Origin of the sequence: Aeromonas sp. Y289-2 (assembly GCF_027705925.1) — a bacterium.
GTDB classification, from domain to species: domain Bacteria; phylum Pseudomonadota; class Gammaproteobacteria; order Enterobacterales; family Aeromonadaceae; genus Aeromonas; species Aeromonas veronii.
On the sequence record NZ_JAPDCH010000019.1, the window covers coordinates 1 to 53,495 of the forward strand.

The window sequence follows — 53,495 nt, forward strand, 5'->3', positions numbered from 1 at the left end:
TTTCATGTAGAACCTCCTGCGTTCAAGATACGAGAAAATTCTACTTATGAGCACCTCAGTTTTTCGGGGGGATTACCATGCGTTCTATCGACTTTTCTCCGCTCTATCGTTCTGCCATCGGTTTCGATCGTCTGGCCAATCTCATCGAATCTGCGGCCAGCAATGGCAATGCCGGTTATCCCCCCTACAACATCGAGCAGTTGGGTGACAACGACTACCGCATTAGCATGGCGGTGGCGGGCTTTACTCAGGAAGAGCTGGAGCTGAGCTTCCAGGAAAATCTGCTGACGGTGAAGGGCAACAAGCAGGCCGATACCGAGCGCAACTATCTCTATCAGGGGATCGCCGAGCGTGGTTTCGAGCGCCGCTTCCAGCTGGCCGACTATGTGCGGGTGAAAGAGGCCGACCTGAAAAATGGCTTGCTGCACATCGAACTGGTGCGTGAAGTGCCCGAGGCGATGAAGCCGCGCAAGATAGAGATCAACGGCTGATAGCCTGAATTTTCTGAAATTTTAAAATTTCCCGGGTGCCGATGACGGGCCTGTGGAGAGTTGAACCTGTTGCTTATTAGAAGGATAGGATTATGCGTAACCTCGATTTTTCTCATCTCTATTCCAACGCCGTCGGCTTCGAGCGGATGGCCCGTGAGCTGGAAGGTCTGTTCGAGCAGAAGACCGCTGCTTACCCTCCGTACAACATTGAAAAGCGCGATCAGGATGGCTATCGCATCAAGGTCGCCGTGGCTGGCTTCGAGCGCGAAGAGCTGGAGCTGGAGACCGAAAACGGCACCCTCAAGGTGAAGGGGCGCAAAGGGGCTGCGGCCGGTGAGCGTCAGTTCCTCCATCAGGGGATTGCCGAGCGTGACTTCGAGCTCGCCTTCAAGCTGAGCCAGCACGTGGAAGTGCAGGGGGCCAAGCTGGAGCATGGTCTGCTGACCATCGATCTGGCACGCGAACTGCCGGAGGCGCTCAAGCCCCGCGCCATCCCCATCGGTAAACCCGAGCAGCTGGCGCTGCCCGGCTAAGCAAACCGGATCGCGATAAATGACAAAGGCCTGCATCTGCAGGCCTTTCTGTTTTTGTATCGCTGGATTGGATTAACCAGCGTAGAGGGCGTTTATCTCATCCGCCAGAATGGCGATGCCGCGACGCACCAGCTCCTCGCTCTGGGAGTAGTTGAGGCGAATGCACTCCTGGCTGTGATGCCACTCGGGGTCATCGATGCCGGGGAAGAAGTAGTGGCCCGGCACGATCAGCAGGTTTTTCGCCTTCAGTCGCTCGTACAGCTCCTGACAGTGGATCGGCAAGCCTTCAAACCAGAGCCAGAGGAAGAGGGCGCCTTCCGGCTTGTGAATGTGGAAGCGCGGGTCAGGGATCGCTTCGCGCAGCAGCTGCACCGCCAGCTCCGCCTTCTGCTGATAGAAGGGCTTCACCACCTGTTCGCTGAGGGCGATGATCTCGCCGCTCTCGATCATCGGGATGGTGATGGCGGGCCCCAGACTGCCCGGCGCCAGATTGATGATGCCGCTCAGGTTGGTGATGGCCTGGATGATCTTCTCGTCGGCAATGACGATGCCGCAGCGGGTGCCTGGCAGGCCGAGCTTGGAGAGGCTCATGCAGAGGATGGTGTTGGCGTTCCAGAATGGCTTGGCTTCGCTGAAGATGATGCCTGGGAAGGGGACGCCGTAGGCGTTGTCGATCAGCAGCGGAATCCCCTTGTCGCGGGCGATCTGATCGAGGTGTTCGATCTCTTCATCGGTCAGCACATTGCCGGTGGGGTTGGTTGGGCGGGAGACGCAGATCACCCCGATATCGTCGCCCACCTGCAGGCTCTCGAAATCCACGTGGTATTTGAACTGGCCATCGGGCAGCTTCTCGATGGTGGGCTTGTAGGCCACGAAGTAGTCGTCGGCCAGCGCTGAGTCGGCATAGCCGATGTATTCGGGGGCGAGCGGGAACAGCACCTTCTTCTTGCGGCCATCGGCAAATTCGCCGGCCAGCAGGTTGAACAGGTAGAAGAAGGCATTCTGACTGCCGTTGGTCAGGGCAATATTGCGGGCCGAGATATCCCATCCCAGCTCCTTGCTGAGCAGGGCAGCCAGCGCTTTGGTGAACCTGTCTTTGCCTTGCGGGCCGTCGTAGTTGGCCATCGCTCTGACCAGCTCGCCGTTGTCGAGCAGGCTCTTGGCCTCGGCCTGAAAGCGTTCCAGCATGGCGGGGATGGGGGCCGGATTGCCGCCACCCAGCATGATGGCGTCCGGATTGGTCAGCCCCTGATTGAGGTCATCCATGAGTTGGGTAATACCGGCGTGGCGAGTGAACTTCTCGCCGAACAAGGAAAATTCCATTCAGTGACAGATCCAGATTTGAGTTACGGGGATGTAGCACCATAGCTCAGTTTAAAAGCGGGTGTCGATCAAAAAGATGGGACGTTCCACGTGGAACATGGTGCAAAAATCAAGCGTGGTTAAAAGCACCAACTGTTGGTTTAAAAATGACCGAGCGGGATGCATTTTGCGACTCAATTTGGTATCGAGATATAGTTAATTTAAACAAAATCATCATGTTATGAATTGCGTGAGGATTGGCACAACTATTGGAATAGCTATCTGGTCATCTCAACCATACCGGAGCAAACCAGATGAAAAGCCTGATCGCTACCCTGATTGTGAGTGCCCTGAGCCTGAACGTGATGGCCAACGAAAACCCGCGGCCCGAGCTGGAGAGTGCCCAGCTGGAGCAGGATGTGCAGAGCGAGTTGCAACAGGCATCCCATGCCGTAGTGCAAGATGCGTTGCATAACCTCAAACCGCTGGCGCTGGATACCCTGGTGGTGGAGGCGAGTCAGGCTGTGGCGACTCACCCCGAGAGTTGAGGTAGCGCAGGGGGGTCTGTCCCGTATGTTGTTTGAAGAAGCTGATGAAGGCACTGTCGCTGGAGAACTCCAGCGCAGCAGCAATCCGGCTGATGGGCTCGCTTTCTGCCAGCAGCTCCATTGCGCGCAACAGCCGCCACTGCTGACGCCACGCCTGATAGCTCATGCCGGTCTCCCGCATGAAGATGCGGTTAATGGTCTTGTCACTGGCACCCACCCGTTCGGCCAGCCGGTTGAGCCGATCGGGCAGGACATCCTCCCGCTTCAACTGCTGTAGCCAGTCGCCCAGTCTGGGATCCGTCGGCAGCGGCAACTGCCACGACTCCCGCGGTGCCCGCTCCAACTCCTCCATAAACAGTGCCACCGTCCGTTGTTGCTGCTCTTGCGGTTTGTCCCACGGCCAGAGCGCCATCCGCTCGATCAGTTCGTGCAGCAGCGGATTGACAGCCAGCACCTCCACCGTGCCGGGCAACTCGGGGTGCGGCTGGAAGTAGAGTGAGCGGTAGGCTACCACACCGCGCATCAGTACCCGGTGGGCAGTGCCCGCTGGCAGCCAGGCGGCGCGGGTGGGCGGCAGCAGGCAGACTCGACCTTCCAGCTCCATGGTCATGCAGCCGGATTGGGCGAACAACAGCTGATGGCGCTGATGTTGATGCAGGCCCGAGTCGTGCCAACCGAGGGCGGAGGCGATGCCGATCACGCTGCCCGTCAGCTGGTCGGGGTCAAAAGGGTGATCGGGAAGAATAAAGGCCATATGTCCGATTTTTGATGTTTATAGTCCTGCTTATTGTAATCAGACAATCGGCATCTCTCTAGAATGGCGACCTCTTGTGAAGGAGGTTTGTCATGAACAACAAGTTGCCACCGCTCTGGCTGGTGGTGGGGTTGATGATGTTTCCCCAAATTGTGGAGACCATCTACAGCCCGGTCCTGACCCACATCGCCAGCCAGTTTCAGGTGAGCGAAGGGCAGGCATCCCAGACCATGTCGGTCTATTTTCTGGCGTTTGCGGTGGGCGTGGTCTGCTGGGGTCGGCTCTGCGATCTGATCGGACGGCGCCCCGCCATGCTGGCCGGTCTGCTGACTTACGGTGCGGGCACCCTGCTGGCGCTGCTGGCCAACCAGTTTGAAACCCTGCTGCTGGCCCGGGTCATCTCGGCCTTTGGTGCAGCCGTGGGTTCCGTGGTGACCCAGACCATGCTGCGTGACAGCTATCAGGGCAGCGATCTGGCGCGGGTCTTCTCGGTGATGGGCATTGCGCTCTCCCTCAGCCCGGTGCTGGGGTTGCTCAGTGGCGGTCAGCTGGCGAGCGGGTTCGGCTATCTCGGAGTGTTCAGCGGTCTGTTGGTCCTGGCGGTAGGCTTGCTGCTGGTTACCTGTTGGCAACTGCCGGAAACCCGCCCGGTTACTACCCAGCGAGTCGCACTCTGGCCGCTGGCGTGCCGGATGATGAAGGATGGCGGGCTCTGGCGCAGTGCCATGCTGGTCGCCCTGTTCAACACCATGCTGTTTGGTTACTACAGTCTGGCGCCGTTCCTCTTTGCAGGATTGGAATTGAGCACCGGCGAGTTTGGTTATTCGGGGATCTTGCTGGCGCTGGCGACCCTGGTTGGCAGCCTGCTCAACAAGCATCTGCTGGGGAGGGGGTGGTTGCCATCCTCTCTGATCAGACTGGCTTGCGCTCTGGCGCTGGTTGCCGGGCTGCTGGTATGGGCGAGTCAGGCCAGCCTCTGGTTCCTGTTGCCCATGATGGGTGTCGTCGTCGCTTTCGGGCTGGCTATTCCCAATGTGCTGAGTCAGGCGCTGCTGGCCTATCGCGAGGTGGCAGGCAGTGCTGGCGCCCTGTTCGGGCTTGGCTACTACCTGCTGCTTAGTCTGGGGTTGGCGGTGGCGGCCGGATTGCAGGATCTCGGCCTGTTGCTGAGTGGCTGCGGTCTATTGGCGCTGATTTGCAGTGGGCGTCGTTCCACGTGAAACATCAGTTGCCGATAAAGCGGTAGCCGATACCTGATTCGGTCTCGATAAGCGTCGGTTGCTGGGGGTTATCCCCCAGCTTTTTGCGCAGACTGGCGATGACGATGCGCAGGTAGTGGGTGTCCTCCTTGTGGCTCGGCCCCCAGATGTCATTGAGCAGCTGGGTCTGCATCACCAGCTTGCCGGGGTGGCACACCAGCGCCTGCAGCAGGGCGAACTCCTTGCGGGAGAGAGGGATTTCCTCCTCTTTCATGGTCACCTTGTGGCTGCTGATATCCAGCGTCAGGCCGCATTGGGGGAAGTGGCGCCGCTCGCCGCTGCTGACGCCAGCCCGCTGGCGCAAGAGCACACGGATGCGGGCCATCATCTCGCCGATGCCGAACGGCTTGCTCATGTAGTCGTTGGCGCCGGCATCCAGCAGCCGCACCTTCTCCTGCTCCGAATCACGGGCCGACAGCACCAGCACCGGATTGGGGTGGTGTTCGCGAATGGCCTGCAACACCTGAATGCCATCGCCGTCAGGCAGGCCGAGATCGAGGATCACCAGATCGGGGTTGAGGTGGCGATACTGCTCCAGCCCTTCATTGACCCCCACCGCCTCACTCACCTGATGCCCCTCGGCAATCAGGCTGATCCGCAGAAAGCGACGGATCGCCGCTTCATCATCTATGACCAGAATGTGTGCCATCGAACCTCCAGAGGCGAATGGTGGGAGGGGCTGATTGACCCAAGCTGGCGGTCAGCCATCAGACCTCCGGTGAATTGAGAGCGAGCGGCAGGGAGATGCGCATGCAGGTGCCGTTGCCATTGGGGCCGGAGAAGGCCCAAATCTTGCCGCCGTGGGCCTCTATCATAGCGCGGGAAATGGCGAGGCCAAGCCCGGTGCCACGGCTGCCGCAATCGCCAACTGGCTGGGTGTAGAAGAGGTTGAAGATCTTCTCCCGATCCGACTCGGCGATACCGACCCCGATATCGATGATGTCGATGATGAGGTCGGGTTCGGCCACCATCACCTTGAACTCGATAGGGGTGCCTGCCGGCGAGTAGCGGGAGGCGTTGTCGAGGATGTTGACCAGCACCTGCTCGATCAGGGCGCCATGGACATAGAGCTGGGGCACATGCTGATCGAAATGGACCAGCAGCTTGTGCTGGCGCCAGGAGGAGTCGAGCCGCTTGCGGGCGCTCTCCACCAGATCAGCCAGATCGACCCAGTCCCGTTTCAGTTGGAAATCGGGGGAGCCGATGCGGGTCATATCCAGCAGATTCTGCACATAGCTGTGCAGGCGGCGCGCCTCCTCCTGCACCGAGTGGAGCAGTTCGTCGCGGTCTTCGGCGGGGATCCGGTCACCATATTCCAGCAGGGTGCTGCCGGCACCCATGATGGTGGCCAGCGGCGTCTTCAAGTCGTGGGAGACCGAGGAGAGCAGGGCGGCCCGCATCCGGTCGGTCTCCGCCTGCAACTGGCTGTCGGCCAGCCGCTCGTTGAGGTCTATCCGCGCCAGCGCGGCGCGAATGTCGGTGAGCAGCGCCTGCAGCTGATGCTCGGCAGAGGAAGAGAGCGGATTGGCCAGCGTTATGCCGATCACCAGGTCATCGCTGAGGTGGTGATACTGTGCCTCGGCGGCATTGAGGGTGGCGGTGTGGGCCCCGGCGCTCTGCTTCTGGGCCAGACACCAGTCGATGGCCGCCTTGTCGGTCTGGCCGGGCCTGTGCTTCTCGTTGCCGAGCCTGTCGTTGAACTCCTTGTCGATCACCACGGTCGGCTGGCCGAGCGCCAGTGAAATGGCCTGGGCACCTTGTCTGAGCACCTCCTCCGGGCTGCTGGCGGTGGCCAGCCCCTGACTGAGGGAGAGCAGAGCATTGCCCAACTGCTGGGTCTCGCGCAGACCGATCAGCTGTTGCCGCTGACGGGAGGCGAGGCGCCCCGCCGTCATGCCGACGATAAGCAGCACAAACAGGGTGAGCAGGTCGCTGTGGTTGGCGACGCTCAGGGAGAAGTAGGGGGCAGTGAAGAGCAGATTGTGGGCGATAAAGCCCAGCACCGCCGCCAGTGTGGCGGGCACCAGACTGGTGGTGAGGGCCGTCGCCAGCACCCCCAGCACGAAGATGAGCGGTAACGCTGCGGGGGGCAGCCAGTAGGAGAGCCCCCAGGCGGCGGCCGAGGTGATCCCCATGATCACCACTGCCAGCATGCTGTGGTGTATATCCTTCGGGGTCGGGACGCGCATCCCCACTTCGGGCTTCTGCTTCTCGGTATCGACCAGCGTGATTTCGAGCCCCTGCGCCTGCTTGAGCAGGTGCTGCACCAGCGAGCGGCGCCATGGCGCCTTGTGAGGTTTGCCGAGCAGAAGCTGGGAGACCTGTTGCTGTTCGGCGGTCTCCAGCAGGGTGTTGGCGACCGCCGGGCTGGATAGCGTCAGCACCTTGGCGCCGAGGTGGGAGGCGAGCGCCAGCGCCTGCTCCACATCGGCCGAGCGGCGGCCATTGCTGTCGACATGCACCACCAGCCACGGGAGCTGACGGCGCTGGGCGAAGCGGTGGCCGTAGCGCACCAGCGCCGAGCCGTGCAGGTCGCCGAGGCAAACCATCAGCTTGCCCCGCAGCGGCAAGGTACTCTTGCCCGCAGCCTGCCACTGCAGTTGCAAATCGCCCTCCACATGGCTGGCGGCGGTCTGCATCGCCAGCTCCCGCAATGCGGTGAGGTTGTTGAGGGAGAAGAAAGATTGCAGCGCAGCCTTGGCCTGATGGGGCACATAGACCTTGCCCTCCTTGAGGCGGCCGAGCAGCTCCTTGGGGGGCAGGTCGATCAGCACCAGACTGTCGGCTTCCAGCAGCACCTGATCTGGCAGAGTCTCTTTCACCCTGACCCCGGTCAGCTGCCACACCAGATCGTTGAGACTCTCCAGATGCTGCACGTTGAGGGTGGTGTAGACGTCGATCCCGGCGTTGAGCAGCTCCTCCACATCCTGCCAGCGCTTCTCGTGGCGGCTGCCGGGGGCGTTGCTGTGGGCCAGCTCATCCACCACGGCGATGGCCGGTTTGCGGGCGAGCAGGCCGTCGAGATCCATCTCCTCCAGTCGCTGCTGGCGGTGCATGTGGATCTTGCGCGGCATGATGGCGAGCTTATCGAGCAGAGCCAGGGTCTCCTGACGGCCGTGGGTCTCCACCACGCCGATCAGGATGTCGACCCCCTCTTTGGCCTGTTCCCGCACCGCCTGCAACATGGCGTAGGTCTTGCCGACGCCGGGAGCGGCCCCGAGAAACACCTTCAGCTTGCCCTTGTGCTCCTGTTCCAGGCTCGCCAGCAGGGCGTCGGCCCTTACCTCATCACGCATCCTCATGCTCCTGCATCAGACTCGCCAGCAGGGCGTCGGCGCTTGCTACATCAGCCATTGTTATCCCTATTGAGCCAACCGCCCGTTTCGAAAATCGAGGTCATCACCAAACCGGAATGGGTGCCATAAGGAGCCCTTTTAATGATCCAGTTGCAGATTCAGCTGGAGAATGTTGACCACCTGCGGGCCAAGGATACCAGCTTGTGTGGCCGACTTGACCTGCTCCGTCAGTTGGGCGGGATCCAGTCCACGTTCTTTGGCGACGCGGTCGACCTGAGCCAGCACCGCATCCAGCGGCAGGTGGGGATCGAGGCCGGAGGCGGAGCGGGTCAGCATGGCGGGGGAGCGGGTTCCCGGCTGTGCCTTGGCTGCCTGTTCGGCAAACTCTGCCCGCAGTGGCGAACTCATCCCCAGATTGCTGGCGCTGCCGCCTATGGTGTTGAAATCGCTGGCGGAGGGGCGGGGATGGAAGTAGTCAGCCCGCGCGAATTTCTGCCCCAGCAGGGCGCTGCCGATGAGTTGCTGCTTGCTGTCGGTCAGCTGGCTGCCGTTGGCCTGCCAGGGGAACAGCAGTTGGGCCAGCCCGGTCACCACCAGCGGATAACCCACTCCCAGCAGCAGGGTCAGGGTCAACAGGGTTCTGATTGCTATCATGATTCTCTTGCTCCAAATGGATGGCTGGGGATGCGGGTCTGACCCGCATCCCGGTTATGCCGTTACACCAGACCGAGGCCGGTGATGACCAGATCGATCAGCTTGATGCCGATAAAAGGCACCAGCAGGCCACCGACACCGTAGATCAGCAGGTTGCGGCGCAGCAGGCTGGCGGCCGACCCTTTCAGGTCGACGCCACGCAGCGCCAGCGGCACCAGCGCCACAATGATCAGGGCGTTGAAGATGATGGCCGACAGGATGGCGCTCTGCGGGCTGCCCAGCTGCATCAGGTTCAGTGCCCCCAGTTGCGGGTAGGAGGCGAAGAACAGGGCTGGCAGGATGGCAAAGTACTTGGCCACGTCGTTGGCGATGGAGAAGGTGGTCAGGGCGCCACGGGTCACCAGCAGCTGTTTGCCGACCAGCACCACGTCCAGCAGCTTGGTGGGGTTGGAGTCGAGATCCACCAGATTGCCCGCCTCCTTGGCGGCCTGGGTACCCTCGTTCATGGCCAGACCCACGTCAGCCTGCGCCAGTGCGGGCGCATCGTTGGCGCCGTCACCGCACATGGCGACCAGACGACCATCGGCCTGCTCCTGCCTGATATAGGCGAGCTTCTTCTCCGGCGTTGCTTCGGCGATGAAGTCATCCACCCCGGCTTCGGCGGCGATGGCGGCGGCGGTTTTCGGGTTGTCGCCGGTGATCATCACGGTGCGGATCCCCATGTGGCGCAGGATCTGGAAGCGAGCTTTGATGCCGGGCTTGATGATGTCCTTGAGGTAGACCACCCCCAGCAGTTTCTCCTGAGTGCAGACCAGCAGCGGAGTCCCACCCTGACGGGCGATGCTGTCGACTGACTTGAGCACCAGCTCAGGTACCGCCTTGCGGTCGAGGCTGAGGTAGTTCAACACGGCATCCACCGCACCCTTGCGATATTGATGACCGTTGCGATCCAGCCCGCTCAGCCGGGTCTCGGCGCTGAAGGGGATCACCTTGTCGCTCTCCAGCTGGCTCGGCTTGGCCATGCTCTTGCTGGCCAGAGTCAGGATGGATTTGCCCTCTGGGGTGTTGTCACCCAGCGAGGCCAGCATGGCCGCTTGTGCCAGCAGGGCGGGGTCGACGCCCGGCGCCGGGATCAACTCGTCGGCCATCCGGTTGCCGAAGGTGATGGTGCCGGTCTTGTCCAGCAGCAGGGTGCGCACATCACCGGCCGCTTCGACGGCACGGCCAGACTTGGCGATGACGTTCAGCTTCACCAATCGATCCATACCGGCAATACCGATGGCGGAGAGCAGGCCGCCGATGGTGGTCGGGATCAGAGTGATAAAGAGAGCGATCAGGTAGAGACGCGGGACCTGGGTGCCGTTGTAGTCGAGGAACCAGGGCAGGGTAGCCACCACCAGCAGGAAGATTAGGGTCAGCCCCACCAGCAGGGCGTCCAGCGCCATCTCGTTGGGGGTCTTCTGGCGTTTGGCCCCTTCCACCAGTGCAATCATCCGATCCAGTGTGCTCTCGCCCGGATTGTTGCTGACGCGCACCCAGATCTCGTCGGAGACGACCGTCGTGTTGCCGGTTACACCGCTGCGGTCGGTGCCCGACTCGCGAATGACGGGGGCGGATTCGCCGGTGATGGCGGCTTCGTTGACCGAGGCGATACCGGCGACCACTTCGCCGTCGGCCGGGATCATCTCGCCGCTACGTACCAGCACCAGGTCCCCCTTCATCAGGCTGGTGGCGGGTACCCACTCGCCCTGACCATCTTTAGCATTCGCCACCCGACGGGCCTTGAGCTGGCTCATGCCCGCCTTCAGGCTGTCGGCGCGGGCCTTGCCGCGCCCCTCGGCCAGGGTTTCCGCGAAGTTGGCAAACCAGAGAGTCAGCCAGAGCCAGGCGGTCAGCTGCCAGGCCAGCGAGGGGGCAACCCCCGAGAAGGGCTGCCCCAGCAGGGACTCCACGGTCGCCATGACTGCGGCCAGCCAGAGGGTGAACAGGATGGGGCTGCCAAACAGCGCCTTGGGATTGAAGCGATAGAGGGCCTCAACCATTGCCTGGATGATCTGTGATTTCTGTTTTTTGCCCTGCACCTTAATGGTGTCGGTGCTCATTGCAGTGGACTTGCTCATTGGAAAGCTCCCAGCATTAGATAGTTGGCCATTGGCATCCGGATGGTGATCGACAGGGTCAGGTTCATCAGAGTGCCCCTCCGATCAGGCTCAGATGTTCGGCCACCGGACCCAGTGCCAGCACCGGCAGGAAGGAAAGGCCACCTATCAGAAGGACGGTGATGATCAGCAGGGTAACGAACAGCGGGCCGCTGATGGGGAAGTCCCCTTCGCTCGTCTCCTGACGGGGCGCGCGGGCCAGCTGACCGGCGATGGCCAGTACCGGAATGATGTAGCCGAAGCGACCGAGCAGCATGGCCAGACCGATGGCGATGCACTGCCAGTTGTCACCGGCGGCAAAACCGGCGAAGGCGGAGCCGTTGTTGCCGGCAGCCGAGGCGTAGGCATAGATGAGGCGTGACAGACCGTGCGGGCCATCATGGCCGATGATGGTGCTGGCATCCGGCATCAGCAGGGTGACACCGCCGATCACCAAAACCCCCACCGGCATGACCAGCATGCTGGCAACCACCCACTTCATCTCGGTGATGCCGAGGCGTTTGCCCAGATAGGTCGGGGTACGTCCCACCATCAGGCCGCACAGGAACACGGTCAGCAACACGAACAGCATCATGCCGTAGATACCGGAGCCGACCCCGCCGAAGATGACCTCACCCAGCAGCATGTTGATCATGCCCACCATGCCGCCGAGCGGAGTAAAGCTGTCGTGCATGGCGTTGACGGCACCGTTGGAGGCGGCAGTAGTCGCCACTTCCCAGATGCTGGAGAGCACAGGGCCGAAGCGGCTCTCCTTGCCTTCCCAGTTGCCAGTCATGTTGCTGGCGTCAGTGGTGAACTGGGCGAGGGCGTGATCCGGTTTCAGCTCCTGGGAGAGGGAGACGAAGAGCCCCAGCACCAGCATGAGGGTCATGGCACCGAGAATGGCGCGGCTGTGGGCCATGTCCTTCACATAGCGGCCCAGAGTAAAGACCATGGCGGCAGCGATGGTGAGCAGGGCGACCATCTCCAGCCAGTTGGAGAGGGCTGTCGGGTTCTCGAACGGATGTGCCGAGTTGATGCCGAAGAAGCCGCCGCCGTTGGAGCCCAGCTGCTTGATGGCGATCTGCGAGGCCGCCGGGCCGAGGGGCAGCAGCTGCTCCTGACCTTCCACACCGTGGAACGGCAGATAGGCTGACAGGCTTTGCGGCACCCCTTGCCATACCAGCACCAGCGCTATGATCAGCGCGATGGGCAGCAGCACATAGAGGCAGAAACGCACCAGATCCTGCCAGAAGTTGCCAAGGTTGATGGTCTGCTGACGAGCGATACCGCGGAACAGGGCAATGGCGACGGCGGCGCCCGTCCCTGCGGAGACGAAGTTCTGGGTGGTCAGCCCAACCATCTGGCTGAAGTAGGAGAGGCTGGCCTCACCGGAATAGGCTTGCCAGTTGGTGTTGGTCATAAAGCTGACTGCGGTGTTGAAGGCGAGTTGCCAGCTCAGACCCGGCAGTTGTTGCGGGTTGAGGGGCAGCAACCCCTGCGCCATCAGGATCAGGAACAGCAGACCGAAACCGGCGCCGTTGAAGGCCAGCAGGCTGAGGGCGTAGGACTTCCAGTCCTGCTCCCGTCCATCGGTGCCACAGCAAGCCAGCGTGGCGCGCTCGACCGGTGCCAACCAGCGGATTTTGCCTTCAAATACCCGGTAGATGTAGTTGCCCAGCAGCGGTGCCGGCAGCAGAACCAGCAGCACGAAGGCCACCGGATAGATTATTTCTTGCCACATGTTCTAGTTCCTCACTCGTGGTCACGGTGCGTCAGGGCACGCATTGGATTGCTCACGAGGCTCGGCAGTTTGCTGGCCACCGGGTAGATAATTTCTTGCTGCATATAGGTAGTCCCTCACTCGTGACTGCGCGTGAGTGCGCGCAGCAGATAGGCCATCAAGGCGAGGACGAGCAGCAGATATAGCCAATTCATATCGACTCCATTGAGATAATTAGCTGCGAGAGCCGATGTAAGACCATATCGACTCTGTTGGTGTCATTGACGCTGAAAAGGGTATGTAAAACAGGCGTAAAGGCGCCATAAAGCGCCATGTGGCAGGCGTAAAATCGGCGTAAAGAACGACGGATTTACGAGAGAAATGGCGAGGAGGGATCAAAAACCCGGCCTGAGCCGGGTTTGGGGGAAGGGGTTAGATGGCTGTAGAAGCAGGCTGCTCGTGACAGGCCAACTTCATCTGCCCTTAACGCATAGTGACGAACTCTTCCGCGCTGGTGGGATGAGGCGTAGGAACGCATTTGTTGAAGTTGGCCTGATAATGACAGGCCAACTTCAAACGTACCTATCGCATTGTCACGAACTCTTCAGCACTGGTCGGATGGATAGCCACGCAGTTGTCGAAATCTGCCTTGGTGGCGCCCATCTTCATGGCGACGCCGAAGCCTTGCAGGATCTCGTCCATCGCAAAGCCGATACCATGCAGACCGACCACCTTCTCTTCCGGGCCGACACAGACCAGCTTCATCCGGGTGGGCTGGCGATGCTGGGTCAGTGCCGAGTACATGGCGGTAAACTGGCTGCGGTAGACCTTCACCTGGTCCTCGCCGTATTCGGCGATGGCTTCAGGTTCGGTCAGGCCTATGGTGCCGATGGGCGGGTGGCTGAACACCACGGTCGGCACCAGATCGTAGTTGAGGTGCTCGTTCGGCTTGTTGTTGAACAGCCGTTCGGAGAGGCGACGGCCCGCAGCGACGGCCACCGGGGTGAGCTGGATGCGACCCGTGTTGTCACCCACCGCATAGATGTTGGCGACGGAAGTGTTCTGGAACTTGTCGGTCGGGATAAAGCCCTTCTCGTCCAGCGCGATGCCTGCGGCGGCCAGATTGAGGTTGTCGGTAGCCGGTATCCGGCCGATGGCCCAGATCAGGCAGTCAACGGTGAGGTGGCGACCATCTTCCAGTTGCAGGGTCAGGCTGTTGTCAGCGTTTTTGAGCACGGCTTTGGGAATGGCGTGGGTGTGCAGCTTGGGCCCTTCCTGCGCCATGATTTCGACCAATGTCTCGTGGATCATGGGGTCGAAGTTGCGCAGCGGCGCGTGCTTGCGCACCACCAGATGGGTCTCGGAGCCGAGCGCCTGCATCACGCCAGCGATCTCGACTGCGATGTAGCCCGCACCCACTACGGCAACCCGCTTGGGTTGGCTTTGCAGGTCAAAGAAACCGTCGGAGTCGATACCCAGCTCGGCACCCGGGATCGCCGGAATTTCCGGGCGGCCACCGGTGGCGATCAGGATGTGATCGGCCGTGTAGTGCTCGCCATTAACCTCGATGGTGTTACTGCTGACGAAGCGGGCGAAGCCCTTGATGACGGTGATCTGGTTCTTGCCCAGCACGTTCTGATAGGACTGGTGGATGCGGCCGATGTAGGCCTGGCGGGACTCGACCAGCTTGGCCCAGTTGAAGTGGTTTAGAGTGGTGTCAAAGCCATAGTCGGCGCCATATTTCAGGGCATCGGCGATCTGGCCGGCATACCACATGGCCTTCTTCGGTACGCAGCCTACGTTGACGCAGGTTCCACCCAACTCTTTGGCTTCAATCAGGGCAACTTTCTTACCGTACATGGCAGCCCGGTTGGCCGAGGCGATGCCGCCGCTGCCGCCGCCGATGGCGATATAGTCAAAATGCTGTGCCATTGCGAGGTTCTCCGCTCATTAAGAATGCAATCACAGCATGATGGGGATAAAGCGGCTGGCTCACAAGAGCCAGCGCTCAGTTATGTTGGATCGGCAGGCGAATATGGAACTGGGCGCCCTGGCCCGGTTCGCTGGCACAGCTGATACGGCCTTTCAGCAGTTGCACCACCAGGTTGTAGATGATGTGAGTGCCCAGACCGCTGCCACCCTGACCCCGCTTGGAGGTGACGAAGGGATCGAAGATGCGCGGCAAGATTTCTGGCGGGATGCCGCGGCCGTTGTCCGAATAGTCGATAAACAGCTCCTCTCCCTGCTGTTCCACCTTGATGGTGATCTTCTTCGGTTTGTCCCAGCTGTCGAACCCGTGGTTGATGGAGTTGAGGATCAGGTTCGAGTAGATCTGGGTAAAGCTGCCCGGGAAGGAGAAGATTGACAGCTTGGGATCGCACTGGATATCCACTTCGCACTGGCTCTTCTTCAGTTTGTGGCCAAGCGAGACCACCACCTGATGCAGGTTGTCGGCGAGACTGAAGTTGTAGCGCGCTTCCGATGACTGGTCGACCGCCACCTGCTTGAAGCTGGCAATCAGCTCCGAGGCGCGCCGCAGGTTGCTCTGCAGCAGCTGCATCGACTCGTCGAGGTTGACGGTGAACTCGTTGAGATAGGAGCGCGACAGCTGTTTTGACTCTATATGAGATTTGAAATCGGCAACCCGTTCCTGCAGGTAGGAGGAGGCGGTCACACTGATGCCTATGGGGGTATTGATCTCGTGTGCCACCCCGGCTACCAGCGAGCCGAGGGAGGCCATCTTCTCCGACTCCACCAGGGTTTGCTGGGCCTGTTTCAGGTCGTCGTACGCCTTGCCGAGCTGGTTGTTGGCTTCGCTCAGGCTGCGGGTACGCTCCACCACCTTGCCTTCCAGCTGCTCGTTGAGCTGGATTATCTCCCGCTCGACCTTTTTCAACTGGGTGATGTCGTAGCCGAAGCCGATCTGGTACTTGAGGTTGGGACCATCGTAGAAGGGTACGAAGGTCCACTGCAGTACCAGCTCATGAGCCTGCTGGTCATGCATGATGACCTCTTTGTCTGACAGTGAACCCTCCGCCGCCAGAATATCGTTCAGCTCTTCCCGTTGCGCCGGGCTGACAAAAAGATCCAGCCAGTTGTGCTGCAACAATTCTTGCTGGTGGTAGCCGGTCAGCAGTATGGCTGCCGGGTTGATGCTGGCGATGGTCAAGTCTGGTTCCATGCAGCAGATGACCATGTTGGCGGAGTTGATCAGGGTGGCGGAGAAATCCCGCTCCTGTTGCAGCTGTTCCACCGCCTGATGACGAGCGACCAGCTCATCACGTAGCCGGGTGCGCATCTGGTTGAGGGTGGAGACCAGGGTATCCAGTTCGTCGGGTTTCTTGCGCGGCTGCGGGCGGCCTTCCAGCTCCAGCGCCATGTCGAGCCGATCGAGGTTGAACTTCTGGGCGTAGTTGGCGATGCGGTTGATGTGCCTGACCACCAGATAGTAAATGATGATCAGGATGCAAAATGAGACTACCAGGGTCTTGATGGTCTGGCTGACCATGATCAGCACCGATTTTTCGATGAGGCGCTGGTAGATCTGCTCGAGAGAGGCGGCAACGAACAGCTTGCCGACAATCTCCCCCTGATAGGTGAGGTTGAATTCTCGGGAGATATCATAGCTTTCCCGCTCGACCCCCTGGGTCAGCAGCGGGACTTCGGAGTTGCCGAGCATCTCCTTGACCATCACGAACTGCATGTTGGGCAGGTTCATGATCCCTTCAATTTGCACTTTGACCTGCTCTTCATCCAGGTTCCACAAGCTGGCTGCGATGGGTTGCAGGAACGAGGCCTCGATCTGGCCGATGCTGTCTTCTATGACGGCGACATCCTTGCGGTAATCCCACGCGAGTTGCAGCGCCGTAATGATCATCGCCAATACGGTACTGCAGACCAGAATGTAGGAGAGCAGGCGATATGAGAGTCCGTTGCGGCCTACGGCCCTGGCGGTCTTGGTGAAGAGTCCTGACATGGCGTCCTTGCGGTCTGGATGTGGTGTTTTTTAGTTTAACTGCTTCATGCACTTATGTCGTCTTTCCTGCGAAGCATAAAAAAGGCCCCGTATCGGGGCCTTTGCATGTGATTGATGATTAATGTCCGCCGTTTGCTTTGGGCGGAATGGTTTCATCGAATACCGGCAAGGGTTTGTGCTCGGAAGCCAGATAGGTGTAGATCACCGGCAGCACGAACAGGGTGAACAGGGTACCGATGGCAAGACCTGCCACGATGACGATACCGATACTGAAACGCTGTGCCGCACCGGCGCCAGCGGCGTAGAGCAGCGGGATCAGACCGGCAATCATGGCGGCCGTGGTCATCAGGATCGGACGCAGACGCACCTTGGCAGCCTGCATCACAGCTTCCATCCGGTTCATGCCGCGCAGCAGCTGCTCTTCCTTAGCTACTTCACAGATCAGGATACCGTGCTTGGTAATCAGACCCACCAGAGTGATGAGGCCCACCTGGGAGTAGATGTTCATGGTCGCCATCCCCCATGCCAGGGCAATCAAGGCCCCGCTGATGGCGAGTGGTACAGAGACCATGATGACCAGCGGGTCACGCACCGACTCGAACTGGATTGCCAGCACCAGGAAGATGATTGCCAGTGCCAGCGCGAAGGTGGCATAGAGCGCATTGCCTTCGGTGACGAACTGACGGGCTTCACCCATGAAGTCGTAACGATAGCCTTGCGGCAGCTTCTCGTCGGCGGTGGTCTGGAACCAGTTGATCGCATCACCCATGGCCACGCCCGGAGCCGGAACGGCGCCGATGGTGGCAGAGTTCAGCTGGTTGAAGTGGGGCAGGGCGCGGGGCTCGCCAACCACTTCAATGCTGATCAGGCTGCCGAGCGGGATCGACTTGCCGTCTGCTGCCCGCACGTAATAGCCCTTGATGGACTCCGGATTGAGACGGTATTTGCGCTCGACCTGCGGGATCACCTCGTAGGAGCGGCCATCCAGGTCGATACGGTTGACGTAACCGTCCGCCATCATGGTGCCCATGGTGATACCGATATCCTGCATGGTGATGCCGTAGGCACCCGCCTTGTCCTTGTCGATGCGGATCTTCATGGTGGCGGAGTCGTAGTTCAGATCGAGATCCGAATAGACGAACTGACCGTTACTCTGCGCCGCTGCCAGAATTTCCCCAGCCACCAGGAACAGGCTTTCGAAGCTGTTCGGGGTAGTGATGACGAACTGGATCGGCAGACCACTCGATGCACCCGGCAGTTCCGGGAACTGGAAGGTGGTGATGGCCATACCCGGGATGTCTTTCACCAGATTGGCGACCCGATCCAGTACCTCTTTCTGGCTCGCTTCACGCTGGCTCCAGGGCACCATGGAGGCGATACCGAACGCCTGGTTGGCGTTGAACACCCCTGAGAAGACCTGGGAGAAGGCGATCTCGGGCTGGTCGTCCAGGATCTTGTTCACATCCGCCATGGTGTTTTCGATGTAGTCCAGGTTGGCGTTGGACGGTGCGGTACCCAGCACGGCCATTACCCCCTTGTCCTCTGACGGTGCCAGTTCGCTCGGGATGAACTTGAACAGCAGCGGCAGGCTGGCGAAGACGATGACGGCGAACACCACGATGACGGGGCGCTTTTTCATCACGGCGTGCAGCATGCTGTCGTAGCGATCGGTCATCCGCTCCAGCAGGTGGTGGACTGTGCTCTCGAACTTGCCCGGTTGCTCGTTGGCCTTGAGCATCTTGGAACACATCATCGGGGACAGAGTCAGGGCGATGATGCCCGAGACGAACACGGCGCCAGCCAGCGTCAGGGCAAACTCCTTAAACAGGGAGCCGGTGATACCACCCATCAGGGCGATAGGGGCGTATACCGCCGCCAGAGTAACCGTCATGGCGATAACCGGCACCGCAATTTCACGGGTACCGATAATGGCGGCCCGGAACGGTTCTTCCCCCTCCTTGATATGACGGTCGACGTTCTCCAGCACCACGATGGCGTCATCCACCACCAGACCGATCGCCAGCACCATCGCCAGCAGGGTCATCAGGTTTATCGAGAAGCCGAACATATCCATCATCATCACTACGCCGATAAGACTGAGCGGAATGGTGATGATCGGGATGATGACCGCGCGGAACGAACCGAGGAACAGGGTGATGACCACCAGAACGATGGCGGCTGCCTCCAGGATGGTCTTGATAACCTCGTGGATGGACTCGTTGATCGCCACGGTGGAGTCATACATCACGTTGAGACGCATGGTGCTCGGCATGTTGCGCTCAAGGCTCGGCAGCAACGCCAGCACATCGTGGGCGATGTTGATGGGGTTGGCTGTCGGCGCGGCGTTGACCGCCATGACCACGGCTTCGCGTCCGTTGGCGCTGGCGCGATAGATGTCGTGGCTCTTCTCGAGGGTCACCTTGGCAATGTCGGAAAGGCGGATCACCTTGCCGTCACGGGTAGCAACCACCAGACGCTTCAGCTCGTCGACGTCCTTGACCTGGGTCTCGGCGTTGCCGTTGAACAGGGTAAAGTAACCGGTCGCCTGACCAGTCGCGGACTGATAGTTGTTGCTGTTGAGCACCGTCATCACGTCACTGGCAGTCAGGTTGAAGGCCGCCATCTTGGCCGGATCCAGCCATACCCGCAGGGCAAACTCGACACCACCGTAGAGATCAACCTTGGAGACCCCGCCCACGGTAAAGAGCTGCGGCTTGATAACCCGCTCCAGATAGTCGGTGATCTGGCTGGAATTGAGCTCCGGGCTGGTAAAGCCGAGGTAGAGCACCGCCGTGGTTGAACCGGTGGAGGAGGTGACCGACGGGTCTTCCGCCTCTTTCGGCAACTGGGATCGCACCGAGTTCACCTTCGCCAGGATGTCGGACAGCGCGGCGTTGGGGTCGGTGTTGAGCTTCATGTACGCAGTGATGGTGGAGCTGCCCAGCTGGCTGGAGGAGGTCATGAAGTCGATGTTGTCGGCTTGCGCGACCGCCTGTTCCAGCGGCTGGGTGATGAACCCCTGGATCAGATCAGAACTGGCGCCATAGTAGCCAGTGCTGACGGTGATCACCGTGTTGGTCACCTCGGGGTATTCCCGTACCTGCATCTTGAAGATGGCCTGAAAGCCCAGCAAGGCGATCAGGAAGCTGAGCGAGATCGCCAGCACAGGCCGTTTTATAAATATGTCAGTAAATCGCATCGCAGATCTCCGCGCTTACAGCATCGGGGTTTGTGCCGGAACGGCCAGGGCGTCGTTCTCGACCACATGCACCTTGGTGTCGTTGCTCAGGCGAACCTGACCCGACAGTACGATCTGGTCACCGGCCTGGATGCCGGAGAGCACATGCACATCGTTGCCACGGCGCTCACCGGCCTTGACCACAACCTGCTTGGCTCGCAGCACTTTCACCTTGTTACCCTCTTTGTCGGTCTCTTCGCCCTCTTTGAGCACGTAGACGTTCTGACCGTAAAGGGTGAAGGAGATAGCGCTCTGCGGGATCACGATCTGATCTTTCACCGTCGGCAGAATGATGCTGGCGCGGGCGAACATACCGGAACGCAGCTGACCGTCGTTGTTCGGAATGTCTGCCTGTACCTGGATCAGGCCGCTCTGGAAGTTGACCGCAGGTTCGATGGCGGTGATATGACCGTCAAACTGGGTTTGCGGATAGGCATCCACATTGATCTTGATGGTCTGGCCCAGCTTGATTTTGGAGATATCGGTCTGGGGCACGGTGAAGCGCAGGCGCATCACGCTGGTATCTTCCAGGCGCACGATATCTGTGCCCGGCTGCAGATACTGACCGAGGAACACATTGCGCAGGCCGACCACGCCGCTAAAGGGCGCACGGACTTCACGACGGGCAATGGTCGCCTTCAGACTCTCGATATCTGCTTCCAGCGAGCGATAGGCCGCTTCGGCTTCATCCAGCTGCTCTTTGGAGATGGAGCTGGTCTTGTAGAGGTTCTGGAAACGATCGAACTTGGCTTTTGCCGCTGGCAGCTTGGCCTGGGAGGCGCGCAGATTGGCCCGCTCCACGGTGGAGTCCAGGCTCAGCAGCAGCTGGTCAGCCTTGACCGGTTTGCCTGATTCGAAGGTGATGGCGTCAATGGTACCTGCCAGTTCGGTGGAGAGGGTCACCCCCTGATTCGGCTCGATGAAGCCGATCGCTTCGATGGTCGGTACCCAATCCTGCGCCTTGGTCACCATGGCGGTGACGGGGAATTCGGGTTCCGGCCGGTTGGCCATGTATTGGGCAATCATCTTCTGTTTGAACAAATTGAAGCCGATGACGCTGCCAAACAAGGCGATCGCTATCAGCAACATAATGGCCATCCACTTTTTCATGAACAGGCTCCTGAGGTGGAAAGAATGGGGGATAAAATGGCATTCCAGCTGGCCCGGATCGCGGTTTCCAACTGCGATTCGGTCAGCGTGATGTTGTGCACCCTGCACTGCAGGGCCAGATGCATGACACTGTCCAGACTCAACACCTGGAGTGCCCGTATCGGTAAATCAATAAACAATCCTTGTTCAACGCCCTGTTCAAAAAATCGGTCCAGAGGCTCCCAGGCAGCCAGAATGACAGGATTGGTCTCCAATTCTGCCCCTAGCGGAGAGCTCTCGTACTGCAATTTGCACCGGATAGCGTTGGGTTCGTTAACAAAAATGGCATGAATATTGAGCCATAATTGGCGAAATTGTTGAAATGAAACTTTATCGATTGCTACATCGGCCATGACCATGGGCACACACTGCAAGATAGTGTGCTGGTGCAGTTGCCGGATCAGATCATCCTTGTCGCCGAAGTAACGATAGATGGTGCCGGTGGCAACATTGGCCTTCTTGGCGACTTCCGCAATCGACAGACCATGAAAACCCCGTTCACCCAGCACCTCATGGGCCGCGTTGAAGATGCTCTCTTTTTTATCCAGAATCATCAGTGTGACTTTCGATTGAATGAACGTTCATTCATTCTAGATTGGCATCAAATCAAGTCAAGGCAGCAAGGTGATTTGCGACTGCGATCTGCCCCTTTTCGGCTGTCAGCAGGGGAATAGTGGAAGAAAAGTGCGCAATGTGCTTGAAAAAACAACGAACAGTGTTTCGGTGACAGAAAAGTGTAGACAAACCAGCAACCATCATTAATAATGCGCCCCGTTCGACAGCGTGGCGCCCGTAGCTCAGCTGGATAGAGCGCTGCCCTCCGGAGGCAGAGGTCACAGGTTCGAATCCTGTCGGGCGCACCATCAAAAGTGCGTCGGTTAAACGGGCGTTGTTGTGGAACGAAAACAGCTGTGGTGGCTGTAGCTCAGTTGGTAGAGTCCCGGATTGTGATTCCGGTTGTCGTGGGTTCGAGCCCCATCAGCCACCCCATTTTACAGCTTGTCAGGTACGCGAAGGTGGCGGAATTGGTAGACGCGCTAGCTTCAGGTGTTAGTGCCCCCCGGGTGTGAGGGTTCGAGTCCCTCTCTTCGCACCATACTTGCTGTATGACGAGGATGACCATGAGGTCGTCTTTGTTTTTTTGAAGTAAACTATTTTGAAAGAAATAGCCTCGGTGATTAGCGCAGTCCGGTAGCGCATCTGGTTTGGGACCAGAGGGTCAAAGGTTCGAATCCTTTATCACCGACCACATTTAGAAAAACCTCGCTTAGGCGGGGTTTTTTGCTTTCCGGCCTCCGCCGTGCCAGTACTCTCTCCCTGTTACGTCTGTTTACACTCTATTTGGGCAGCGCGCCCCGCCTTTCGGTTATGCTTCAGCCTCGAGTCACTGACAACCGGATGTCATCGGCCCATTTCAGGCATTTTTCCATGAATAACAAAATTTCCTTTGCTTGCTCTCCCGCCCTGCTGGCTGCCTTGCTGCTGGGTGGCTGTACCATCAAGCCGCCATCCACCGATGTGATGATGGGCTCCATTGCATCACAACCGCAGGAGGAGCGCTCTCTCTCCCCCTTGCTGACCAGCGGTGATTTTTGCGTTGCGGTGTCCCAACAGAAGGTGTTGGCACAACCTTGCAGCGGAAAAGACGATCAACTGTTCGAGTGGGATCTGGGTGAGTTGCGCCTGCAGGATCTCTGTTTGCAAGCCAAAAACGACAGCGAGTTGATGCTGGCACCCTGTGACGGTCAGGCACAGTGGGAGTGGCAGAAAGACAAGCTGTTCAACAGCAAGGTTTCCCGCTGCCTCGATGTGGCCGGGCGACGCCATACCCCCGGCACGCCGCTGCGGCTGGCCGAATGCTACGGTGGAGCGAACCAGAGCTTCAGCTGGCAGCGGCCCAATCCCTGGCTGGAAACCCTGAAAAAACAAAGCCTCACATGGTGAGGCTTTGCTGAATCGGATGTCGGGATGAAGAGGATCAGGCAGCGCTGACGCTCTCCAGCTCGAACAGCTTCTCCAGATAGACGGCGACGCCATCTTCATCGGAGGTGAGGGTCTGCTCATACTCCGGCAGCGCCATTTTCAGGCGGTCATGGGCGTTGCCCATCACGATGCCGCGTCCCACCATGGTCAACATCTCGAAGTCGTTCATGCCATCGCCGAAGGCGATCGCCTCCGACATGTCGAACCCGTTCTGCTCCAGCACGGCTCGCACAGCATTGCCCTTATGCACCCCGGCGTGCATCACTTCGAGGCAGTCCGGCAGGGAGAAGGTGACGTTGAGCTGATCGCCGTAGCGCTGGTTGAGGTGTGCCTCGATCTTCAGCAGCTTCTCGTGGTCGCCGATGTAGAACACCTTGTTGATCTGCTCTTTCGGTTCCTGTTTCAGGTCATCGACCAGACGGTAGGTGAACCCTGACTCGTCGTGGAACTGCAGCAGCCAGGGCAGTTCCTCTTCCACCACCCAGTCATCACCCTGATAGACATTGAGGTGGATAGAGGGGTCGCGCTCCAGGGCAATCAGTTCGGCGGCGATCTCGGTCGGCAGCGGCTGGTTGAAAATCAGCTGATCCTGTTTGTCATGGACCACGGCGCCATTGGAGGTAATGAGGTAGATGTCCATCCCCAGCGCATCGCGGAAGCTGCGTACGTCAACGTGATGACGGCCGGTGGCGACCACGAATTTCACACCTTGTTCTACCAGGCGGTGCAGGGTATCCCGGGTACGGGGAGAGATCTGGTGCTGCTTGTTGAGCAGAGTGCCATCGAGATCGGATACAACTACCTTGAACATCATTACCTCGGCATCGATTGAAAACAGGGGCAGTTTACCTTAGCCCGCACTGTCACCCCATTTATTTAGGGTTACAAAAAATAGCCAGCTCAGAAGCGGGCGAAAAAGTCGACCATCGCGGTCAGGGCGGGCTGGCGCTTGTCATCGGATTCGATAAACAGCTCGTGCCAGGCACCCTCGATGCGCAGTGGTTTGCCCCCTTCGCACTTGGCAATGGTGCAGAAGCGATCCTGCGCGGCATTGTCCACCACGCTGTCGTTGCCAGCTTGCAGCACCAGCAGCGGGGTTTTGATGGCGCCCGCATCGGCAATGGCGGCATCGGCACCTGTGATCCCCTGATAAATCCAGTGGGCGGTGGCGCCACCCAGCTTGATCTGCGGGTGCTGCTCGTAGATTTGGCGGAAGGCCTGATAGCGGGGCTGGCTGTGAGTCAGTTCGTTATCGGCAAAGCCGTGATCCTGATAGGCGCCCTGACCGGGGCCGTAGGGAGGTTCGCCAATCCAGCCGCCGACCGTGCCTATGGTGCTCGCCAATCCCTTGGCCAGCCACTTGGGCAGACCGCCGAGATTGATGCCCAGCATGGGGGAGGAGAGCACGGCTGCCTTGATATCATCGGGCCAGCGCTCCAGATAGCGGGCCGAGATGGCGCCGCCCATGGAGTGGGCCAGCAGGAACAGCTTGGCAGGCTGGTCCGCCATGATGATCTGGTCGTAAAACTGCTTGAGATCGACCACATAATCGTCGAACTGGTCGACATATCCCTTCTGCGGGTCATTCAGCATCCGGCCAGACATCCCCTGACCGCGATGGTCGATGAGATAGAGGCTGTAGCCCTGACGCCAGAGATCCCACGCCAGCTCCTGATACTTGAGGTAGCTCTCGACCCTGCCATTGACGATCAGGATGGCGCGATCAACCTTCTCCTGCCGCAGCGCAGCATAGCGGATGGTCACCCCATCCTTGCCCTTGAACTCTCCTTCCACCGCATGCTGGCGCCAGAAGTCGGGCAGGGTTTGCTGGTAGAGGCTGGGTACATCGGCTTCGCTGGTGAGCTGATAGGTATTGGTCACGGCAAGGGCTCCGGCAGAAAACAGGGTCAGGGCCAACAGGGAAAGAGAGAGGGGTTTCATCAGGCACACTCCTGCTGCCAATGGTGATAAAGGGCGGCGATATCCCCCGAGCAGAGTAGCGCCATGCTGGCTTGCAAGCGGGGCAGGGGCCAGTCCCACCACTGCATCTCTTGCAGCATGAGGATCTGCTCATCGCTGAAACGGCGGCGGATCGGTTGGGCCGGGTTGCCGCCGACTATGGTGTAAGGGGCCACATCCTTGGTCACCACGGCGCGGGTGGCGATGACGGCGCCGTCACCTATGGTGATGCCGGGCATGATCATCGCTTCCGAGCCGATCCAGACATCGTTGCCAATCCGGGTATCCCCCTTGCGCAGAAAGCCGCTGCGGGCCCCTTCGCCAAAGGTGTCGGGGTTGAACGGGAAGGTGGAAACCCAATCCAGCCGGTGGCCCTGATTGCCCGCCAGCATGAAGGTGGCGCCCGAGCCGATGGAGCAGAACTTGCCGATGATCAGCCGATCCACCTCGCCCCAGAGGCCGCTCTCCCAGGTGTTGCGGGTCGAGCCATCGCCGAGCAGGTAACGGACGCAGTGATCCTCGAACGGCTTGCCGTGGTAGTAGCCGGAGTAGTAGCTGTAGTCGCCGGCCTCTATGTTCGGGTTGGTCAGGTGATCCCGAATGATTTGCGATTCCAGCCAGCTGCCAAAAGGGTTCTCCATCACTCCTCCTGCGGATCGTCCTGTTCGTTCTGCTGCGCCCAACCTTTGCGGGTCAGCTGCATCCGTTGCCACCACTCTTCGTCCGCCAGAATTTCACCTGCCGGGCCGAGCTGGGGGTAGGACATCTCTTTCTCTTTGCAGAGTTGGGCATAGATAGGATAACCCCCCTCGAACAGGATGCTGTTCTGCTCCTCCAGCGTGAGCGGGCAGCCGCGCTGATAGCAACCGGCCAGCTCGCGCTGACGCTGGGCTTCGTAGAGGATGGCGGCAGCAGCCACCGAGACGTTGAGGGACTGCACCATGCCGACCATGGGAATGACGATATGGTGGTCGGCCAGCGCCAGCGCCTCTTCACCGATGCCGTGCTTTTCCTGACCCACCAGAATGGCGGTCGGTTTGGTGTAGTCGATGGCGCGAAAATCGACCGAGCTGTCAGATAGATGGGTCGCCAGGATCTGCATGCCTGAAGCTTTCAGCTCGGCAACGGCTGTGCCGATATCCGGGTGCAGTTTTACATCCACCCAGTTCTGGCTGCCGCGGGCGGTGCCTTTGCGTTTGTGGATCCAGGTTTTGGGCCAGACGGCGTGTACCCGGTGGATGCCGATGGCATCGGCGGTACGCACGATAGCGGCCAGATTGTGAGGTTTATGGACCTCTTCCATGCAGACGGTCAAATCGAGCTGACGCTGGGCCAGCATATCGGTGATGCGCTTGAAGCGTTCGGGGGTCATGGCTTGTCTCTATAAAAGCAGCAGGCGGCTTGCGCCGCCTGTGTTCAGTTCTTCTGTCGGCTCACCTTGAGCACGTTGGGCATGACGCGGATCTTGCGCATGATGTTGGCCAGGTGGATGCGGCTCTTGGTGGTGATGAGCAGGCTGACCTGATAGACCCGGCCATCCTTCTCTTCGGTGCTGATGGCGTGAATATTGGCGCCGGTGGCGGCAATCACGTTGGCCAGCTCGGCCAGCGCACCCTGATGGTTGACGATCTCGATGCTGATGCCGGTGCGGAACTCCTGTTCCTGCTCCTTGTCCACCTCCCACTGCACCGGCAGGTACTTGTCCGGTTCCTTACTGTAGCCCTTGATGTTGCGGCAGGCTTCCTGGTGGATCACCAGACCCTTGCCCGGACTGATATGGGCGATGATGGCATCCCCCGGGATCGGACGGCAGCAGTTGGCGAAGGTGACCAGCATGCCGTCGGCACCCTTGATCGGCATCTTCTTGCTGCTGGTTTTGGGCTGCTCTTCCGGCGGTAGTTCATCCCCCAGCATGCGGCGTGCCACCATGACGCTCATGGCGTTGCCGAGGCCCACATCGGCCAGCAGCCCCTGCAGGTTCTCATGCTTGGTATCGGCCAGCACCTGCTTGATGCGCGGCTCGGGGATGTCTTCGATATTCTTGGCGCCCAGCGCATGGTTGAGCAGGCGGCGACCCAGCACCACCGACTCTTCAGTGCGCAGGTTCTTGAGGAACTGGCGGATCTTGGAGCGAGCCTTGGTGGTCACCACGAAGTTGAGCCAGGCCGCGTTGGGACGGGCGCCCGGTGCCGTGATGATCTCCACCGTCTGGCCCGAGTGCAGCGGGCTGCTGAGCGGATAGGGGTGGCGGTCGACCCGCGAACCGACGCAGGCGTGGCCGATGTCGGTGTGCACCGTATAGGCAAAGTCCACCGGCGTGGCGCCAGCGGGCAGCTCCATGATGCGTCCTTCCGGCGTGAACACGTAGATCTCGTCGGGGAAGAGGTCGGTCTTGACCCCTTCGATAAATTCAAACGAGCTGCCGGCGCTCTGTTGCAATTCCAGCAGGCTCTGCATCCAGCGCTGGGCGCGGATCTGGGCAGTGGTGCCCGAACTGTCGCCATCCTGCTTGTAGGCCCAGTGGGCGGCAACCCCTTTGTCGGCCATCTGATCCATGAACTCGGTGCGAATTTGCACCTCCACCGGTACCCCGTGAGGCCCCACCAGAGAGGTGTGCAGCGACTGGTAGCCGTTGGTCTTGGGGATGGCGATGTAATCCTTGAAGCGGCCGGGGCGCGGCTTGTAGAGGCTGTGCATCTGCCCCAGCACCCGGTAACAGGTATCTATGTCCTTCACCTTGACCCGAAAGGCGTAGATATCCATTACCTCATGAAATTGCAGCTCTTTTTTCTCCATCTTGTTGTAGATGGAGAAGAGATTCTTCTCGCGGCCACTGACCTGATGCTCGATCCCCGCCTCCTTCAGACGACCGCTGATTTCGCTCTGGATGGAGTCGATGATTTCGCGGCGATTGCCACGGGCGCGGCGTACCGATTCGCGCAACACGCGGGATCGCATGGGATAGAGCGCCTCGAAACCCAGCTCTTCCAGCTCGTTCTTCATGGTGTGAATACCGAGGCGGTTGGCGATGGGGGCGAAGATTTCGAGGGTTTCCCGGGCTATGCGGCGACGCTTGTCAGGGCGCAGCGAGCCCAGGGTGCGCATGTTGTGGGTGCGGTCGGCCAGCTTGATCAGAATGACCCGGATATCCTGGGTCATTGCCATCACCATCTTGCGGAAGTTCTCGGCCTGCGCCTCTTTGCGATCGCGAAATTTCAGCTTGTCGAGCTTGGAGACCCCGGCCACCAGTTCTGCAACCGCATTGCCAAACTGTTCGGCCAGATCGGCCTTGGTGACAGAGGTGTCTTCGATGACGTCGTGCAGCACGGCGGCCATCAGGGTTTCATGATCGAGGCGCATGTCACCCAGGATTCGGGCAACGGCAACAGGGTGGGTGATGTAGGGTTCGCCACTGGAACGCATCTGGCCCTGATGGGCATCACGGGCCACCACATAGGCTTGCTTGAGCTTCTCAACCTGCTCTGGTGGCAGGTAGGAACTGGCTATTTCTTTAAGGTTTTCAAATAAATACAAGACAGTCCCCGCAGCGGTGAAACGGCAATTCGTGGAATTGAGGGTATAGCCCTGAGTTTGCGAGGTTTTCGAGCGGTTGTAAATGGGGATGAACAGTCGGCACCCGGGCGGGTGCCAACCGGAGGAATAACTTAACCGCGGCCTTCGGCGATGGCAGCAACGGCAGCCAGCTCGGCGGCTTCCTGCTCTTGCTGTTCGTAGCGGTCCTGGGTGTCCATCACTTGATTGTTCACCAGACCCAGCTCGATCTCACGCAGGGCGATCACAGTCGGCTTGTCGTTCTCTTCGTCGACCAGGGGATCTTTGCCTTGTACCGCGATTTGACGAGCGCGGCGCGCGGCGACCAGCACCAGGTCAAAACGGTTACCTACCTGTTTTACAGCATCTTCTACAGTAACGCGTGCCATGCAGGACTCCAGTGTTTGGGCTTTCTGTATTTTAGAAAAGCAGTGTTTAAAAATGACGCAAAAGTTTACTTGTTTTTGGCTTACTCTGCCAGTAGCTGTTGCAGCAAGTTTTTTTGAGCCTGTTGCTGGTGACGCATCTCCAGCCGTTGGCACTCAATAATGGACCTGAGCTGGAACAGCGCCTGCTCGAAGTCTTCATTGATAATGACATAGTCATACTCGTCGTAGTGCACCATTTCGGCAATGGCTTTCGCCATCCGGCCGGCAATCACTTCGGCGCTGTCCTGACCGCGCCCAATCAGGCGGCGTTCCAGCTCTTCGCGGCTGGGGGGCAGGATGAAAATGGATTTGGTCGGCATCTGCTCGCGGATCTGGCGGGCACCTTGCCAGTCGATGTCGAGGAATACGTCGATCCCCTTGGCCAGACAGGCTTCGATGGCGGCGCGTGAGGTGCCGTAGTAGTTGCCGAACACTTCGGCCCACTCCAGAAAATCACCGCGTTCGATCAGCGCCTTGAACTCTTCCACCTGGACGAAGTGGTAGTGGACGCCGTGCTCTTCGCCCGGGCGGGTGGCGCGAGTGGTGTGGGAAACCGACAGCTGCATCTTGCCCGCAGCGTTATGTTGGGTCAGCAAGGCATTGAGCAGACTGGATTTACCCGCGCCGCTCGGAGAAGAGATGATATAGAGAGTGCCTTGTTGCGCCATATTATTACCTTTAATCGAAACCGCTGTTTTGGTTGTAGCAGAGACCGCCGTCTTGTGCCCGAAAGGGAGACAGCCAAACGCAAAACGCGGAAAATTCTTGAGTCAGGAGGATGTAAAGGCGGCGAATTTTACCAGAATGCGGCGAATAAAAAAACGGCCGGAATCATATTCCAGCCGATCAAAGTATTCGTAGCTTGCTGCGGGAGCGTAACCCACATCAGCCTGCATTGTGCCTTTGGCTGAGGGCAGAGGCTATCAGGTTATCCCTGCCTGATGGCTCGGAATTCCCGAGGTGCCCTGTCACTACGGCAGTTGACGATCTGCACAGAGCCGATCGAACGCGGCGGTCACCTGCTCGCTGGTGATTTTTCGCATGGCCTCGGGGTCTTTGAGACGGGTGCGCCAGCTCAATTCGGCCAGCGGCTTGCCGGTCTCCTGCTCGACCAGCTCCTGATAGACGCTGACCACGTAGTCGCGGCACAGATATGGGCCGGTGCGGGCCGGATTGTGGTGGGCATAGAGGCCGATCACCGGCGTGCCCACTATGGTGGCCATATGGGTTGGGCCAGTATCGGGGGCCATCACCAGACTCGCCTCGCCAATCAGTGCCAATAACTGCTTGAGGTTGGTCTGTCCCACCAGATCGACCGGCTTGCTCTGGCTTAAACGCTGGATGTCGGCGGCCAGATCCCGCTCCAGCTTGGCCGGCCCGCCACAGAGATAAACCTGAAAGCCCTTGCTGGTGGCGTGATCCGCCAGCACGGCATAGCCTGCGGCCGTCCAGTTCTTGAAGGCCTTGCTGGCTGCGGCGCAGATCAGCAGGGTCGGTTTGCCGCCAATCTTCTCCCTTGCCCACGCCTGATGTTCGGCGCTGATGGGCAGTTGCCAGTCCGGGGTCAGATCCTTGATGCCGAGCTCTTTGGCGAAAGCGAGGAAACCGTCCAGCACATGGGGGGAGGCAGGCGAAGGCACCTTGTGGTTGGTGAACAGCCACTGGCCGTCGTTGGCCCGTTCCCGATCAAACCCGAGTTTGACCTTGGCGCTGATGCCGAGGGTGGCGATGCTGGCCCGCATCGCCGCCTGCAGGTGGAGCAGGGCATCGAATTTGCGCCCCTTGAGGGTCTGCCAGAGATCGCGATAGCCGCGCCACCCCTTGCTCTTGTCGAAGGGGATCACCTCGACGCCGGGAAGATCGGCAAACAGGGTTGCCTCGATTTTGCCGGTGATCCAGGTGATGCGGGTCTGTGGCCACTCCCGCTGGATGACGCGCACCAGCGCCAGTGCGTGGCAGCAATCCCCGATGGCGGAGAGCCGCAGGATGCAGATGGAGGAGGGGGGCGTTTGAAATAGCGGCATGTTGTGGCGCACGGCTGGCAAAAAGGGTGGATGGCATTATGCAAACTCCCCTCTGGATTGTAAAATTGCGCACAATCGTCAGCCGGGATAGGCCGGGCCCATGCGCCATGACCTGTTTCTGCACGTCGTTGATTAAAGGCCACTATTGCGGGCATGCCAGAGCGGCAGCCTCATCGCCAATTGAAAAATTGCGATCCATGACCCACCGAGCGGGATCTCCACGATGCGAGTACAGACCGAACACAACCAGATCTGCTGGTATGCCGAAGGGGCCTTTCGCGACCCCTCTCCCCAGTTATTCGATCCTGCCTGGTGGCAGAACAACCGTCAGGTGGTGGGGACCTCCATCGGACGGGGAGTGACCTGGTTCGTCAAGGATGAGTCCCGCCATCTGGTGCTGCGCCACTACTATCGCGGCGGCATGGTGGGCAAGGTGGTGCGGGATCGCTTCTGGTTCGAAGGGGTCGAGTCGAGCCGTGCCATGGCCGAATACACCCTGCTGGCCAAGCTGTGTGAGCTGGGGTTGCCGGTGCCGCGTCCGTTTGGTGCCCGCATGGTCAAACAGGGCCCATTCTATCGTGCCGATATCCTGATTGAGCGAATTCGCGGTGCCAAGGATATGGTGGCGCTGCTCAAGCAGGGGTCGGTGGCGACCGAGGTATGGCACAAGATAGGCCAGACGGTGCGCCAGCTGCACGATGCCGGGGTCTATCACGCCGATCTCAACAGCCACAACCTGCTGCTCGATAAAGAGGGCAAGGTGTGGGTGATCGATTTTGACAAGGGTGCGATCCGCTCCCCCGGCGAATGGCAGAAGGCCAATCTGGAACGCTTGCTCCGTTCATTCAATAAAGAGTCTCAACTGCATACCAGTTTCCACTTCGTACCGGAGAACTGGCAGACCTTGATGAACGGGTATCAGGGAAAAGCACTCTGACCCTGTTGCTCGGCGTGAACGCCAATGTTACTTATTGAGCAGGTATTCAGATCCTGTTTCGAGGCGCCCCATGGAAATGCTCAAGACACCTTTGGTCGATGTGACTGCCCGGCTTGATCCGGGTCTGCTGTCTGATGCCATGGCGCTGCTGGAGGCGGGGATCTGGAGCTGGTCAGCCCAACATGGACTGCAGCGTGATCCCTCCTGCCTGCGCCTGTTGGGATTGGGAGAGTGCTGGCCGGATGATCTCGGCTGGCTGGATCGGGTTCATCCCGACGATGTTGCCCGGCTGGAGGATGCCCTGCTCGCCTGCCAGAGCGGCCGCAGCAGCGGTCTGCGCCTCGAATACCGCATTCTGCATCATCACGGTCACTACATCCGGCTGGAAGAGCGGATGCGTCGCGATGAGCGGGGGTATCTGCTGGGGGTTGTCCGTCACCTCGATCCCGCTGCCGTGCTGGTGGAGGAGCGACATGGCACCGATCCGCTGACCGGACTGGAGAGCCGTGGCCGTTTCGAGCAACTGCTTGAAGAGCGGCTGGCGACCGAGAGCGGCACTTTCAGTCTGCTGCAGTTTTCGGTCGATCACATGGCCAAAATCCAGCAGTTGTTTGGTGAAGCGGCTTGCGACGCCATGCTGGCCAAGCTGGCGCGTATCGTGCGCCACGAGCTGCGGCGGGAAGATCCCTTCGCCCGCTGGGATGAGGACGGTTTTATCCTGATGCTCTCCCAGACCGAGCGGATGAGTGCGCTGGAGATCGCCGAGCGGCTGCGCCTCGAGATTGCCGATGCCAGCCTGCTGTCACAGCGGCCGGTCACCGTCAGCATCGGGCTGGTGCAGAGTCAGGCTGGCGAGCAGCTCGATCATCTGCTGGCCCGGCTGGCCAGCTGTCACAGTCAGGCCAGACGGGAGCACAACACCGTCGTCGGCTGAGTGTGGTCAGGGTTGGCCGCGCTTGTCACGCTGGCAGATCCAGAGCGAGGCCAGCATCAGCAGGCCGCCGATGGTCAGTCGGGTCAGGTCGGTATCCTTGCCCCAGAGCAGCAGATTGACCAGCAAGCCGGCCGGAATGAGCGCATTGTTCATGATGGCCAGCACCCCGCTGGTGACCAGCGTCGCCCCCTTGTTCCAGAGGAAGTAGCCGAGGCCGGAGGCACCCACCCCCAACCAGAGCAGAATGCCCCACTGCAACCCTGACGTTGGGTATTGCGGCTTGCCCAGCAGCCACCAGGCGGGCAATGCGATCGCCAGCGCTCCCAGATAGAAGCAGCCGAACACCGCCATTTGCGGCGGTTGCTCCGCCTCCCGTGCCAGCAGTACCTTGTAGCCCACTTGACCCAGGGCGAAACAGAGGTTGGCCCCCTGCACCACCAGAAATCCCAGCACATAACTTTCGGTCAGGCCGTCGAAACGGATGACGGCAGCCCCGAGCACCGCCAGCAGGGCGCCCCACAGATAGGTGGGCTTGAAGCGCCCTTCCAGCAGGTCGTGCAGCAGGGTGACGTAGATGGGGGTGAAGATGGTAAAGACCAGCACTTCCGGCACCGTCAGCAGCAGGAAGGAGTGGTAGTAGAAGAGATACATGATGCCGAGCTGGATGGCGCCCAGCGCCATCAGCTTGGCCGCCAGATCGGGGCGCAGCCAGCGGCGGCGCAGGAAGGGGAGAAACACCAGACTGGCGAGGGCGATGCGGGTCAGCACCGAGAAGTAGGCATCGACCTGACCAGCGAGGTAGACCCCGATCAGGCTGAAGGAGAATGACCAGAGCAGGGTGACCCCTATCAAGTAGTTCATGTGTTTGATTTATCGTCAGTTGTCAATTTTGAGGGGGCTATGATGGCCGAGATGGAAGCGGCAATCCAGCGTTTATGGGCGCGATTGCCACAGGTCGGAGCATTTTCCTTTACCGCCAGCAATGGCGAGGGGTCGGCGACCGACTGGAGTGGTCGGGGCGAGGGGCGTGTGCAGGTGACCGCTCATCAGGGAGGCTGGCTGTTTAACGAGCAGGGCCGTTACATCACGCCTCATGGCAGGGAGCTCGCCATGCACAACTGCTTCTGGTGGCAGCGCAGCGAACGGGGGATCCGTCTCTCCCATCTGCGTTATCAAGCGCCGGTCGAACTGTTCGAGCTGCTGCCGCAGGGGGATGGCCGCTGGCTGACCGCCGAGCCCCATATGTGCGGGGCGGATCACTACAGCGCCGAGTTGACCGAGATAGACGGCGGTTTTCTACTGAGCTGGCAGATCACCGGGCCGCGCAAGAACGAGCGACTCAGCTATCGCTATCTGGTCTGACGCCGGCTGGCAGGCATAAAAAAACCGGCGCAGAGCGCCGGTAGCGGGGGACAAATCGGAGGTTTTTTAAAACAGTCCCAAAAACAGGAGAGATAGACTCTCGTCACACATTCAGAGATGGACTTCAGGCATTCAGGGCATAGCTCAGCATGGCTTGCAGCTTGCTATCGAAGAACCAGGGCAGCAGTACCATCAGCAAGCCCAGGATCCCGGCCAGCCGCTGGCGATACTGCCAGCCGGCAATCAGTACCAGACCACCGCACAGTGTGGTCAGGATGCCTGACATAGGGAGACCTCGCGCTGCATGCGACGCTGTTGCGCCCACTGGTTCATGGCGACCGAGCCGAGGATCAGGGCCAGGGCCACGCCGGTGGTGGGGTGGATCTGCTCGCCGAGGAACAGGGCACCCAGCATCACGCCGAACAGCGGTACCAGATAGTTGCTGAAGGAGGCGAACGTCGGGCCGGCCTTCTGGATCAGCGCCATGTAGAGGAAGTAGACCAGACCGGTACAGAGGGTACCCAGCACGGTAATCGCGCTCAGGGCCTGGGTGCTCGGCAGGGTCAGGCTGCCGAGATCAACCATGAAGGGAGCGACCAGCAGCAACTGGATTGCCGAGGAGATCAGGATATTGCGGGCGACCACGACCGGATGGTCCTTGGCGAAGCGCTTGATCATCAGCAGGCCGATGGCGAAGCAGCTGGCACCCAGCAGGATGGCCATGGCACCGAGCAGACCGGCGTTCATGCCCTGGGAGAGTTTCGGCCAGAACAGGGTGAGTACACCGGCAAAGCCGATGATCACGGAAAGCAGACCGGTTTTGGTGATTCTTTCACCAGAAATAAACAGCGGTGCAGCCAGAATGGTCACAAACGGGATACAACCCATGACCACGGCGGCGATTGCGCTATCCACATACTGTTGGCCCCAGGCGACCATGATGAAGGGGATGGTGGCATCCAGCAGGGCGATCAGCATATAGGTGCGCCACGGGGTGTGCTCACTCTTGAGCCGCATGAACAGGCAGAGCAGACCCAGGGTCAGGCTGCCGCACAGGGCACGACCGGCAGCCACCAGAATGGGGGGCAACTCGGCAACGGCCTGGTGCATGAAAATGAATTGGGAACCCCACAGCAGGCCAATGGCCAGCAATAACAGATAGCTACGCATTTGAATCTCCGATGTATTAAGCCAGCGCATTCTAGGCAATCTGTTACTATGGTAAAAATGAATTGTTGGCATTTAACTATGGCTAATATCGATGGATAGCTCGCTCGCCCGTCTTGACCTCAACCTGCTCGCCGTATTCGACATGCTGATGCAGGAACGCAATGTCACCCGTGCCGCCGAACGGCTGCATCTCTCCCAATCCACCGTCAGTCACGCCTTGGGGCGGCTGCGAGTGGCGCTGGATGACCCGCTGTTCGTGATGAGTCGGCGCGAGATGATGCCGACCGAGCGGGCCAAGGCGCTTGCCGGGCCGGTGCGCCAGGCGCTGGCGATGCTGGAGCAGGGATTGCGGCAGGCCAAGGGGTTTGATCCAGCTACTGCGCGGCGGATTTTCCGCATCGCCACCCCGGGCTCAGTGGAGCACGGGCTGGTGCCGGTGCTGGTGGAGAGGCTCCATCGGCAGGCCCCTCACTGTCGGCTTGAGGTGTGCGAGCTGGCCGACAGCGACTACGAGCGGGAGCTGGAGAAGGGGGAGCTGGATCTGGTGATCGGTTTCGCCGGGGCGAATCACCTCTCACCCCGCTTGTGGCGGGAGGAGTGGTTCAACAACCCGCTGGTCTGCCTGTCGCCACTCGGTAGCGAGTTGCCCGATGTGCTGACCCCGGTCGAGCTGGTGAGCCGCCCCCACATCCACACCTCCAGCTGGGGTCACAGTCAGGCGATGGTGGAGCTCTGGCTGGCCCGTTTCGGGGTGGAGCGGGAGCTGGGCGTGCGGTTGCCGAGCTTTATGGCGGTGCCGCCGCTGATGGCGACCGGCCGCTATCTGGTGGTGGTGCCCGAGATGATCGGACGCCACTTCTGCCGCTACTACCCGCTGCGGATGCACCAGCTCGACCCCGCCATCCCCATCGTCTACCTGATGGCGGGGCACCCGCTGACCGCCCATGACGAGGCGATCGGCTGGTTCAAGAGCCTGCTGCACCAGCTGGTGTTCGACCTCTATGGCGACGATGCACTCGGTACTCCCGCTCAGCGGATGCTGGCGAAGTAGTCGAGCCCCATGGCGCTTTTCACCTCCGCCAATACCTCATCGGTGATGATGCGAGCCTGCTCGGTGCCCTGATAGAGCAGCTCCAGCAGCATCTTCTTGTCGGCGATGGCTGCGGCACGGCGCTCCCGCATCGGGGCGAGCAGGGTTTGCAGGCAGTCATTGAGCACCTGTTTGCAGCGCATGTCCCCCAGTCCACCGCGTCGGTAGTGGGCCTTCATCTCGGCGACCAGCGCCTTGTCGGGGTGGAAAGCATCGAGATAGGCGAACACCGTATTTCCCTCCACCTGACCCGGATCGCTCACCTTGAGGTGGTTGGGGTCGGTATACATGGCGAACACCGCCTGTTTGACCTCTTCCGCCGACATGCCGAGTTCTATGGTGTTGCCGAGGGATTTGGACATCTTGGCCTTGCCGTCGATGCCGGGCAGGCGGCCAGTGTCGCTCAGGATCGGCTGGCACTCGGTCAGCACCTCTTTGCCTACCAGTGAGTTGAAGCGGCGGACGATTTCGTTGGTCTGCTCCAGCATCGGCAGCTGATCTTCCCCGACCGGCACATGGCTGGCGCGAAAGGCGGTGATGTCGGCGGCCTGACTCACCGGATAGACCAGAAAACCGGCTGGCAGCGTGCGTTCGAACCCTTTTTGCTGGATCTCTGCCTTGACGGTGGGGTTGCGCTCCAGCCGGGCGACGCTGACCAGATTGAGGTAGTAGCAGGTGAGTTCGGCGAGGGCGGGCAGGGCGCTTTGCAAACAGAAGGTGGTCTTGGCCGGGTCGAGGCCGACCGCCAGATAGTCTGCCATTACCTCCAGCACATTGTCGGTCACCTTGGCCGGGTTGTGGCCGTTGTCGGTCAGCGCCTGCAGATCGGCGATCATCACGAATTGACGGTAGTGGTGCTGGGCGTCGACGCGCTGGCGCAGGGAGCCGACATAGTGGCCGATGTGCAGTTTGCCGGTGGGACGATCGCCAGTCAGGATTACGGGGTTGTGCATGTCACTCTCTCCAGTTGGGTGAGCCGGGAGGCGACAAAGGGATAAAAACAGCTGACCGCCTCTCGGCGGTCACGGTGTTTTCTTTGGGAAATTTACAATAGAAACGCGGTGCCGCCTGTTTAAGAGCAGCACCACCAGTAGTTGTGATTGAATGCGGTCATGTTCATAGCAAATCAAACTACGCCGGTTTCATTACTTCTGCAAGGGGACGACCAGCAGATCGCAGGGCACCGTATTCATCAGCTGACGGGCGCTGGAGGTGAGCAGGCTCCAGAAGCTCTGGCGATGGCCGCACACCAGCAGGTCGATCTCGTACTCCTTGACCGCCTGATTGACCCGCTCGCTCAGATCGCCGCAGATCACCAGCTTCTTCTCGATGGGATAGTCCACCGAGGCCAGAAATGCCTCCAGCTTCTCTTTCGCTTCGGCGATCACCTGATCCTGCACGTTGTCGATGTCGATATCGATCATCTCGGTGTAGAGATCCTTGAGGTCCACATCGACATGGATAACCGACAGCTTGGCGCCGTTGGAGCGGGCTCTGTCCACCGCCTTGTCGATTACCTTGCGGTTGTCTTCAGAGAGGTCGATCGCAGCCAGAATGTGCTTGTAATAGGTTGTTCCACTCATGGGGGTTCTCCTTACCGATCCTTCAGCCCACTATACCAATCTCTGCTGAAACTAAAATGGTGCCTCAGGCACAGTTTTGGGATTTAAATGAGTTTAATGGCGTGTGACACAGGGTCAGCCACTCAGTTATTAACCACTATTTGCCTATAAATTAAACAAGAGTTTGACGCCGGTCACACCCCTCGGCTTGCCGATCTGGGGGGAGAGGCATAGGATGGGCCCGTGCTTCGCAATGAACACAAAACAACAAAAAGCATCTGAATACCGCTTTGGGGAGCCACGTGCTCCCTTTTGTTTTTCTGCCTCAATTCCCGCGGCTTTTCTGACTGATAGCGATCCGGCATCAAGTTAATCTCTTTCGATTTGGTTATGCTGTAGCCAGTTTCTTTGGAGGCCTTCCCATGATCATTCATCCCCAGATTCAAGGTTGTGTTGCCCGCAACTGTCACCCTATCGGCTGTCGCGCCGCCGTGCAGCAGCAGATCGAACGCATCAAGGCCGCGGGCCCGTTCAATGGGCCCAGGCGGGTGCTGGTGCTGGGGGCCTCCTCCGGGTTTGGGCTGGCATCGCGCATTGCGCTCGCCTTTGGGGCTGGTGCCGACACCATCGGCATCTCGTTTGAGCGCGGCCCTTCCGACAAAGGATTGGGTAGCGCCGGTTGGTACAACAACATCTGGTTTCGCAAGGAGGCGGAGCAGGAGGGGCGTATCGCCATCAACCTGATTGGCGATGCCTTCTCCGACGGGATGCGCCAGCAGGCCATCGATACCATCCGCCAGCAGCTTGGGCAGGTGGATCTGGTGATCTATTCGCTGGCGAGTGGCATCCGGGTGCTGCCCGATGGCACGCAGGTGCGTTCGGTGCTCAAGACCACCGGCCAGCCGTTCAGCGGTTGGGGATTGGATCTGGAACGCGATACCTTGGTGCAGCAGTCGCTGGCGCCCGCCACGCCGGAGGAGATCCGCGACACCGTCACCGTGATGGGGGGCGAGGATTGGCAGCTCTGGATGCAGGCGTTGCAGCAGGCCGACTGTCTCGCGCCCGGCGCGCAAACCGTGGCTTACTCCTATATCGGCCCCGAGTCCACCTATCCCCTCTATCGCGATGGCTCCATCGGTTATGCCAAGGAGCATCTGCACGCCTCCGCCGAGACCATCAACCTGCAGCTGGCCGAGATTGGCGGTTACGCCTGGGTATCGGTCTGCAAGGCGCTGGTAACCAAGGCGAGCGCCTATATTCCGGTGCTGCCGGTCTATCTCGGCTTGCTGATGGGGGTGATGAAGGAGCGCGGTGTGCACGAAGGCTGCATCGAGCAGATGCAGCGACTGTTTGCCGCCAAGATGTACGGGCCCAATGGGGTGGTGGCCGATGGCAACCGGCTGATCCGGATGGATGACCACGAGCTCGACCCCGCCATTCAGGCCGCCGTCTCGGCGCTCTGGCCCAAGGTAACGCCGGACAATTTTCACGCCCTGGGGGACTTTGCCGGGCTGCGGCAGGATTTTATGCAGCTCAACGGCTTCGAGCTGCCGGGCGTCGATTATGCGGCGCCGGTGGATGTCGCCTCCCTTGGCGAGCTGACCCCCTGAGCTGAAAGAAACGGGATCTCCCTCTCGTTGGCGGGTTGATTCGCGGCGGGAGTGTGGCGACAATCGATACCAAATCACTGAGGAGAAACAAGATGCTGGCACAAGCCATGATCGAGAAGTTGAACGAGCAGATTAACCTGGAGTTCTACTCCTCCAATCTCTATCTGCAGATGAGCGCCTGGTGCGAAGACAAGGGCTTTGAGGGGGCGGCGACCTTCCTGCGTCAGCACGCGGTCGAGGAGCGCCAGCACATGGAGCGTCTGTTCACCTACGTGAGCGAGACCGGCGCCATGCCCAAGCTGGGCGCCATCGATGCCCCTCCCCACGAGTTCAAGTCGCTGGGCGACGTGTTCCGTACCACCCTGGAGCACGAGTATCACATCACCAAGTGCATCAATGGTCTGGCTCACGTGGCCTTCACTACTCAGGACTACTCCACCTTCAACTTCCTGCAGTGGTATGTGGCCGAGCAGCATGAAGAGGAGAAGCTGTTCAAGAGCATCGTCGACCGTCTGGGTCTGGTGGGTGAAGATGGCAAAGGCCTCTACTTCATCGACAAGGAGCTGGCCGAACTGGCCAAGGGCGCCCCTGCCAGCATCATGGACAGCAACGCCTGATAGTCGTGGACACTTAGTGTTCAGCCAGTACAATAACGGCCCTTTTAAGGGCCGTTGTTTATTCTGGTGGGCAGCCACTATGGTTCTGTTCCGCCAGAGGCAATCTCGGTTCTGGCCAGGTGCCGTTTCTATTTTGATAAGTGAGTGATGATGAAGCAGGTCGATGTGGTGGTGATCGGGGCCGGTGCGGCCGGATTGATGTGTGCGGCGCAGGCGGGCTATCGGGGCCGCTCCGTGCTGGTGCTCGACAATGCCAAGAAACCGGGCCGCAAGATCCTCATCAGTGGCGGCGGTCGCTGCAACTTCACCAACCATCAGGCTGGCGCTCACGCCTACTTGTCGGAGAATCCCCACTTCAGCAAGTCGGCGCTGGCCCGCTACACCCAGCAGGACTTCATCGATCTGGTGGATCGCCACGGGGTAAACTATCACGAGCGCACCCTGGGGCAGCTGTTCTGCCTCGAGAGTGCCAAGGATATCGTCGATGTGCTGCTCACCGAGTGCGACTGGGCCGGGGTGACCCTGCAGTTCCAGACCGAAATCCTCACCGTCAGCAAGCAGGACGAAGGCTTTGTGTTGACCACCAGCAAGGGTGAGATCGGCTGCCACTCGCTGGTGGTGGCGACCGGCGGTCTCTCCATGCCCAAGCTGGGGGCGACCCCTTATGGCTTCAAGCTGGCGGAGCAGTTCGGTCTCAAGGTGCTGCCGACCCGCGCCGGTCTGGTGCCCTTCACCCTCCATCAGGCCGAGAAAGAGGCGTTCGCCGATCTGGCGGGCATCAGCCTGCCGGTGGCGGTGACCGCCGAGGATGGCACTCGCTTCAAGGAGGCGATGCTGTTCACCCATCGCGGCCTCTCCGGCCCCGTCATCCTGCAGATCTCCTCCTACTGGCATGCGGGTGAGAAGATCCACATCAACCTGCTGCCGGAGCTGGATATTCCGGCTGCCCTGCGCGAGTGGGCGCAGGCTCACCCGGCGCAGGAGCTGAAAACCGTGCTGGGGCGCGAGCTGCCCAAGCGCTTCGTCGACAAGCTGGTGGAGCTGGACCAGCTGGTCAGCAAGCCGATGCGCCAGTACAACGAGCGGGAGCTGGAAGCGGTGGCCAATTTGCTGGGTGACTGGCAGATCCTGCCCAACGGCACCGAGGGGTATCGCACCGCAGAAGTGACCCTGGGTGGCGTCGATACCAACGAGCTCTCCTCCAAGACCATGGAGGCACGCAAGGTGCCCGGCCTCTACTTCATCGGCGAGGTGGTGGATGTGACCGGCTGGCTCGGTGGCTACAACTTCCAGTGGGCCTGGTCCTCCGGCTGGGTGGCCGGTCAGTACTGTTGATGTCACAGGGGCTGGTTTATCCGGCCCCGATTTATTGGTCAGATCGGTCGGGTTGCCGCAAGGGGGCGCAGATGCTTGAGAATCAGATGATGTTGTTGGCGGTGTTCGAACGGGCGGCGCTGATGCTGATGACCCTCTTCTTCCTGACCCGCACCCGGCCGTTCCAGCGGCTGTTCCAGAAGCGGGATCACACCCCGGCGGAGCTGGTGCTGGTGGCCTCCATCTTCGGCCTGTTTGCGGTGTTCAGTACCTACACCGGCATTCCGGTAGAGGGGGCGCTGATCAACGTGCGGATCATTGCCATCATCTCCGGCGGCATTCTGTTTGGCCCCTGGGTCGGTATCCCGGCCGGGGTCATCTCCGGCCTGCACCGCTACCTCATCGATATGGACGGTCACACTTCCATCCCTTGCCTTATCGCCAGCATCATCGCCGGGCTGCTCGCCACCTGGTTGCACCTGCGCTGTCGAAAGTCGCGGCTCTGGCTCTACGGCATTCTGGCGGGGATGCTGTGCGAAGGGCTCACCATGCTGCTGATCTGGCTGCTGACCGAGCCCCACGAAGTGGGGGTGGAGATCGTTAACCATATCGCCTATCCGATGATTGCCGGGGCGCTCTGCATCGGCCTTATCATCAAGCTGGTGCAGGATCTGGATGACGAGAAGGAGCTGATTGCTGCCAAGCAGGCCAAGCTGGCGCTCGATATTGCCAACAAGACGCTGCCCTTCTTCCAGAACATCGATCGCCACTCCCTCAGTCAGGTGTGCGATGTGATCCGGCGCGACATCAGCGCCGATGCGGTGGCCATCACAGATACCCATGACGTGCTGGCCTATGTCGGGGTGGGCAAGGATTACTACGAGCTGGACGAGCACCACGCCATCAGCGGCATGACCCAGCAGGCGGTGCTGCTCGACCAGATCATCATCAACAACGATCTGCGCCAGTATCACCTCTCCGATTTCCACTCGGTCATCATTATTCCGCTGCGGGAAAACGGTTCGGTGAGTGGTACCCTCAAGATCTACTACCGTCGCACCCACAGCATCACCAGCTCCCTGCGGGAGATGGCGGTGGGCCTTTCCCAGCTCATCTCCACCCAGATGGAGGTGTCGCGCATCGAGCAGCTCAAGGAGATGACCCGCAAGGCGGAGTTCACCGCGCTGCAGAGCAAGATCAACCCGCACTTCCTGTTCAATGCCCTCAACGCCATCTCGTCGCTGATCCGCATCCGGCCCCAGCAGGCGCGCCAGCTCATTGCCAATCTGGCGGATTATCTGCGCTACAACCTCAACAAGGGGGATGAACTCATCGACATTCAGGAGGAGCTGCAGCAGGTGCGCGACTACGTGGCCATCGAGCAGGCCCGCTTCGGCGACAAGCTGGAGGTGGTGTTCGAGGTGGACGATGTGCACATTCAGGTGCCGAGCCTGTTGTTGCAGCCGCTGGTGGAAAACGCCATCCTGCACGGCATCCAGCCCCGCAGCGCGCCGGGCCGGGTCACTATCGAGGTGAAACAGCTGGCGGGCGGCATCCGGGTATCGGTGCGCGATACCGGTTACGGCATCAGTCAGGCGGTGATCGACGGGGTAGCCGCCGGTCGGGTGGAGAGCCGCAGCATCGGCCTGATGAACGTGCATCAGCGGGTCAAGCTGCTCTATGGCGACGGCCTGCACCTCAAGCGGCTGGAGCCGGGTACCGAAGTGAGTTTCTATCTGCCGGATCAGGAGTCGATGCCATGCTGAGAGCCATCATGGTTGAGGATAAGTGTGTGCCGCGAGAGGTGTTGTCATGCTGAAAGCGATCATAGTGGAAGACGAGTATCTGGCTCGCGAAGAGCTGATCTATCTGGTGAATCAGCACAGCCAGATCGAGATAGTGGCGAGCTTCGAGGATGGGCTGGAGGCGTTCAAATACCTGCAGGATCACGAGGTGGATGTGGTGTTTCTGGATATCCAGATCCCCTCCATCGATGGCCTGCTGCTGGCCAAGAACCTGCACAAGTCGAGCCATCCGCCCCACATCGTCTTCGTTACCGCCTACAAGGAGTTTGCGGTGGAAGCGTTCGAGCTGGAGGCGTTCGACTACATCCTCAAGCCCTACAACGAGCCGCGCCTCATCAATCTGCTGCAAAAGCTCGAGCATGCGGGCAAGTCGCAGCCAGCCTCCACGGGGGAGGCGAGCGGCGAGGGGAGCAGCCCCCACAATCGCACCGTCAATCTGGTGAAGGGGGAGCGCATCATCGTCACCCCCTGCGAGCAGATCTACTACGCGGAAGCCGACGAGAAGCTCACCTATGTCTATACCCGCGATGATCGCTACGTGATGACCATGACCATCAGCGAGTTTGTCAGCCGCCTGCCTGCCGAGGGGTTCTTCCGTTGCCACCGCTCCTACTGCGTCAACATCAACAAGATCCGCGAAATAGTCCCCTGGTTTAACAGCACCTATCTCATCCGGCTCCATGATCTGCCGTTCGAGGTGCCGGTCAGTCGCAGCAACATCAAGGCGTTCCGTCAGCTGATGCGGCTCTGATTGTCATTCATTCCCGTCGATCTGCATTTCATGCCTTAATCGATCGGCGCGAACTGCGTCTTGCCTATAGTGGCCTCAATTTCCTTAAGGCCATCGACCGAGACGCATCATGACCAAAGAGATGAACCGCACCCGGTACCTGACACTGATCGGTACCATCATCACCCAGTTCGCACTGGGTTCTGTCTACACCTGGAGCCTGTTCAACGCCCAGCTCTCTGACAAGCTGGACGAGCCGGTGAGTCAGGTCGCCTTCGCCTTCGGCCTGCTCAGCCTCTCGCTGGCGGTCGCCTCCTCCATGGCGGGCAAACTGCAGGAGCGATTCGGGGTGCGCAACGTGACCCTGGGTGCCGGCGTGCTGCTCGGCATCGGCTTCTTCCTCACTGCCCATGCCAGCAATCTGGCGATGCTCTACCTCTGCGCGGGCATTCTGGTCGGTTTTGCCGACGGTACCGGCTACCTGATGACCCTCTCCAACTGCGTGAAGTGGTTCCCGGAGCGCAAGGGGCTCATCTCCGCCTGCTCCATCGGTGCCTATGGTCTCGGCAGTCTCGGTTTCAAATACATCAACCTGCTGCTGCTCTCCAGCTCCGGCCTTGAGACCACCTTCCAGCTGTGGGGGCTGATTGCCATGTCCATGGTGCTGGTGGGCGGCATGCTGATGAAGGATGCGCCCAAGCAGGCCGCTTCCGTGCAGCAGAGCGAGAGCCGTGACTTCACTCTGGCCGAGGCGATGCGCAAGCCGCAGTACTGGATGCTGGCGCTGATGTTCCTCACCGCCTGCATGAGCGGCCTCTACGTCATCGGCGTGGCCAAGGATATCGGCGAGAAGATGGTGGGTCTGCCAGCAGTGGTGGCTGCCAATGCCGTCGCCATCATCGCCATGGCAAACCTGGGTGGCCGTCTGGTGCTGGGGATCCTCTCCGACAAGATGTCCCGCATCCGGGTCATCACCATTGCCCAGCTGATTACCCTGGCGGGCATGGCGCTGCTGCTGTTCGTGCCGCTCAACGCCAACCTGTTCTTCGTGGCGGTGGCCTGTGTGGCCTTCAGTTTCGGCGGCACCATCACCGTCTACCCCTCGCTGGTGAGCGACTTCTTCGGTCTCAACAACCTGACCAAGAACTACGGCGTCATCTATCTGGGCTTTGGTCTGGGCAGCATCATCGGCTCCATCGTGGCCTCCCTGTTTGGCGGCTTTATGGCGACCTTCCACCTGATCCTGGTGTTGCTGGTGGTGGCGCTGGTGCTCTCCCTCACCATCCGCCTACCGGCACCGGTAGCGGTCGAGCGGGCCTGATAAGTCTCCCTGCCACAGCAAGCAAAAACAGAGACCCGGGCCATGCCCGGGTCTTTGCATTTCCGATGCTCGATCAGCGTGGCGCTAGCCCCAGCAGCTGGCGGGCCTGACGGCAGCTCTCTTCCACCGTTGACCAGTCGTCACCGGTTACCGTGATATGGCCCATCTTGCGGCCGGGGCGGGGTTCGCCCTTGCCATAGAGGTGCAGATGCAGGCCGGGCAGCGCCAGCAGGGCGGCCCAGTCTGGCGTGCCGTTCTGCCAGAGATCCCCCAGCAGGTTGATTAACAGGGCGGGGCGCACGGCGATCTGCTCCGGCAGCGGCAGATCGCACAGGGCCCGCACCTGCAACTCGAACTGGCTGCATGCGGCGTTGTCGAGGCTGGGATGGCCCGAGTTGTGGGGGCGTGGTGCCAGCTCGTTGACCAGCAGTCGCCCCTCCACCAGAAAGAACTCCACCGTCAGCACCCCGACGTAATCGAGGGCGGCAATCAGTCGCTCAGCGATTCCTTTGGCTTCGTTCTCCAGCGCCGGCAAATTGGCCGGGGAGCGAGTCTGATCGAGGATGCCGCCGCTGTGCCAGTTCTGTACCAGCGGCAGGGCGCTGATGGCGCCGCCCGGACTGCGCGCCAGGGCCAGGGCAAACTCCCCCTCCAGTGCCAGCCGTTTTTCCAGCACGCAGGGCACGCCACTGGCTGCCAGCGCGCTCGCCAGCTCATCCAGATTGCTCACCTGCCACTGCCCCTTGCCGTCGTACCCTTCGCGGGCCGTCTTGAGAATGGCGGGTAAGAGTTCACTGGCCTGTGCGGGGATAGGCTCTTCCGGCAGTAGCGCCAGATAGGGGGCGACTGTGATGTTGGTTCCGCGCAGAAAGGCTTTCTCTTTACGGCGATCCTGACAGATGCGCACCGCGCTGGCGGCCGGGCGTACCGGCTTTTGTTGTTCGAGCAGCGCGAGGGTGGCGGCGGGCACGTTCTCGAACTCGCAGCTGATGGCCTCGCAGCGGCTGGCCAGCTCGTGCAGGGCGGTCGGGTCGTCATAGGGGGCGACAATATGGTGATCGGCGGCGGCCCCGGCGATGCTGGCCGGGTCGGGATCCAGCACCACCACCTTGTAGCCGAGGCGGTGGGCGGCCATCACGAAGTAGCGGCCGAGCTGGCCGCCCCCCAGCATGCCGAGGGTGGCGGGGGGCAGGATCATGTCGGCTCCTCCAGCGTGAGGGCCAGCACCCGGGCGCGCTCGCGGGTGCGGAAGTCGTCGAGCTGCTGCCGGTAGCGGGGGGCGTCGCCGTCTTGTGCAACGGAGAGCAGAGAGACCGCAAACAGGGCGGCGTTGGCAGCCCCCGCTTCGCCGATGGCGAAGGTGGCGACCGGTACCCCTTTAGGCATCTGCACGATGGAGAGCAGGGAGTCCATCCCCTTGAGATGGCGTGATGGGATGGGCACCCCCAGCACCGGAAGAGTGGTCTTGGCGGCGACCATGCCCGGCAGATGGGCAGCGCCACCGGCCCCGGCGATGATGGCGCGCAGGCCGCGCTCGCGGGCAGTGGCGGCATACTCGAACAGCAGATCCGGGGTGCGATGGGCCGAGACCACTTGCGCCTCGTAGGGCACGCCGTGCTCCTTGAGGATGCGGGCGGCGGCCTGTAGCACGGGCCAGTCGGAGTCGGAGCCCATTACCAGGCCGATCAGGGGAGGGGTGTTCATGTGTATTGGTTCCTTGCTGTTAAACGTTTGCTTTTGGTAAACAAAAAGAGCCGGCAAGCCGGCTCAGAATTTCTCGGGTCGCACGATTTCGACCGGTTGCAGAAAGGCGATCATGGCGTAATCGGGGTAGTAGCGACTCTGCAGGTGGGCCAGCAGCCGCTCCGCCTGCTCCCGGCTGCAGATGGCCTCCAGCCGGATGTTGCCGCTCTCGCTCCAGCTGGCGTTGCGTTCGCCATGATCCCCCCGGCCGCGGGCATCTGTGATGGTGTAGCCTCGCAGCCCCTCGCGGGTGAGGGTGCGCAGCAGGGTCGGCTCCAGATTGGCTTCCGTGATGACGGTGAGCAGGGTGCGGGTCTCGGTCTGCATGTGGCTACTCCGTGAAGTGGCGGGCCCAGCTGTGGTAGAGCGGGATCCCCAGCATGATGTTGAACGGGAAGGTGACCCCCAGTACGGCGCTGAGGGACAGCCCCGGGTTGGCCTGAGGCACGGCGATGCGCATGGTGGCCGGCACGGCAATATAGGAGGCGCTCGCCGCCAGGGTGGCCAGCAGGGTCAGGCCGCCGAGGGAGAGCCCCATCAGCTGGCCAGCCGCCAGCCCCAGTCCCGCTGAAGCGAGCGGCATCAACAGGGCGAAGCCGAGCAGGAACAGGCCGTGGCGGCGCAGATCCTGACACTGACGGGCGACGATCAGGCCCATCTCCAGCAGGAACAGCGCCAGCGCCCCCTTGAACAGGTCGACAAATAGCGGCTTGAGCGGAGCAATTCCATCCGGCCCGGCCAGATAGCCGATGGCCATGCCGCCGAGCAGAAGGGTCACCCCTTTGCCGAGGAAGGTCTCGTGGGCCAGCATGCGCCAGCGGGTCTCGCGACTGATGCCGCGGGCCAGCACTATGCCCACCAGAATGGCCGGGATCTCCATCACCGCGAGGAAGATGGAGAGCTGGGATTCAAAGCTGATGCCTCGCTCGGTCAGCCAGTTCACCCCGACTGCAAAGGTGGCTACACTGACTGAGCCGTAGTGGGCTGCGGTGGCAGCGGCATCGACCCGGTTCATCTTGAGGCGCAGAACGGCAAAGCCGAGCAGGGTTTGCACCACGCCGAGCAGGATCACCAGCGCCAGTTGCGGCAGCAGAGGCTGCAGGGATTGCTGGGCCAGACCGATGCCGCCCTTGAGGCCGATGGCCAGCAGCAAAAAGAGGGAGAGAGTGTCGTAGAGGGCAGGAGGCAGTTTGAGCTCGGAGCGCACCAGACCGGCCAGCAGACCAAACAGAAAGAAGAGTACAACAACGTCCAGCATGATGGTTCGCAGGGCTGTTCAGATAATGGTTGCATGCTAGAGCCCGCAATGTTTCGATAAAATCAGATTCTCAATGATAGTTGTTCGGTAAAAACTGATAGGGAACGGCATGCTCAACTACAAACAGCTCTACTACTTCTGGCATGTGGCACGCAGCGGCAGCGTGACGCAGGCTGCTGAACAGCTGCACTTAACGCCGCAGACCATCAGCGGTCAGGTCGCCGAGCTGGAGCAGTCCCTCGGAGTGGCGCTGTTCAACCGGGTGGGGCGGCGTCTGGTGCTGACTGCTGCGGGTCGGCAGGCGCAGGAGCAGGCGGGGGCGATTTTCTCGCTCGGCGCCGAGCTGGAGCATACCCTGCGCCACGCTAGTCAGGAGCTGACTATGCAGGTGGGGATCGCCGATTCGGTACCCCGCACCTTGGCGTTCGAGCTGCTGGCCCCCGCCATGGCGCTGGCGACTCCGTTGCGGCTGGTGTGTCACGAGGAGCGGGCCGAGCAGCTGTTCAGCGAGCTGGCCCGCCACAAGCTCGACATGGTGCTGATCGATCGCCCGCTTCCTCCCGACAGCGGCGTGCGTGGCTATAACCACGAGCTGGGGCGCAGCCCGCTGGCGCTGTTTGCCAGTCCCGAGTTGGCGGCGCGGGCGCGGGATGGCTTTCCCGCCTCGTTGGAGGGGTTGCCGTTGCTGATCCCCGGAGAGAAATCGGCTACCCACGATCGGCTGCTGGCCTGGTATCGCCAGCAGGGCATTCATCCCCATCTGGTGGGGCAGTTTGATGACTCCACCCTGATGAAGTCGTTCGGCAAGGCGGGGATGGGGATCTTCCCGGCGCCGCTGGCGATGGCTGACGAGATTGGTCGCCTCTACGGAGTGGAGCGGATTGCGACCCTCACCGACGTTACGCTCTCTTACTATCTGGTCTCGGCAGGGCGCCATCTCTCCCATCCTGGGGTACAGGCAGTGATGGAGGGGGCCCAGCAGCGGTTGGCGGCGCTGGCGGGGAATAAATAGAAATCTGGATGGCTATACATCCAGCTTGGCTCTGCCTATAATCCTCCCGCTTTGGCGCATCATGCTTAATAGGGAATCCGGTGAGAATCCGGAGCTGGCGCGCAGCGGTAAGGGGGAACGAAGCGACATCAGGGCACTGCCGTCAGGCGGGAAGCCGTCGCCGTAGGCCATCAGCCCCCGAGCCCGAAGACCTGCCAGAGTTCGTATTTCGGGCCGAGAGAAACCGGCCACGAAGTAGATACTTACGCGAACTTAAGGATCTCTCATGTCAAAGAAATTTCTGGCGGCTGCCCTGTTGCCGACGGCGGCGTTTGCCCAGCAGCTGACCATTCCCGTCAATCCCACCATGGTGGTGACCGCTACCCGCGTCGCCCAACCTGCCTCCAGCGTGCTTGCCCCGGTCAATGTGGTGACCCGGGACGAGATCGATCGCCTGCAAGCCCAGACCGTGACCGATGTGGTCAAGACCCTGCCCGGTGTGGAAGTGGTCAGCAATGGTGGCCGAGGCCAGCTCAGCTCGCTGCGGGTGCGTGGTGGCACCTCTTCCCAGACGCTGGTGCTGGTGGATGGGGTGCGCAGTGCCTCCCTGACCGCCGGGATGACCGAACTGAACAATCTGCCACTCAATCAGGTGGAGCGCATTGAATACATTCGTGGCCCACGCGCCACCATTTATGGTTCTGATGCCATCGGCGGGGTGATCAACATCATTACCCGTCCCGACAAGGGGACAAATCAGCACAAGTTCAATATCGGTGCTGGTTCCCATCAACAGCGTCAGGCCGCTTTCAGTAGTGCCAGCCAGGTAGGTGAGGCGGGTCAGCTCAAGGTGGCTGGCGGTTTTGATGATGAAGAGGGTTACAACGTACACCCCTTGCCCGGCATCAACGATGGTGACCGTCACGGGCATCAGGGCTACAACGCCATGCTGGACTACCAGCAGGCGCTCGGCAGCAATTGGGATCTGTTCGGTACAACCCGCTGGTTCCGCAATGTCGCCCAGTACGACCGCTCTTCTGCGGCTTCCGCCTGGGGGCCTGCCACCCATCAGCGCAACGAGACCTGGACTGAAAACCAGAGCTATCAGCTGGGGTCGCGCTATCACGATGATCGCTATCTGAGTGAGTTGCGTGGCGCCTTCTCCAAACAGGATGCGTACGACTATCAGGACAACAGTGGGCGCGATCAGGCCAATACCCGGACCTACACCCGCCAGTACAGCCTGAACTGGGTCAACAGCTTGAGATTGAACGAGAGCTGGACGCTGGGAGGCGGGGCCGATTGGCAGAGTGATCGACTGCATGATCGCTCCCGCTCCTCCGGCTCCACGTATCCGGTCGATGCCAAAGAGCGCGACAACACCGGCCTCTATGCCCTGGCCCAGTTTGACAACCAGATATGGCAGGGTGAGCTGAGCGGCCGCAGTGATGACAACGAGCAGTTTGGTCGTCACAACACCTGGCAAACCGGGGCAGGCTGGCGTTTTGTCGAGGATTACCGCCTGAGCGCCCGCTATGGCACCGGTTTCCGCGCCCCCTCCTTTAATGACCTTTACTATCCGGGCTCTGGCAATCCCAACCTGAAGCCGGAAGAGTCGAAGAGCAGCGAGCTGATGCTGGATGGTCAAACTGCGGGTGTCGAGTGGCGTATGACCGGTTATCGCAATGATTTCGAGCAGATGATCCAGTGGGCGCCCAACAGTCAGGGTATGTGGACACCACAGAACGTTGGCAAGGCGCGCATTGAAGGGATCGAGCTGGAAGGGGAGTTTGATACCGGCTGGTTGAGTCATAGAGTCTCTGCCGAATACAAGGATCCCAAAGACAAGGTGACCGATAAACAGTTGCAGCTGATCTCCCGTAAAGGGGCCAAGTGGGTAACTCAGGCGCAGTGGCAGCAGCTTGATGGTTCCTTGAGCTGGCTCTATCAGGGTGAGCGCTATGGCGATGTGGCTAACACCACCAAACTCGGTGGCTACAGCGTGTGGAATCTGGCTGTCGGCTACAAGGTCACCCCAGCGCTCAAGGTATCTGGCAAGATCAACAACCTGCTGGACAAGGACTATCAGACGGCAGTGGGTTACCCTGCCGATGAGCGCGCTTACTACGTGACAATGGATTACTCACTCTAAGCCGGACCCGGCCAAGCGGAAAAATCAGGGGCCCTGCCATTGGCAGGGCCTTTTCTATTGGCGGCAGGCGGGAGTATGATCGCCGCCTTGCACCAAAGGGGAGCTCAAGTGGCCAATATTCTCGTGTTTGATTCCGGTATGGGTGGCCTGACCATCTACCGCGAGATCCGTCGCGTTCTGCCGGCACACAACTATTTCTACTGCTTCGACAATGCCAACTTCCCCTATGGTGAATTGAGCGAGCCCGCCCTGATTGCTGCCTGCACCCGATTGGTTACCACCATGGTGGCCCGTCATCAGATCGATCTGGTGGTGATTGCCTGCAACACGGCCAGCACCATAGCGCTGCCGGCCTTGCGTGAGGCGCTGGATATTCCCGTGGTGGGGGTGGTGCCAGCCATCAAGCCCGCCGCAGCCCAGACTCGCAACGGTTGTATCGGTTTGCTGGCTACGCCAGGCACTGTGAGTCGTGACTATACCCACGAACTGATCGCCCAGTTTGCTCCCGGCAAGCGGGTGCTGCTCAAGGGCACCACCGAGCTGGTCATAGAAGCCGAACACAAGCTGGCGGGCCTGCCGGTCAACATGGCGTTGTTGAGCGAAGTATTGGCCGACTGGCTGGAGGGGGAAGAGAAGCCGGATACGCTGGTGCTCGGTTGTACTCACTTCCCGCTACTTAATGAAGAGATTGGGCAACTGATGCCGCAATGCCAGCTTATTGACTCGGGCAGTGCTGTTGCCAAACGGGTGGCCTGGTTGCTGAACAATGGCGGGCATGCCACCGTGCAGCCTGTACATATAGAAGAGGTAATTGCCAGGGCTTACTGTACCCGGCTGGATGGGGAGGCTCAAAAACTGACAGCCCCCTTGCAAGCATGGGGGCTGTCATCACTGGAAGAGGTGAAGTACTGACGAGCGGTTAGGCGTCAGTTTCGCTACCTTCTCTTTCCTCTTTATCACGTTTGTCATTCGCTTCACGCACCTTGAGGGTGCGCTGCTGATACTCTTTGTCATTCAAAGCGGCAATCGCCTTGGCGGCATCGGCGGCGGGCATCTCCACGAAACCGAAACCTCTGCGCTTGCCGGTTGCCTTGTCCTTCATCAACCGCACGGAAATGACCTGGCCCTGTTCGGCAAACAATTCGCGCACTGCGATCTCATTGGCGCGATAGGGCAGGTTGCCTACATATAAGGTGCAAGTCTCCTGATTGGCGATCGACTCGGCGACATTAGCCGGGGTTCGCTTCAGGAACAGCGGTACCACGAAACCGCCGATGGCCAGACCTGCTGCAAAAATCACTTCCGCTTTCAAAGAGAACTGCAGGGCCTGGGCAACCAGGTAGCCAACCACTGCCAATACCAGAGCAAGGATTGCGGCCTGCATATATACGGGAAACTTGGATAAATTCATCTTAAAAGACCTTTTGTAAATGAAAGCAAAAAAGGTGCAACACTATATTCACCTCCATGGTAACCAGCTTTCCTGATTGGCGCTACCATGGACCACTCGGGAGAGGTTATCGGCTCCAGTATGGCATTCCCAAGGTCACTGAAGGCGACATAAATGACGCTAAAATGGGAGTGAAATAACCGGATTGTGGATAACATTGTATATATACACTGAGTAAGTTGTTTCTAATTGAATAATTTGAAATTTTCGTGATTTTCTTCAAAAAAAGTCTTGTCATCGCAGCGCCGCTCCCTATAATGCGCCCCTACCAGCACGGCGGAACACGCCAAACTGATGAGCTAGCTTCCTGGTGAAGTGGGCGCCGAAAGAAAAGCGAAAACAATCGCTTGACTTTCGAAGTGAGGAGCGTAATATGCGCCTCCTCAACGCGACAAGCGTGACGCTCTTTAACAATTTGAATCAAGCAATCTGTGTGGGCACT

Annotated in this window: 48 protein-coding genes, 4 tRNA genes and 1 riboswitch; of the genes, 22 read left to right on the forward strand and 30 right to left on the reverse strand. The window is 60.1% G+C overall.

The genetic code is table 11. The features are described 5' to 3' along the window. Window positions 1–77: 77 nt before the first annotated feature. Together OKC43_RS19675 and OKC43_RS19680 are read left to right on the forward strand one after the other, a co-directional pair. Window positions 78–491, forward strand: coding sequence for an Hsp20 family protein (locus OKC43_RS19675; RefSeq protein WP_236272344.1), 414 nt, complete (start codon window positions 78–80; stop codon window positions 489–491). A 92-nt stretch (window positions 492–583) separates the two neighbouring features. Beyond that, window positions 584–1,024 (forward strand): Hsp20 family protein, encoded by a 441-nt coding sequence (locus tag OKC43_RS19680; RefSeq protein ID WP_236272345.1) that lies wholly within the window; start codon window positions 584–586, stop codon window positions 1,022–1,024. A 72-nt stretch (window positions 1,025–1,096) separates the two neighbouring features. Here OKC43_RS19680 and OKC43_RS19685 read toward each other — a convergent pair whose 3' ends face one another. Continuing rightward, window positions 1,097–2,347 (reverse strand): valine--pyruvate transaminase, encoded by a 1,251-nt coding sequence (locus OKC43_RS19685; protein ID WP_236272346.1) that lies wholly within the window; start codon window positions 2,345–2,347, stop codon window positions 1,097–1,099. A 293-nt stretch (window positions 2,348–2,640) separates the two neighbouring features. Between OKC43_RS19685 and OKC43_RS19690 the strand changes: the two genes are divergently transcribed. Beyond that, window positions 2,641–2,874 (forward strand): hypothetical protein, encoded by a 234-nt coding sequence (locus OKC43_RS19690; RefSeq protein ID WP_005342304.1) that lies wholly within the window; start codon window positions 2,641–2,643, stop codon window positions 2,872–2,874. Here OKC43_RS19690 and OKC43_RS19695 read toward each other — a convergent pair. Then, entirely contained in the window at window positions 2,804–3,628 is an 825-nt protein-coding gene (locus OKC43_RS19695; RefSeq protein ID WP_236272347.1) for an AraC family transcriptional regulator, read from the reverse strand. The two genes, OKC43_RS19690 and OKC43_RS19695, sit on opposite strands and share 71 nt — an antisense overlap. A 92-nt stretch (window positions 3,629–3,720) precedes the next feature. On the opposite strand from OKC43_RS19695, the gene OKC43_RS19700 reads away from it, so the two are divergent. Next, complete coding sequence (locus OKC43_RS19700; protein ID WP_139429238.1) at window positions 3,721–4,848, forward strand: multidrug effflux MFS transporter; 1,128 nt, start codon at window positions 3,721–3,723, stop codon at window positions 4,846–4,848. Window positions 4,849–4,852: 4 nt separating this feature from the next. Here OKC43_RS19700 and OKC43_RS19705 read toward each other — a convergent pair whose 3' ends face one another. The 10 genes from OKC43_RS19705 to OKC43_RS19750 all read right to left on the reverse strand — a co-directional run bounded on the left by OKC43_RS19705 (window position 4,853) and on the right by OKC43_RS19750 (window position 21,615). Next, window positions 4,853–5,536, reverse strand: a complete 684-nt coding sequence (locus OKC43_RS19705) for a response regulator (RefSeq protein ID WP_005355774.1) — start codon at window positions 5,534–5,536, stop codon at window positions 4,853–4,855. Window positions 5,537–5,594: 58 nt separating this feature from the next. After that, a complete protein-coding gene (locus OKC43_RS19710) occupies window positions 5,595–8,183 on the reverse strand; it encodes a sensor histidine kinase (protein WP_043820734.1) in 2,589 nt (862 codons plus the stop codon). Window positions 8,184–8,321: 138 nt separating this feature from the next. Then, complete coding sequence (locus OKC43_RS19715; RefSeq protein WP_236272348.1) at window positions 8,322–8,837, reverse strand: potassium-transporting ATPase subunit C; 516 nt, start codon at window positions 8,835–8,837, stop codon at window positions 8,322–8,324. 62 nt (window positions 8,838–8,899) lie between these two features. After that, window positions 8,900–10,957, reverse strand: coding sequence for a potassium-transporting ATPase subunit KdpB (kdpB, locus tag OKC43_RS19720; protein ID WP_236272349.1), 2,058 nt, complete (start codon window positions 10,955–10,957; stop codon window positions 8,900–8,902). Between the two features lie 67 nt (window positions 10,958–11,024). After that, window positions 11,025–12,719, reverse strand: a complete 1,695-nt coding sequence (gene kdpA, locus OKC43_RS19725; protein ID WP_236272350.1) for a potassium-transporting ATPase subunit KdpA — start codon at window positions 12,717–12,719, stop codon at window positions 11,025–11,027. A 561-nt stretch (window positions 12,720–13,280) separates the two neighbouring features. Beyond that, entirely contained in the window at window positions 13,281–14,630 is a 1,350-nt protein-coding gene (gorA, locus tag OKC43_RS19730) for a glutathione-disulfide reductase (protein WP_236272351.1), read from the reverse strand. A gap of 76 nt (window positions 14,631–14,706) precedes the next feature. After that, window positions 14,707–16,674 (reverse strand): ATP-binding protein, encoded by a 1,968-nt coding sequence (locus OKC43_RS19735; RefSeq protein ID WP_236272352.1) that lies wholly within the window; start codon window positions 16,672–16,674, stop codon window positions 14,707–14,709. Window positions 16,675–16,792: 118 nt separating this feature from the next. Next, window positions 16,793–19,873 (reverse strand): multidrug efflux RND transporter permease subunit, encoded by a 3,081-nt coding sequence (locus OKC43_RS19740; RefSeq protein WP_005355755.1) that lies wholly within the window; start codon window positions 19,871–19,873, stop codon window positions 16,793–16,795. 15 nt (window positions 19,874–19,888) lie between these two features. Continuing rightward, on the reverse strand, window positions 19,889–21,022 hold the full coding sequence (locus OKC43_RS19745; RefSeq protein ID WP_005339268.1) for an efflux RND transporter periplasmic adaptor subunit: 1,134 nt from the start codon (window positions 21,020–21,022) through the stop codon (window positions 19,889–19,891). After that, window positions 21,019–21,615 carry a TetR/AcrR family transcriptional regulator gene (locus OKC43_RS19750; RefSeq protein ID WP_201954387.1) on the reverse strand — a complete coding sequence of 199 codons (597 nt, stop codon included), beginning with the start codon at window positions 21,613–21,615 and terminating at the stop codon, window positions 21,019–21,021. The genes OKC43_RS19745 and OKC43_RS19750 overlap by 4 nt, the downstream gene beginning before the upstream one ends. Window positions 21,616–21,847: 232 nt before the next feature. Here OKC43_RS19750 and OKC43_RS19755 point away from each other — a divergent pair. From OKC43_RS19755 to OKC43_RS19775, 5 genes are all read left to right on the forward strand, one after another. After that, window positions 21,848–21,924 (forward strand) — tRNA-Arg (locus tag OKC43_RS19755). A 51-nt stretch (window positions 21,925–21,975) separates the two neighbouring features. Beyond that, window positions 21,976–22,051, forward strand: a tRNA-His gene (locus OKC43_RS19760). A gap of 20 nt (window positions 22,052–22,071) precedes the next feature. Continuing rightward, window positions 22,072–22,157 (forward strand) — tRNA-Leu (locus tag OKC43_RS19765). Window positions 22,158–22,233: 76 nt separating this feature from the next. Beyond that, window positions 22,234–22,310, forward strand: a tRNA-Pro gene (locus OKC43_RS19770). Between the two features lie 179 nt (window positions 22,311–22,489). Then, window positions 22,490–23,005 (forward strand): ricin-type beta-trefoil lectin domain protein, encoded by a 516-nt coding sequence (locus OKC43_RS19775; RefSeq protein ID WP_113740712.1) that lies wholly within the window; start codon window positions 22,490–22,492, stop codon window positions 23,003–23,005. A gap of 34 nt (window positions 23,006–23,039) precedes the next feature. On the opposite strand, the gene OKC43_RS19780 is transcribed toward OKC43_RS19775, so the two are convergent. From OKC43_RS19780 to OKC43_RS19815, 8 genes are all read right to left on the reverse strand, one after another. Next, window positions 23,040–23,855, reverse strand: coding sequence for a Cof-type HAD-IIB family hydrolase (locus OKC43_RS19780; RefSeq protein WP_005339262.1), 816 nt, complete (start codon window positions 23,853–23,855; stop codon window positions 23,040–23,042). 89 nt (window positions 23,856–23,944) lie between these two features. After that, on the reverse strand, window positions 23,945–24,985 hold the full coding sequence (locus tag OKC43_RS19785) for an alpha/beta fold hydrolase (RefSeq protein ID WP_236272353.1): 1,041 nt from the start codon (window positions 24,983–24,985) through the stop codon (window positions 23,945–23,947). Continuing rightward, window positions 24,985–25,644, reverse strand: coding sequence for a CatB-related O-acetyltransferase (locus OKC43_RS19790; protein WP_236272354.1), 660 nt, complete (start codon window positions 25,642–25,644; stop codon window positions 24,985–24,987). The genes OKC43_RS19785 and OKC43_RS19790 overlap by 1 nt, the downstream gene beginning before the upstream one ends. After that, on the reverse strand, window positions 25,644–26,375 hold the full coding sequence (gene trmH / locus OKC43_RS19795) for a tRNA (guanosine(18)-2'-O)-methyltransferase TrmH (protein WP_236272355.1): 732 nt from the start codon (window positions 26,373–26,375) through the stop codon (window positions 25,644–25,646). The genes OKC43_RS19790 and trmH overlap by 1 nt, the downstream gene beginning before the upstream one ends. A 44-nt stretch (window positions 26,376–26,419) precedes the next feature. Beyond that, a complete protein-coding gene (spoT, locus tag OKC43_RS19800) occupies window positions 26,420–28,537 on the reverse strand; it encodes a bifunctional GTP diphosphokinase/guanosine-3',5'-bis pyrophosphate 3'-pyrophosphohydrolase (RefSeq protein ID WP_005339255.1) in 2,118 nt (705 codons plus the stop codon). A gap of 131 nt (window positions 28,538–28,668) precedes the next feature. After that, on the reverse strand, window positions 28,669–28,944 hold the full coding sequence (rpoZ, locus tag OKC43_RS19805; protein WP_005307060.1) for a DNA-directed RNA polymerase subunit omega: 276 nt from the start codon (window positions 28,942–28,944) through the stop codon (window positions 28,669–28,671). Between the two features lie 80 nt (window positions 28,945–29,024). After that, entirely contained in the window at window positions 29,025–29,651 is a 627-nt protein-coding gene (gmk, locus tag OKC43_RS19810) for a guanylate kinase (protein ID WP_005357125.1), read from the reverse strand. A 303-nt stretch (window positions 29,652–29,954) separates the two neighbouring features. Continuing rightward, complete coding sequence (locus OKC43_RS19815) at window positions 29,955–31,007, reverse strand: glycosyltransferase family 9 protein (protein ID WP_236272356.1); 1,053 nt, start codon at window positions 31,005–31,007, stop codon at window positions 29,955–29,957. A gap of 223 nt (window positions 31,008–31,230) precedes the next feature. Between OKC43_RS19815 and OKC43_RS19820 the strand changes: the two genes are divergently transcribed. Together OKC43_RS19820 and OKC43_RS19825 are read left to right on the forward strand one after the other, a co-directional pair. Then, on the forward strand, window positions 31,231–31,944 hold the full coding sequence (locus OKC43_RS19820; protein ID WP_236272357.1) for a 3-deoxy-D-manno-octulosonic acid kinase: 714 nt from the start codon (window positions 31,231–31,233) through the stop codon (window positions 31,942–31,944). Window positions 31,945–32,014: 70 nt separating this feature from the next. Continuing rightward, on the forward strand, window positions 32,015–32,878 hold the full coding sequence (locus OKC43_RS19825; protein WP_040069586.1) for a GGDEF domain-containing protein: 864 nt from the start codon (window positions 32,015–32,017) through the stop codon (window positions 32,876–32,878). Window positions 32,879–32,884: 6 nt separating this feature from the next. Here the strand turns inward: OKC43_RS19825 and OKC43_RS19830 are convergent, their stop codons facing one another. Further along, entirely contained in the window at window positions 32,885–33,739 is an 855-nt protein-coding gene (locus OKC43_RS19830; protein ID WP_139405249.1) for a carboxylate/amino acid/amine transporter, read from the reverse strand. 42 nt (window positions 33,740–33,781) lie between these two features. Here OKC43_RS19830 and OKC43_RS19835 point away from each other — a divergent pair, with 42 nt between their 5' ends. Then, a complete protein-coding gene (locus OKC43_RS19835) occupies window positions 33,782–34,240 on the forward strand; it encodes a DUF6314 family protein (RefSeq protein ID WP_180342841.1) in 459 nt (152 codons plus the stop codon). Between the two features lie 124 nt (window positions 34,241–34,364). On the opposite strand, the gene OKC43_RS19840 is transcribed toward OKC43_RS19835, so the two are convergent. Next, complete coding sequence (locus tag OKC43_RS19840) at window positions 34,365–34,526, reverse strand: hypothetical protein (protein WP_005339236.1); 162 nt, start codon at window positions 34,524–34,526, stop codon at window positions 34,365–34,367. Then, complete coding sequence (locus OKC43_RS19845) at window positions 34,511–35,410, reverse strand: DMT family transporter (RefSeq protein ID WP_005357113.1); 900 nt, start codon at window positions 35,408–35,410, stop codon at window positions 34,511–34,513. Before OKC43_RS19845 ends, OKC43_RS19840 begins: the two co-directional genes overlap by 16 nt. Before the next feature lie 91 nt (window positions 35,411–35,501). Between OKC43_RS19845 and OKC43_RS19850 the strand changes: the two genes are divergently transcribed. Next, window positions 35,502–36,461 carry a LysR family transcriptional regulator gene (locus tag OKC43_RS19850; RefSeq protein WP_005357110.1) on the forward strand — a complete coding sequence of 320 codons (960 nt, stop codon included), beginning with the start codon at window positions 35,502–35,504 and terminating at the stop codon, window positions 36,459–36,461. Here OKC43_RS19850 and trpS read toward each other — a convergent pair. Both trpS and OKC43_RS19860 read right to left on the reverse strand, forming a co-directional pair. Continuing rightward, a complete protein-coding gene (trpS, locus tag OKC43_RS19855) occupies window positions 36,440–37,453 on the reverse strand; it encodes a tryptophan--tRNA ligase (RefSeq protein WP_144716025.1) in 1,014 nt (337 codons plus the stop codon). The two genes, OKC43_RS19850 and trpS, sit on opposite strands and share 22 nt — an antisense overlap. A gap of 192 nt (window positions 37,454–37,645) precedes the next feature. Continuing rightward, entirely contained in the window at window positions 37,646–38,083 is a 438-nt protein-coding gene (locus tag OKC43_RS19860; RefSeq protein WP_005339229.1) for a universal stress protein, read from the reverse strand. A gap of 401 nt (window positions 38,084–38,484) precedes the next feature. Between OKC43_RS19860 and fabV the strand changes: the two genes are divergently transcribed. The 6 genes from fabV to OKC43_RS19890 all read left to right on the forward strand — a co-directional run bounded on the left by fabV (window position 38,485) and on the right by OKC43_RS19890 (window position 45,459). Then, on the forward strand, window positions 38,485–39,672 hold the full coding sequence (fabV, locus tag OKC43_RS19865; RefSeq protein WP_236272358.1) for an enoyl-ACP reductase FabV: 1,188 nt from the start codon (window positions 38,485–38,487) through the stop codon (window positions 39,670–39,672). Window positions 39,673–39,764: 92 nt separating this feature from the next. Next, a complete protein-coding gene (gene ftnA, locus OKC43_RS19870) occupies window positions 39,765–40,289 on the forward strand; it encodes a non-heme ferritin (protein ID WP_005339225.1) in 525 nt (174 codons plus the stop codon). A gap of 150 nt (window positions 40,290–40,439) precedes the next feature. After that, window positions 40,440–41,624: an NAD(P)/FAD-dependent oxidoreductase gene (locus OKC43_RS19875; RefSeq protein ID WP_021230473.1), complete on the forward strand. Its 1,185-nt coding sequence runs from the start codon at window positions 40,440–40,442 to the stop codon at window positions 41,622–41,624. A 71-nt stretch (window positions 41,625–41,695) separates the two neighbouring features. After that, window positions 41,696–43,369: a sensor histidine kinase gene (locus OKC43_RS19880; protein ID WP_005339222.1), complete on the forward strand. Its 1,674-nt coding sequence runs from the start codon at window positions 41,696–41,698 to the stop codon at window positions 43,367–43,369. 46 nt (window positions 43,370–43,415) lie between these two features. Next, entirely contained in the window at window positions 43,416–44,159 is a 744-nt protein-coding gene (locus OKC43_RS19885; protein WP_236272359.1) for a LytR/AlgR family response regulator transcription factor, read from the forward strand. Between the two features lie 109 nt (window positions 44,160–44,268). After that, a complete protein-coding gene (locus OKC43_RS19890) occupies window positions 44,269–45,459 on the forward strand; it encodes an L-lactate MFS transporter (RefSeq protein WP_040069602.1) in 1,191 nt (396 codons plus the stop codon). Window positions 45,460–45,532: 73 nt separating this feature from the next. On the opposite strand, the gene OKC43_RS19895 is transcribed toward OKC43_RS19890, so the two are convergent. From OKC43_RS19895 to OKC43_RS19910, 4 genes are all read right to left on the reverse strand, one after another. Further along, entirely contained in the window at window positions 45,533–46,657 is a 1,125-nt protein-coding gene (locus OKC43_RS19895) for a 5-(carboxyamino)imidazole ribonucleotide synthase (RefSeq protein WP_236272360.1), read from the reverse strand. Then, window positions 46,654–47,163 carry a 5-(carboxyamino)imidazole ribonucleotide mutase gene (purE, locus tag OKC43_RS19900; protein WP_236272361.1) on the reverse strand — a complete coding sequence of 170 codons (510 nt, stop codon included), beginning with the start codon at window positions 47,161–47,163 and terminating at the stop codon, window positions 46,654–46,656. Before purE ends, OKC43_RS19895 begins: the two co-directional genes overlap by 4 nt. Window positions 47,164–47,226: 63 nt before the next feature. After that, the gene (locus tag OKC43_RS19905) at window positions 47,227–47,529 is read right to left on the reverse strand and encodes a P-II family nitrogen regulator (protein ID WP_005321666.1); all 303 of its coding nucleotides are present in this window, start codon (window positions 47,527–47,529) and stop codon (window positions 47,227–47,229) included. 4 nt (window positions 47,530–47,533) lie between these two features. Then, window positions 47,534–48,460 (reverse strand): sodium-dependent bicarbonate transport family permease, encoded by a 927-nt coding sequence (locus tag OKC43_RS19910; protein ID WP_236272362.1) that lies wholly within the window; start codon window positions 48,458–48,460, stop codon window positions 47,534–47,536. A gap of 109 nt (window positions 48,461–48,569) precedes the next feature. Here OKC43_RS19910 and OKC43_RS19915 point away from each other — a divergent pair, with 109 nt between their 5' ends. From OKC43_RS19915 to murI, 3 genes are all read left to right on the forward strand, one after another. Then, a complete protein-coding gene (locus OKC43_RS19915; protein ID WP_107683393.1) occupies window positions 48,570–49,472 on the forward strand; it encodes a LysR family transcriptional regulator in 903 nt (300 codons plus the stop codon). Window positions 49,473–49,507: 35 nt separating this feature from the next. Further along, window positions 49,508–49,685, forward strand: a riboswitch (cobalamin riboswitch). 52 nt (window positions 49,686–49,737) lie between these two features. Beyond that, window positions 49,738–51,603 (forward strand): TonB-dependent receptor domain-containing protein, encoded by a 1,866-nt coding sequence (locus tag OKC43_RS19920; protein WP_236272363.1) that lies wholly within the window; start codon window positions 49,738–49,740, stop codon window positions 51,601–51,603. Between the two features lie 108 nt (window positions 51,604–51,711). Next, the gene (murI, locus tag OKC43_RS19925) at window positions 51,712–52,515 is read left to right on the forward strand and encodes a glutamate racemase (protein WP_194495425.1); all 804 of its coding nucleotides are present in this window, start codon (window positions 51,712–51,714) and stop codon (window positions 52,513–52,515) included. A gap of 7 nt (window positions 52,516–52,522) precedes the next feature. Here murI and OKC43_RS19930 read toward each other — a convergent pair whose 3' ends face one another. Beyond that, complete coding sequence (locus OKC43_RS19930) at window positions 52,523–53,014, reverse strand: RNA recognition motif domain-containing protein (RefSeq protein ID WP_005339200.1); 492 nt, start codon at window positions 53,012–53,014, stop codon at window positions 52,523–52,525. Window positions 53,015–53,495 lie beyond the last annotated feature (481 nt).

Excerpts from the sequence above, each read along its gene's own strand:
- OKC43_RS19735 (WP_236272352.1), bottom strand. The coding sequence starts at position 16,674 with ATGTCAGGACTCTTCACCAAGACCGCCAGGGCCGTAGGCCGCAACGGA.
- kdpB (WP_236272349.1), bottom strand. The coding sequence starts at position 10,957 with ATGAGCAAGTCCACTGCAATGAGCACCGACACCATTAAGGTGCAGGGC.
- OKC43_RS19840 (WP_005339236.1), bottom strand. The coding sequence starts at position 34,526 with ATGTCAGGCATCCTGACCACACTGTGCGGTGGTCTGGTACTGATTGCC.
- OKC43_RS19835 (WP_180342841.1), top strand. The coding sequence starts at position 33,782 with ATGGCCGAGATGGAAGCGGCAATCCAGCGTTTATGGGCGCGATTGCCA.
- OKC43_RS19915 (WP_107683393.1), top strand. The coding sequence starts at position 48,570 with ATGCTCAACTACAAACAGCTCTACTACTTCTGGCATGTGGCACGCAGC.
- OKC43_RS19675 (WP_236272344.1), top strand. The coding sequence starts at position 78 with ATGCGTTCTATCGACTTTTCTCCGCTCTATCGTTCTGCCATCGGTTTC.
- gorA (WP_236272351.1), bottom strand. The coding sequence starts at position 14,630 with ATGGCACAGCATTTTGACTATATCGCCATCGGCGGCGGCAGCGGCGGC.
- kdpA (WP_236272350.1), bottom strand. The coding sequence starts at position 12,719 with ATGTGGCAAGAAATAATCTATCCGGTGGCCTTCGTGCTGCTGGTTCTG.
- trpS (WP_144716025.1), bottom strand. The coding sequence starts at position 37,453 with ATGCACAACCCCGTAATCCTGACTGGCGATCGTCCCACCGGCAAACTG.
- OKC43_RS19850 (WP_005357110.1), top strand. The coding sequence starts at position 35,502 with ATGGATAGCTCGCTCGCCCGTCTTGACCTCAACCTGCTCGCCGTATTC.
- OKC43_RS19825 (WP_040069586.1), top strand. The coding sequence starts at position 32,015 with ATGGAAATGCTCAAGACACCTTTGGTCGATGTGACTGCCCGGCTTGAT.
- OKC43_RS19905 (WP_005321666.1), bottom strand. The coding sequence starts at position 47,529 with ATGCAGACCGAGACCCGCACCCTGCTCACCGTCATCACGGAAGCCAAT.
- ftnA (WP_005339225.1), top strand. The coding sequence starts at position 39,765 with ATGCTGGCACAAGCCATGATCGAGAAGTTGAACGAGCAGATTAACCTG.
- OKC43_RS19790 (WP_236272354.1), bottom strand. The coding sequence starts at position 25,644 with ATGGAGAACCCTTTTGGCAGCTGGCTGGAATCGCAAATCATTCGGGAT.
- OKC43_RS19690 (WP_005342304.1), top strand. The coding sequence starts at position 2,641 with ATGAAAAGCCTGATCGCTACCCTGATTGTGAGTGCCCTGAGCCTGAAC.
- rpoZ (WP_005307060.1), bottom strand. The coding sequence starts at position 28,944 with ATGGCACGCGTTACTGTAGAAGATGCTGTAAAACAGGTAGGTAACCGT.
- gmk (WP_005357125.1), bottom strand. The coding sequence starts at position 29,651 with ATGGCGCAACAAGGCACTCTCTATATCATCTCTTCTCCGAGCGGCGCG.
- OKC43_RS19695 (WP_236272347.1), bottom strand. The coding sequence starts at position 3,628 with ATGGCCTTTATTCTTCCCGATCACCCTTTTGACCCCGACCAGCTGACG.
- trmH (WP_236272355.1), bottom strand. The coding sequence starts at position 26,375 with ATGACCCCCGAACGCTTCAAGCGCATCACCGATATGCTGGCCCAGCGT.
- OKC43_RS19890 (WP_040069602.1), top strand. The coding sequence starts at position 44,269 with ATGACCAAAGAGATGAACCGCACCCGGTACCTGACACTGATCGGTACC.
- OKC43_RS19895 (WP_236272360.1), bottom strand. The coding sequence starts at position 46,657 with ATGATCCTGCCCCCCGCCACCCTCGGCATGCTGGGGGGCGGCCAGCTC.
- OKC43_RS19745 (WP_005339268.1), bottom strand. The coding sequence starts at position 21,022 with ATGAAAAAGTGGATGGCCATTATGTTGCTGATAGCGATCGCCTTGTTT.
- OKC43_RS19710 (WP_043820734.1), bottom strand. The coding sequence starts at position 8,183 with ATGCGTGATGAGGTAAGGGCCGACGCCCTGCTGGCGAGCCTGGAACAG.
- OKC43_RS19705 (WP_005355774.1), bottom strand. The coding sequence starts at position 5,536 with ATGGCACACATTCTGGTCATAGATGATGAAGCGGCGATCCGTCGCTTT.
- OKC43_RS19930 (WP_005339200.1), bottom strand. The coding sequence starts at position 53,014 with ATGAATTTATCCAAGTTTCCCGTATATATGCAGGCCGCAATCCTTGCT.
- OKC43_RS19740 (WP_005355755.1), bottom strand. The coding sequence starts at position 19,873 with ATGCGATTTACTGACATATTTATAAAACGGCCTGTGCTGGCGATCTCG.
- OKC43_RS19715 (WP_236272348.1), bottom strand. The coding sequence starts at position 8,837 with ATGATAGCAATCAGAACCCTGTTGACCCTGACCCTGCTGCTGGGAGTG.
- OKC43_RS19750 (WP_201954387.1), bottom strand. The coding sequence starts at position 21,615 with ATGATTCTGGATAAAAAAGAGAGCATCTTCAACGCGGCCCATGAGGTG.
- OKC43_RS19685 (WP_236272346.1), bottom strand. The coding sequence starts at position 2,347 with ATGGAATTTTCCTTGTTCGGCGAGAAGTTCACTCGCCACGCCGGTATT.
- OKC43_RS19830 (WP_139405249.1), bottom strand. The coding sequence starts at position 33,739 with ATGAACTACTTGATAGGGGTCACCCTGCTCTGGTCATTCTCCTTCAGC.
- OKC43_RS19875 (WP_021230473.1), top strand. The coding sequence starts at position 40,440 with ATGAAGCAGGTCGATGTGGTGGTGATCGGGGCCGGTGCGGCCGGATTG.
- OKC43_RS19815 (WP_236272356.1), bottom strand. The coding sequence starts at position 31,007 with ATGCCGCTATTTCAAACGCCCCCCTCCTCCATCTGCATCCTGCGGCTC.
- OKC43_RS19860 (WP_005339229.1), bottom strand. The coding sequence starts at position 38,083 with ATGAGTGGAACAACCTATTACAAGCACATTCTGGCTGCGATCGACCTC.
- OKC43_RS19820 (WP_236272357.1), top strand. The coding sequence starts at position 31,231 with ATGCGAGTACAGACCGAACACAACCAGATCTGCTGGTATGCCGAAGGG.
- OKC43_RS19775 (WP_113740712.1), top strand. The coding sequence starts at position 22,490 with ATGAATAACAAAATTTCCTTTGCTTGCTCTCCCGCCCTGCTGGCTGCC.
- OKC43_RS19910 (WP_236272362.1), bottom strand. The coding sequence starts at position 48,460 with ATGCTGGACGTTGTTGTACTCTTCTTTCTGTTTGGTCTGCTGGCCGGT.
- OKC43_RS19700 (WP_139429238.1), top strand. The coding sequence starts at position 3,721 with ATGAACAACAAGTTGCCACCGCTCTGGCTGGTGGTGGGGTTGATGATG.
- purE (WP_236272361.1), bottom strand. The coding sequence starts at position 47,163 with ATGAACACCCCTCCCCTGATCGGCCTGGTAATGGGCTCCGACTCCGAC.
- OKC43_RS19920 (WP_236272363.1), top strand. The coding sequence starts at position 49,738 with ATGTCAAAGAAATTTCTGGCGGCTGCCCTGTTGCCGACGGCGGCGTTT.
- OKC43_RS19885 (WP_236272359.1), top strand. The coding sequence starts at position 43,416 with ATGCTGAAAGCGATCATAGTGGAAGACGAGTATCTGGCTCGCGAAGAG.
- OKC43_RS19785 (WP_236272353.1), bottom strand. The coding sequence starts at position 24,985 with ATGAAACCCCTCTCTCTTTCCCTGTTGGCCCTGACCCTGTTTTCTGCC.
- fabV (WP_236272358.1), top strand. The coding sequence starts at position 38,485 with ATGATCATTCATCCCCAGATTCAAGGTTGTGTTGCCCGCAACTGTCAC.
- OKC43_RS19880 (WP_005339222.1), top strand. The coding sequence starts at position 41,696 with ATGCTTGAGAATCAGATGATGTTGTTGGCGGTGTTCGAACGGGCGGCG.
- OKC43_RS19680 (WP_236272345.1), top strand. The coding sequence starts at position 584 with ATGCGTAACCTCGATTTTTCTCATCTCTATTCCAACGCCGTCGGCTTC.
- OKC43_RS19780 (WP_005339262.1), bottom strand. The coding sequence starts at position 23,855 with ATGTTCAAGGTAGTTGTATCCGATCTCGATGGCACTCTGCTCAACAAG.
- OKC43_RS19845 (WP_005357113.1), bottom strand. The coding sequence starts at position 35,410 with ATGCGTAGCTATCTGTTATTGCTGGCCATTGGCCTGCTGTGGGGTTCC.